Source organism: Arsenophonus endosymbiont of Apis mellifera, from assembly GCF_903968575.1.
Taxonomy (GTDB): Bacteria; Pseudomonadota; Gammaproteobacteria; order Enterobacterales; family Enterobacteriaceae; genus Arsenophonus; species Arsenophonus apicola.
In genome coordinates this window covers 1-57,671 of sequence record NZ_CAJCFU010000025.1, presented here as the reverse complement: position 1 = coordinate 57,671, position 57,671 = coordinate 1, and the positions used below count along the sequence as shown (strand labels likewise).

Sequence of the window (57,671 nt, the reverse complement as noted above, 5' to 3'; positions counted from 1 at the left end):
TTTCATCATATTGAGAATAATTTTTATTATTTTGTTTTTGTTAATATTTTTTGTCTATAACTTGGAGTAATTTATTTGTTTTTTTAACCTATCTGCTTATTTCAAATAATGGCCTGCACATTATATGCTTAGATAAATAGTGATTAAATTCTTATCATTAAATAAAAAAGTAAGTAAGATTAAATTAATGTGGATATATAATTATGAATGGACAATCTATGTGAGGGTGTTTTGTTGAATAGAAAAACAAGATTTAAAACATATCGCTTATGCGGAGTATTGTTTGCAGTAGGATTGCTAACGAGCTGTTCCAGTACACCTACTGATAATCAACAGCGCTCTGATCCGCTAGAGAGTTTTAATCGAACAATGTTTGATTTTAATTACCATGTGCTTGATCGTTATGTGGTGCGTCCAGTTGCGGTCGCCTGGCGTGATTATGTTCCTATGCCTGCTCGTAATGGTCTAGTCAATTTTTTGGCTAACCTGGAAGAGCCTGCAAGTATGGTGAATAATTTTCTACGTGGCGATATCTATCAAGGAATGAAACATTTCAATCGTTTTTTCCTAAATAGTGTTTTTGGTATGGCAGGTTTGATCGATATTGCTTCAATGGCTAATCCTAAACTTGCTAAACAAGAGTCTAATCGTTTTGGTAGTACCTTAGGTTATTATCAGGTTGGCTATGGTCCATATGTGGTATTGCCAGGTTATGGTAGTTTTACCTTACGAGAAGATGGGGGCGATTGGGCTGATAAGGCTTACCCGATGCTAAGTTACCTTACTTTTTGGATGTCAGCTGGAAAATGGGTATTAGAAGGAATCGAAAAGCGGGCACTTTTATTAGATTCTGATGGTATTTTGCAAAACTCTTCCGATCCTTATTTAATGATTAGGGAAGCTTATTTTCAAAATAAAGATTTTAAGGCGCAGGGAGGTGTGTTGAAACCGACGATTAATCCTAACGCCGCAGTGATTGAAGAAGATTTGGATTCTATCGATTAGTAAAAGGTGGGTATATTTAATTTAAATGTTCATTGGTAAAAAATAACGAGCAGATGATTTATTGATTTGTGTGGTCACGGTCACTTGATTCTCTATAAATTAAAAAGGCAATTAATAATATAATTTTTTACTAATCATCATCTTCGATGAATTATTTATTATTATTTAATTAGTGGATGCTGGTATTGCTACGGTATTAAGATTTAAGATTATTATCACTAAATATTTCCTACTAACCGATTTTAGGAAGGATAGCTGTGGCTATCCCTTTTATGTTTTCAGCAAAAATTAAAATTTGTAGTTAAAGTTAACGCCAGCTAACCAAGCGCTTCCACTAGATTTAAATTCATAGGCCGGCAGAGCTGGGCTAGCAGGTATTGCCGGCATTTCTTCTTTGATTTTTACGTTTTGACCATGCATGTAGGAAATTCCTACGTCAACTGAAGCATTTTCGTTAAAGGCATAAGTCGTACCGGCACTGATCCAAAAGCGATCTTGATCAGGAATTGAGATCGAGCGATTTTTAGCTGGCACCGGGCTATCATCAAAGGCTATACCAGTACGAAACGTCCAATGATCATCATGATAGTAGGTAGTGCCTAACGCAATTCGGAAAACATCTTTAAAGCCTTCATGTTTATTGAATAAAACTCGTCCGTCATCTTTTGCGGTGGCTTTCAGTTCTTTGAACTGACTCCAACTGGTATAGGCTAAACTATAATGAACAGCCCATTTAGGTGCGACTTTATTATAACCGGAGATTTCCCAAATTTCAGGTAGATTCAAATTGAGTTTACCTTTAATGCTGTTGCCGCCTAAACCACCAGGTATGAATGTGGGAAGCTCATTACTATAGTCGCCGTTAAACTTTATTTTAACTTCTGAACGATAGGTAAAGCTGTAACGATTATTCTCATCTAATTCATACAAAATACCAGCTTTCCAGCCATATCCCCAATCATCACCTTTAAGTTTGGCAATAGTGGTTGATTCAGGTAGCCCTTTTAGACGTCCAAGCTCCCCCATATGACGGGTAATTTCTGCATCGGCATAAACTGCATTTAAACCCAAACCTGCACTGAAATGCTCATTAAACCGATAAGCCCCACTTAAATTAAGGTTAAGTGTGGTCAGATCGGTTTTGCCGCCAATAGGCCCGGCATTATAGTTGTGATTGAATTCGGTGGCTAAGCCGTAATTAGTGGTAATTGAAGAACCAACCGCCCATTTTTCATTTACTGGAAAAATAAAATGGGCATTGGGTATCCAGGCATGAGGAGCGATGTTTCTTGAAGTGGTACTGTTACCAGTGACAGGTGATTTTCCTTTTATATCAACGTCAGGATTAATATAAATTGCACCAAAAGAGAGCACAGGGTTATTGAATAACATCATAGCAGCTGGATTGCGACTACCAACGCTAGCATTATCGCCAATCGCACCTTCGCCTGAAAAAGCACGCCCCAATGCAGAGGTGGAATATTCGTTTAGTTGAAAGCCAGCAGCGCTAGCATTTGTTGAAATAAAACTTACAGCCATTGCCAAAATTGTATGTTTGAACAGGTTTTTCTGGTTCATGACCAAAACCCCTTAAATTATATTTATGATAAGAGCGACATTGTTAGTCGCAATAGAAAGGCCAGCAATTGTATTGGCTCCATGCCAATATGGCAAATCAGACCAGTTGACAGAGTATAGAATTGAATACCGGTTTTATTACAAGCATGTTCACCGCGTATGTGTTATTTGTTTGTAAAAATGTGATTTATTTAACATAAATTGATGCATCATTTATGCGAAGTGGTTGAGACAGGGTAACAATAGGATATTAGATCAAATAACTATTTGATATTTTATAAATTATTAGATAGTGACTAGTATCTTTTTGTTAATTGGCGTTATGATTATATTTTGTTAATGTTTATTGTTGGAAATAATTATGTCGGATGCTAAAAATCGTTGTCATGCTGAAGAAACTGCTGCTTGCTGTTGTGTTGATGTGGGTACAGTGATAGATAATCAAAATTGTACTGCTTCTTTTGAAAAAATTTTTTAAATCAACATGAAGCTGAAACAATGTTAGCACAGTTGATGGAAAAAGCGCGCGCCGTTGAATCGGAGCCTTGTAAGATCGAACATCAGATTCAGCCTATTGCTGAGGGTGTCAAATTAATAGCGAATTTTACCTTTTGTTGTGAAGCTGAAACGCTAATTTTTCAATTAAATTTACGTTAATTGAGTTTAACCCTGCCTACAGATATTCTGTAGGCATTTGATCCTTGAGCTGTGCTCAATATTTTGACTTGTTTAACAAATAAATATTCATATCTTGTGTGCCGCCTCTCAGTTTTTAATTTTTATTATTTTTCTTTCACTACATTTGAATAACAATTGATTATCAGATCAGACCTCTGTGAAGTATTGGCAATGATTAACTATAGTTTCATTTTTCATTTTTTATAAAAAGGGAAGCGAGATCTGCTATGAACTACAACGTTAAGAATACTGATCGTATCGCAATTGTTACTGGGTTACGCCTTCCTTTTGCTAAACAGGCAACGGCTTATCATAATATACCTGCTGTCGATTTAGGCAAAATGGTAGTTCGTGAATTAGTTATTCGTAGTGGTATTGATTCTCAATTTATTGATCAAGTGGTTTTTGGCCAAGTCGTTCAGATGCCTGAAGCGCCGAATATTGCTAGAGAGATTGTTTTAGGGGCAGGGCTACCTGTTTCAGCAGATGCTTATAGTATTTCTAGAGCCTGTGCTACTAGTTTTCAGGCTATTACCAATATTGTTGAAAGTATGATGGCAGGCACCATCAAGGTAGGTATTGCTGGTGGTGCTGATTCATCATCAGTTTTACCTATTGGGGTAACTAAAAAAATGGCAAGTACTTTAGTTAACCTTAATAGAGCAAAATCAATAAGCCAACGTTTGCGACTCTTAAGCACATTAGGTTTTCGTGATTTTCTTCCAGTCTCACCCGCAGTAGCCGAATATTCTACAGGTTTAAGAATGGGAGATACTGCCGAACAGATGGCAAAAACCTATCATATCAGTCGTGAAGAACAAGACGCTTTTGCTCATCGTTCCCATATTCTAGCTGCCCAGGCTTGGGATAGTGGTGTATTACATAAAGAAGTTATGACAGCCCATATACCGCCTTTCCGAGAGTCATTATCGGAAGATAATAATGTTCGAAAAGACTCAACCCTTACTTCTTATGCAAAGTTAAAACCCGCTTTTGATCGTCAACATGGTACTGTTACCGCTGCGAACAGTACGCCAATGACTGATGGTGCTGCTGCCGTAATGTTGATGTTTGAATCCAATGCGAAAACATTAGGTATAACCCCATTAGGTTATATCCGTAGTTATGCTTTTTCGGCTATTGATGTATGGCAGGACATGCTGTTAGGCCCTTCTTATGCAACACCATTGGCTCTTAAGCGCGCTGGATTAAGTTTAAAAGATCTTACCCTAATTGATATGCATGAAGCTTTTTCTGCTCAAGTATTAGCCAATATAAAAATGTTTGCGAGCAAAAAATTTGCTCAAGAGAAATTAGGGCAATCTGAAGCAATTGGTGAAATTAATATGGAAAAATTTAACGTACTAGGCGGCTCTATTGCTTATGGCCATCCATTTGCTGCTACAGGCGCTCGTATGGTGATACAGACACTTAATGAGTTACATCGTCGTGGTGGTGGTTTGGCGTTAACAACCGCTTGTGCAGCAGGCGGTTTAGGTGCAGCAATGATTTTGGAGGCTGAGTAATGATAACCAATAAAAATGAAGAAAAGAACTTACCTGCAATTACTAGCTATCCGGTATTTCATTTGTCCGTCCAACAAAACAATATTGGTGTTATTTCTATTGATGTTCCTGGCGAAAAAGTTAATACATTAAAAGCTGAATTTGTTGATCAATTTTATATGATATTACAGCAGGCGCAAGCAATCGCGGGTTTGAAAGGTATCGTTATTATTTCAAATAAACCAGGGTGTTTCCTTGCGGGTGCTGATATTAGTATGATTTCCAATTGTAGAACAAAAGAAGAAGCTACACAGCTTGCTATGACAGGGCAAAAATTATTCACCCTGCTTGAAAATTATCCACTACCGGTGGTCGCAGCAATTGATGGTGTATGTTTAGGCGGCGGATTAGAATTAGCGCTTGCTTGTCATATAAGAATTTGTACTCTGTCAGAAAAAACGCGTCTTGGTTTACCTGAGGTGCAATTAGGCTTAATACCTGGCTCTGGAGGAACACAACGTTTACCTCGTTTAATTGGTTTAATTAATGGATTAGATTTGATTTTGACTGGTCGACAATTAAGACCAAAGCAATCATTAAAATTAGGTTTAGTTGATGATATTGTTCCGAGCGAAATTTTATTGGAAACGGCAATTAGCTGGATTGATAAAGGAAGAAAAGACAAAGCATGTTTGCCTCTTAGACGGCGTTTATCAGAATTACCCATTATCAGAAATATCTTATTCGCCATAATTAAAAATAAAACAAATTCAAAAAGTAAAGGTCATTACCCAGCGTTAGAAAAAGCGATTTCAGTAGTTACTATTGGCTATGAAAAGGGTATGCAAGCCGGGCTTGAAGCAGAAGCAAAAGCCTTTGGGGAGCTGGCAATGACACCAGAATCCGCTGCTTTACGCGGTCTTTTTTTTAGCTCGACATCGCTAAAAAGTGAAATGGGTAGTTTTGAAAAATCTGCTACAATTCATCAGGTGGGTGTGTTAGGCGGCGGTCTCATGGGAGGCGGTATTGCCTATGTGACAGCAACGCGTGGAAAATTACCTGTTCGAGTGAAGGACATTAACAATAGTGGGCTTAATCAGGCATTAAAATTTAGTTGGCATCGCTTAACGGAGCAAGTTAAACGTAAACGCATTTCTGTACGAGCACGTGATCAACAGATGATGTTAATTTCAGGCACATTAGATTATAAAGGCCTTGAAAAAGCACAAATTATTGTAGAAGCTGTTTTTGAAGATTTAGCATTAAAGCGTCAAATGGTACAAGAAGTGGAGGCCATGACATTAAATGAAGTTGTTTTTGCCTCTAATACATCTTCGTTACCTATTCATAAAATTGCAGAGTTTGCTAAACACCCAGAACGTATAATTGGACTTCATTACTTTAGTCCAGTCGATAAAATGCCATTGGTTGAAGTTATCCCTCATAGTAAGACGAGTAATAAGACGATTGCTACTGCTGTGGCATTGGCAAAAAAACAGGGTAAAACTGCAATTGTTGTTGCTGATGGTGCAGGTTTTTATGTTAATCGCATATTAGCACCTTATATTGCTGAAGCGACCCGTTGTCTGTTAGCTGGTGAATCAATTGAGCATATCGATAATGCTTTAGTTAAATTTGGTTTTCCCGTTGGCCCATTGACCTTGCTAGACGAAGTTGGAATTGATGTAGGCACTAAAATTATGCCGGTGCTTGTTGAACAATTTGGCGAACGATTTTCTGTTCCTTCAGAACTTAATATCATATTGGAAGATGATAGAAAGGGACGTAAAAATGGCCGTGGCTTTTATCTTTATAAGAAAAATAAGATTAGTTGGCCTTGGTGTAAAAAACAGCGTCAAGTCGACACAACCATTTATAAATTACTTAATATTCAACCGAAAACAATTTTATCTGATCAGGAAATTGTTCAGCGCTGTATTATGCTGATGCTGAATGAAGCTACTCGTTGTCTTGACGAAGGGGTTATTCGTCATGTAAATGATGGTGAGATTGGTGCAGTTTTTGGAATTGGTTTTCCTCCTTTTACTGGTGGACCATTTCGATATATGGATCAACAGGGTATAGCGAATATTGTTGACATAATGCATCAATTGGCACAGAAATATGGTAACAATTTTGTTCCTTGTGAAAGGTTAATTCAAATGGCTAAATCAAATAAAAAATTTCATCAGTAGTCGTTTATTGCTAGTACTTTTAAACCTTACTAATTTCATGGCCTTAAGCGTAATTTCTATTTAACTTAATATAAAATAAACTTTTTTTTCGATTTTTATGAAAATAAAGCGGTTCCTTTTTTTGTGATTTTAGTGCAGAATCTCGGGTTGCCTTGCCCTGCATATTTTCCGACAACAACATTAGCGAGTAATTAGAGGGCTCCTATGTAGGGGGTTAGGTGAAAATATTTTACTCAAATGGTGGATTATGCAAGTTTTTATTATGCGTCATGGTGACGCAACTCTAAATACAATTAATGATGCAGCAAGAGAACTCACTCTTAAAGGAATAGAAGAATCTAAATTAATGGCCAGTTGGCTAGCACAACAAAATCCAGTCTTCGACCGAGTGTTTACCAGCCCATATGTAAGAGCAGTACAAACTTATCAGGCAATGCAGCCATTATTGCCATATTCAGGTCAACAGGAAGTATTAGCGGAACTTATTCCTGATGGCGATCCGCAATCTATTGCTAATTATTTGCAATTACTTGCCGAGGGAGGTGTAAGCACAGCATTGATTATTTCACACTTGCCATTAGTCGGTTATTTGGTATCGGCTTTATGCCCACAAGAAATCCCACCTATGTTTGCAACCTCTGCAATTGCTTATGTAGAGATAAATACGGAAATGCGGCACGCGGAATATAGATGGCAACGGGCACCTTCTCAAATTTTGCAAAGTGTTAATAAACTAGCTGCACATTTCTAGTTGCTTTTAGCTGTTATCTGCGTTGAGTTTCATCGGTTTCGACCAGGATCAGCAACGAAGCGCTACCACCCCAAACTTTGGGGGCTTGATGAAAAGCAGTGATATTAGGATGTTGAGCAAGCCAAAGGGGAATTTGCTGTTTTAAAATGTGTTTTCCGTGACCATGCATAATACAGGCACAATGGATATTATCTCGGTAGCAAGCTGCGATTAGTGCTGCAATTTCTTGTTTAGCTTGTCGTTGAGATAAACCATGTAAATCGAGAAACAGTTCAGGCGTATAATCACCCCGACGTAGTTTTTTTAATTCATAAGGATTTATATCGGGTCGTAGATAACGAGTAGGCCCTTCTTCTGCCAAAAGGGGTTGATATTCATCGGAAAAGTAATAACTAACATCGAGTTGCTCTTGGAGCAAACGTTTTGCCGCAAATTGCGATTTTATTCGATGATGTCGTTGTGGTGAGTGACTAACGATATCATGTAGTAAAGGTTTAGTCCCTGCGACTGTTTCCTTGAATAGTTTTATTTCCTCAGCACTCAATTTGAACTTATTTTTCATTGTCATTCTGTTAATCAATTAGTCAATTATTCTGTTAATTTTATCTTAATTTTTCTGTTATTACCTTCCTTATAAGCTGTAAGCTTTATCAGATATGGCTAGTATTCGAATGTTAATTAATGTAGTTGCTATAAAATTCCTAAACAATAAGCTGATTTGTTGAGTTGTTCATGGCAGACTATCAGTATTAAATAGATCAACCTTTTATTGGTTAGGAGGAGTTTTGGACAAGATTTTTGTAGATGAGGCGGTTGCGGAACTACATACCATCCAAGATATGTTGCGTTGGGTAATTAGTCGGTTTAATGCAGCAAATATTTATTACGGTCATGGAACAGATAATTGTTGGGATGAAGCTTTGCAACTTGTTTTGCCATCACTTTTTTTGCCCTTGGATATTCCTCAACCATGGTGGGTTTCTCGTCTGACGCTAAGTGAACGTCATCGTATCGTGGATCGAGTATTACGTCGTATTAATGAGCATATCCCCGTTGCTTATTTAACCAATAAAGCCTGGTTTTGTGGACATGAATTTTATGTTGACGAGCGTGTATTGATCCCCCGTTCTCCGATAGGCGAACTAATTAATAAACATTTTGCCGGCATCATTAATTATGAGCCAGCAACTATTCTAGATATGTGCACTGGTAGTGGATGTATTGCTATTGCCTGCGCTTATGAATTTCCGCAAGCACAAATTGATGCGGTTGATATTTCGGCTGATGCATTGGCAGTCACTGAACAAAATATTATCGATCATGGCCTGGCCGATCGGATAGTACCTATTCGTTCAGACCTGTTTTTGAATATGCCACAAATTAAATATGATTTAATGGTTACTAACCCACCCTATGTGGATGCTGAAGATATGTCTGATTTACCAGCTGAATATCTGGTCGAGCCTAAATTAGCGCTTGCAGCAGGGTCTGATGGTTTAAAACTTGTCAGGCGAATTCTAGCCAATGCCTCACGTTTTCTAACAGAAAATGGAGTGCTAATTTGTGAAGTTGGCAATAGTATGTTACATCTTATTGAACAATATCCGGATATGCCGTTTACTTGGTTGCAGTTTGAACAGGGTGGCGATGGGGTGTTTATGCTAACGCAGAAACAACTCATTGAACATCAAGAGAAATTTAAATTATTTATTGATTAACGGGTAATTATCTTTTTTCATACAATAAAATAATTTATTCATTAATTATTATTATGATAAATGAGAAAAATAGGAAGCAGAGGGGATGGCGGGAAATTCGATTGGACAGCTTTTTCGTGTAACCACATTTGGTGAATCGCATGGTTTAGCACTAGGATGTATTGTGGATGGCGTTCCTCCTGGTATGGCGTTATCAGAAAAAGATCTGCAAACCGATTTAGATCGTCGTCGGCCTGGCAATTCTCGTTATACGACTCCACGCCGTGAACTTGATCAGGTTAAAATTTTGTCCGGTGTTTTTAATGGCATAACGACCGGAACGCCTATTGGTTTGTTGATTGAAAATCAGGATCAACGGTCGCAGGATTATAGTGAGATCAAGGATATTTTTCGCCCTGGGCATGCAGATTACACTTATCAACAAAAATATGGTTTACGTGACTACCGCGGTGGCGGGCGTTCTTCAGCACGTGAAACGGCCATGCGTGTTGCTGCGGGTGCGATCGCAAAAAAATATCTGCAACAAAAACTAGGTATAACTGTTCGGGCTTATTTAAGTCAAATGGGTGATATTTGTTGTGAACTAAAAGATTGGGATTTAGTTGAACAGAATCCTTTCTTTTGTCCTGATGCAACAAAATTGGATGCTTTGGATGCCTTATTACGTTCATTAAAAAAAGAGGGTAATTCAATTGGGGCTAAAGTAACTGTTGTTGCTGAGCATGTTCCAGCCGGATTAGGTGAACCTGTTTTTGATCGATTGGATGCGGATATTGCCCATGCAATGATGAGTATCAATGCCGTTAAAGGTGTTGAAATTGGGGCTGGTTTTAAGGTGGTCACATTAAAAGGCAATGAAAATCGGGATGAAATAACCCATGACGGATTTGCCAGTAATCATGCCGGTGGTATATTAGGTGGCATCAGTAGTAGTCAACCGATTATTGCCCATTTAGCTTTAAAGCCGACTTCGAGTATCACCATACCGGGTAAAACAATTAATCAGCAAGGTGATGAAGTTGAAGTGATCACCAAAGGACGTCATGATCCCTGTGTCGGTATCCGGGCTGTACCGATAGCCGAAGCGATGATGGCAATTGTACTTATCGACCATTTTTTACGCCATCGAGCACAATGTGGTGAGCCAGATTTTTAATGGTATGATGTAAATATCAATGAAAGAACATAATTATAATCATCTTATTAACATTTTTAGTATTTGTTTTGAGAAATAGTATTGCACACGTTTAATTAAAGGAGATGATGAACCTATCTATCTGCCTGCAGATAATGAAATACCCTATCATCGAATTATTTTTGCACGTGGTTTTTATGCGAGTGCTTTACATGAAATTTCCCACTGGTGCATTGCCGGCGAAATTCGGCGCCAACAAATAGATTTTGGTTATTGGTATTATCCAGATGGCCGGAATGAGCAAACACAAAACGCTTTTGAAAAAGTTGAAGTTAAACCGCAAGCACTTGAATGGATGTTTTGTGTGGCGGCAGCATTTCCCTTTAATGTTAGTTGCGATAATTTGGCCGCTAATTTTGAACCTGATCGGTTTGCTTTTCAGTGCAAAGTTTATCAGCAGGTGCTGGATTACCTAGCAAATGGTATCCCGGCCCGAGCGGAGAGATTTATTCAAAATCTACAATTGTTTTATAATACGCCTCCCTTAGTGAAGCAAAATTTCATTTACCCCAAAGAGCTATAAAAAATTTAGCTAGTATAAAGGAACAAAACCATGCTTGCGGAATTGGAAACGCGTATTTTAACGCAAATTGATAACAATGTTGATGATGCTAGTCAAGATGAGCTTTTTGCGGGTGGTTATTTACGTGGCCATTTAACATTAGCTATTGCTGAACTAGAAGCTGAAAATAAAAATAATATTGCAGCGCTTTCTGATCGTGTTGAAAAGAGTATTGATCAGGCAATTAAGGCTGGTGAATTAAGTCCCCCTGATCAGCGATTGATATTAAATACTTGGCGCAAGTTGTTAGAAAATGCGCTTCAATAAGCATAAAGTGAGTAACTTTAAATAGTGTATTGTCGCATTTTTAAATGGGGTAACGATGTTGGTAAGATTGGCACTACCCACTGAAGCAGAAAAATTAGTCAATATTGAACGGTCAGCGGCGACTTTATTTCGTCAAATTCCCGAGCTTGCTTGGCTTGCTGATGCACAAGGTAAATCCATTAACCAACATTTAGAGTTTATTGTTGATGGCGATTGTTGGGTAGCCGTTGTGGAACAACAGCTTGTTGGTTTTATTGAAGTTGAAGTGATGGATCAAGCTTTGCATATTTGGGAATTATCCGTTGCTAGCCGATGGAAGAGAAGAGGAATTGGTCAGATTTTATTGCAACAGGCCATTATTCAAGCAAAACAGCTAAGCTGTGATCATGTTACTTTAACAACTTTTCGTGATGTTGCCTGGAATGGCGCTTATTATCAAAAATTGGGTTTTACAATTATTCCGGCCGAAAAGCTTACTTTGCCACTACAAGCTATTTTAAAAAGAGAAGTGGCGTATGGATTTACTGCATCTTCGCGTTGTGCAATGCAATATACTCTTTAATAGAGATTAAATATTTTTTGTTAAAAAGTTATTTATCTAGTTTAATCGCTCGGCCTTGCAACAATTTTCTGATCCAAAATCGGTTAGGATGGAGATTAGCCAGTATATCGTCGGCAAAAGGTAATGGTTCAGCAAAAATTTGGCTGCAAAGTAATTCCGCGCAAATTGGCGCACTACACAATCCTCTTGCTCCCAATGCACCAATAACAAATAGATTGGCATGAACAGGCGCTTGCAAAATATGCTGCTGCTCATTGAGCTGTTTATCTAATTGTGTATATTGAAGAATAAGTTGATTAACATCGGGTACATTACCGACCATTGGTAAATGATCACGTGTAACACAGCGAATGCTTTGACGTGATGCATTTTGGCTGATATCAACTTCTTTTGTCCATCCAACATCAGGCAAACAAGTTAACAAGCGAGAATGGTTTTCTTGTTGCTCCAGTTTGGAATATTCTAGTGTCAGTTGATGACGTTTATAACTCGCGCCTAAGCAGTGATATTGATGATTAGCTGGCGTTAAATATCCGGCATAACAGAGTGTTGTTTGCAGTTGGTTGAGTGTCAAAGTGGTCGGAATATGACTAACTTGTCCTCGAACAGCACTAACTGGCAATTTTTCCGTTTGAGAAAATAGAGGTAATTGATGGCCATTAGCGATAATAACGGTTTTATGCGTTATTTGCCGTTGCGCTTGTCCTTGTTTCAATATCAATTTCCAGCCAGCGGGAGTATTTTCAAGTTGAATAAGACGATGATTAAAATAACTTTTTAAACCTTGTTGTTGCGCATATTGCCAGCTATTGAATGTCAACTCGGCTGGGCATAACCAGCCGGCAGTTGGATAGTAAATGCCATCATGGTTAACATCAACACCACAAATAGTTTGTAATGTTTGTCGAGTTTCATAGCGCGCAAAGTCAGAAGGCCAGTTTTTTGTCAATATTTGCTCGATTTTTTGTTGGCTTTTTACGCCATAACCTAATTGCACTAAGCCGCTCCAGTCATGTTCAAATGCAATGCCTAACTGTTCAAGTTGACTATAGTAACGTTTTGCATAAGAAAAAGCGGTAATAAAAAAGCGCTCTAAGCTATCGTGACGACCGGTTAATAATGGATAAAGTGCACCTTGACGATTGCCAGAAGCGTTTTGTGCCACGCAGGGATCTTGGCAATATAAAGTTATCCGACTACCTCTACGTAATAAAGCAAGCGCAATCATCATACTGGCAATACCGCCGCCGATAATGGCAATATCTTCAGTGGTGGATGCAGCTTGTCGAGCAAACCAGGGCTGTGGAGCAAGTTGCTGATTTGCAGGTAATTGACCGATTAGCATTTCACGTTTACGGCCAAAACCTTTGATTTTTTTTACTTTAAAACCGGCTTTTTCTAATCCACGACGAACAATACCGGCTGAAGTGAAAGTGGCAAAAGTGCAACCATTACGTCCCCAATTTGCCATTGTAGTGAACAGTTGTTCACTCCACATTTCGGGATTTTTAGCTGGAGCAAAACCATCTAAAAACCAACTGTCTATTTTATTGAAAAAATTAGCTTTTAATTGAGGTAATTGTATATTTATATCGCCAAACCAGAGATCGAGGATTATTGCCCCATTTTCTATAACTATTCTATGACAACCAGGTAACGATTGAGGCCATTGTTGACAAATTTGTTTAGAAAAAGTGGCGAGCTCAGGCCAAAATTGATGAACGCTTATTAAATCTGTAATAGACAAGGGATATTTTTCAAAACTGATATAGTGTAAAAGTTGTAATTGGTTTTTAGGTGCTTGTTGGCGAAACTGGATAAATAACTGACAGACTGCCATAAAGTTTAGTCCAGTGCCAAAACCCGTTTCTGCAATAACATACTGTTTAGCTGAGTGAGAGAAAAAGCGATTTGGCAACTGATTGCCGGCTAAGAAAACATAACGGGATTCTTCTAAACCATTTTGGTTACAAAAATAGACATCATCAAACTGTTCAGAGATGGGGATAGCTTGTTCATTCCAGCTTAATTTAGCTTGGCTGATCTCATTTGTATTCACAAAATTATCTACAATATTTTAAATAATTAGCCAATTGTAACGAATTTAATCTGAGTGTGCTAGCTAGCGCTAAAATATAAAAGTGACCAAAGATAATATTTTCTGCAAATTTTTACCTGATCGGACTTGTTCAGCTTACAAGTGTAAGCTAAAGTAACAGGCTAAACTCCCAGTAAATGAATTTCGACTATGAGGTAATACAATCAATGAAGCGTGCAGTCATCACTGGTCTGGGCATTGTCTCCAGCATAGGTAATAACCAGCAAGAGGTACTGGCTTCTCTGAAAACGGGTCGTTCTGGCATCAGGTTTTCAGAAGAATTTGAAAAAATGGGGTTACGCAGCCATGTCTGGGGTAATATTCAACTAACGGAAGAGTATATTAAACAAAAAATTGACCGTAAAATTCTTCGTTTTATGAGTGATTGTTCTATATATGCTTACTTGTCGATGGAAGAGGCTATTTCGGACGCTAAATTGACGCAGGCGCAGATCTCAAATATTCGTACCGGTTTAGTGGTTGGCTCTGGTGGTGGCTCACCGCGTAATCAATTGGCTGGCTCTGATGGTATGCGGGCAAAGGGATTACGCGGTGTTGGTCCCTATATGGTCACCAAAGCAATGGCTTCAGGTGTTTCAGCTTGTTTAGCCACGCCGTTTAAAATTAAGGGCGTTAATTATTCTATCAGCTCTGCCTGCTCAACTTCCGCCCATTGCATTGGCCATGCTGTTGAGTTGATCCAATTAGGTAAACAGGATGTTATTTTCGCTGGTGGTGGTGAAGAGTTAAGTTGGGAATTAACCTGTGAATTTGACGCAATGGGGGCATTATCGACTAAATATAATGCAACTCCAGAAAAAGCTTCACGCACCTATGACCAGGATCGGGATGGTTTTGTAATTGCTGGCGGTGGCGGTATTGTTGTGGTAGAAGAATTAGAGCATGCTTTGGCGCGTGGCGCACATATTTATGCTGAAATTGTCGGTTATGGTGCAACCTCAGACGGTTATGATATGGTTGCCCCTTCCGGTGAAGGAGCTGTGAGATGTATGAAAATGGCATTGGCAGATGTTAAACAGGTTGATTATATCAATACTCATGGCACTTCAACGCCAGTTGGCGATACCAAAGAATTAGAAGCAATTACTGAAGTGTTTGGTAGCAATACGCCAGCGATTTCAGCGACTAAAGCAATGACCGGCCATTCTCTGGGGGCAGCAGGGGTTCATGAAGCTATTTATAGTTTGTTAATGTTAGAGCATGGATTTATTGCCCCAAGCATTAATATTGATAATTTAGATGAAAAAGCGCAAGCAATGAATATTATTACGCAGGCCACTGAGCAGAAATTAAATACGGTAATGTCAAATAGTTTTGGGTTTGGTGGAACTAATGCCTCGTTGGTAATGAGTAAATATCATTCATAAGTATTTTACTATAAAAAACAATTACCTACTGATAATTTATCAGTAGGTTTTTTGTTATTTACAATATAATCAATTGATTAAATAAGTTATTATTCTTTTTTATTAGCGTTAGATTGGTGGTGATTAAAAAGTTGTGTTAATGGAGTGCTTAATTGCTGCGCTAAAATAACACCGAGTAACACACCCCCACCACCAATTAAATGGTAGCTGTGCATTTTTTCTTTTAAAAATAAAACAGCGATAATGGCCGTAAATACCGGTGCTAAATTCATAAATATTGAGGTTGTATTAGCGCCAAGTCGAAACACTCCTTGGATCCATAAATAGGGTGCAATCAGCGAAGCGGCAATTCCGGCAAATAAGATCAAATTAATATTTGCCGAGGTAATCTCTACTGATTTAGCCAGTAAAAAGTTAGGCAATAATAGTATCAAAGCAAAACTAATTTGGATGTAAAGTGATTGCCAATTGGGTAATGGGATCGCCCAATGCTTGGTTAATACCCCATAGAGTGAATAAGAAAGAGCAGCAATAAACATCAGTAATTGCCCTCGATTAATTCCCTGGCTAAAAAATATCATTGGTTCACCTTGACTAACAAGCCAGATAAGCCCCAGTAAGGATAAAAGGCTACCGATCACTATACCAATAGTAGGAATAGTACGTAGCACAAAAATGCTGAGTATCACCGTTAACAAAGGAATAACTGAATTTAATACTCCCATAAAGGTGGCACTAACCGTATGAGCAGCATAATAAGCCAAACTTTGGTAAAGAACCATGCCAAGGGCGCCTAATATAAACAGTTTGCCGCCATATTGTCTTATTATTGTGCGATTTTTAACTATCCCTTTAATCATAAAAGGGGTGAGTACTAAAAAGGCCAATAACCAGCGATAAAAGGAAATAGCGGCAGGATCAATAACATTTGCCGCGGCTTTACTTACCACCGCATTAATTGACCATAATAAAACCGCGAGCAGGGGAAAAAGAAAATTTTTCATTATTGAGTCATATTTACCTTCTGATAACTATTATGCTATTTTAACATTGTCTATTTTATTATATATATTTATAATCAGCCAATTGATCCACCCTTTCTGTCAACATTACTGTGATGAAAAAAATTAGACATAGACTTGAGCCTAATATTATTGAGCCAAAATTTATAGTTTTTCGGAATAATGAATGGTTAGGTGATACTGAGTGTCAATTACATCGCCATAGCTTTGGCCAATTAATTTATGTAGTGAAAGGTGTGATAGAGATGCAAGTGGCTACGCAGCATTATATTGCGCCCCCGGAATTTTGTATCTGGATCCCATGCGGTGTTGAACATGCCACTTACAACAAAAAAAGTGTTAAGTTTAATATATTAGATATTTGTCAAACAGTTAGTCATGTTTTATGTAAAAAACCCTGTATTATTCGTCAAACACCTATTTTTCATACCATATTATTAGATTTTTATGCGCGTAACATAACCCAACCAACAAGCGCAGAAGATATTCGCTTAGCTAATGTATTGATTGATCAATTAAAACGTTCACCTATTCAAAAGACCTATTTACCCGCCAGTAAAGATAAATTTTTAGCGCCTATTTTAGCGCAATTACAACAAAATCCAGCAGATAATACCGCTTTAGCGATATGGGCCAAGCGGGTTTATACCTCAGAACGTACCTTGTCACGTCGTTGTCAGCAGGAACTGGGGATGTCATTTAGTGAGTGGCGCCAGCGGTTACGTTTTTTACATGCCATAATGAAATTGGAGCAAGGACAGACTGTTCAACAAGTGGCTTTTGATGTCGGTTATAGTTCTGCATCAGCATTTATTACCATGTTTCAACAGATTTCAGGCACAACACCAGAACGCTTTCGCCAAAAAAGTGACGCTGAGCAAACCAGTTGTTAGGATTTATATCATTAACATGGCAAAATAGCATCTTGCTACCTAATCGAATAGTAAAAAGCGATGGGTTAATTTTAATAAAGATAATTGGGCATTAGATAAGTGAAAATATTGGTTGATGAAAATATGCCTTACGCAACTCAATTGTTTGCAACATTAGGTGAAGTTAAGGCAGTTTCTGGGCGATCAATCTCATCGTCACAGCTAGCAACAGCAGATGCTTTAATGGTGCGTTCTGTTACTCAAGTCAATGAAGTATTACTTAAAGAGAGTAAGGTAAAGTTTGTTGGTACTGCAACAGCCGGATTTGATCATGTTGATAGGCAATGGTTAGCGCAAGCGGGTATCGCTTTTTCTGCTGCACCGGGTTGTAATGCGATCGCGGTGGTAGAGTATGTTTTTTCCGCTTTGTTGTTACTGGCTGAACGTGATGGTTTTGATTTGCGAGAAAAAACAGTCGGTATTGTTGGAGTTGGCAATGTTGGCAGTCGTCTTAATGCACGTTTAAAGGCTTGGGGCGTGAATACATTACTTTGTGATCCGCCTCGGGCAGAGGCAGCTGTTAATAGCGAACAATTTTGGTCACTAGAAAAACTAGTTAGTCAGGCGGATATCTTAACTTTTCATACCCCTTTAAATAGATCTGGCCGCTATTCATCTTATCATTTATTAAATGAAGAGTTGCTAGCTGCCATGCCGGCGGGACGTATTTTGCTAAATACTAGCCGCGGGGCTGTTGTTGATAATCAAGCATTATTAAAAGCCTTAGAAAATGGTAAGAAAATCGACGTGATATTGGATGTTTGGGAACATGAGCCCTCTCTTTCCTTACCTTTGTTAGCTAAAACTCGCATTGGCACGCCACATATTGCCGGTTATTCTCTAGAAGGTAAAGCGCGTGGTACTACTCAGATTTTTGCCGCATTTAGCCAGTTTTTAGGCCAAGAGGCGCAAATTAAACTAGCTGATTTATTACCTATTGCAGAGTTTAATGAGATTACCTTTCGCGGTGAATTAACCCAGGCAAATTTAAAACGTTTAGTACATTTAGTTTATGATGTTCGTCGTGATGATGCGCCATTAAGAAAAGTTGCTCATCTTGTTTGCGAATTTGATCATTTACGCAAATATTATCCAGAACGCCGTGAATGGTCATCGCTAAAGGTCAGTTGTGATAATGTCGATGCCGCTAACATATTAAAAATGCTGGGTTTCAATAGTAAATTAATTTGAGCGAAATGCACAGAAGATTGGAGAAAACCAACATGACAGAAGGTTGGAGTATTGCACTATTAGGCGTTACCGGCGCGGTCGGTGAAGCCGTATTGAGTTTATTACAAGAGCGCCAGTTCCCTGTTGGTGAGTTATTTCTATTAGCTAGTGAAAATATTGTCGGAGAAAGTATCCGTTTTAATGGAAAACAACACTCTGTCATGGATGCACAGTTATTTGATTGGACACAGGCACAAATCGCTTTTTTTGTTGCCGGTACAGCAGCATCTGCGCGTTATGCAGAGCAGGCGGCACAAGAGGGTTGTATAGTCATTGATAGTAGTGGTTTATTTGCGCTAGAACCGGATATTCCATTAGTCGTACCTAATGTTAATCCTCATGTGCTGGCTGATTATCGTAACCGTAATATTGTTGCCATTGCTGATAGTTATGTCAGTCAATTGTTAGTCGCCATTAAACCGCTAATCAATGTTGCCGGTATTCAACGTTTAATCTTAACCAATTTATGTTCAGTTTCAGTGCATGGTAAAAGTGCAGTGGATGAATTGGCCGGTCAAAGTGCCCGATTATTAAACGGTTTACCCGTTAATAATGACCGTTTTGCTAAACAGTTAGCATTTAATCTATTACCCTTACTAAGTGATATTGAAGGTTCTGTCCCACAAGAGCGCTGTTTAGTTGATCAAGTGCGTAAAATTTTACAGAATGATGGATTATCGATAGTTGTCAGTTGCATACAAGCGCCGGTTTTTTATGGTAATGCACAAGTGGTTCATGTGGAAACATTACGTCCAATGACCGTGCAAGAAGCCTGGCAAGAAATTGCTCAATTTGATGATATTCAGTTAGTTGGCGAAGATAACTTTCCAACTCAGGTAACCGATGCTTCAGGTAGTGATCAATTAAGTATCGGTTGTATGCGTAATGATTATGGCGCACCTGAGATATTACAGTTTTGGTCGGTAGCCGATAATACCCGGTTTGGCGGTGCTCGAATGTTAATAGAAACTGCGGAGCAATTAGTGCAGGAGCAATATTATTAATGTTGGAAAAGCAACCTTCTTTGCCGATGACTAAAATTGCCTTAGGCATTGAGTATGATGGTAGCCATTATTATGGTTGGCAGCGACAACAACAGGTAAAAAGTATCCAAGCTTGTTTGGAGTTTGCGCTTACTAAGGTTGCGAATGAGTCCATCCAAGTCTGTTGCGCTGGACGCACTGATGCGGGGGTGCATGCAACAGGCCAAGTGATCCATTTTGAAACTTCTGTGATACGTAAAGACTCTGCCTGGACAATGGGTGTTAATAGCCATTTACCTGCTGACATTGCCGTACGTTGGAGCAAAGTTGTTGAACCGGATTTTCATGCTCGTTTTAGTGCCACCGCGCGTCGATATCGTTATATTATTTTTAATCACCGATACCGACCAGCGATATTAGCCGCAGGCGTCACTCACTATCATGCACCTCTAGATGCTGAAAGAATGCATATTGCTGCTCAGGCCTTGGTTGGTGAGCAGGATTTTACTTCATTTAGAGCTATTCAGTGTCAATCTAAATCGCCTTGGCGTAATATAAAGCATGTTCATGTCAACCGTTATGGTGACTATATTGTGGTTGATATCAAAGCCAATGCCTTTGTTCATCATATGGTACGCAATATTGTTGGTAGTTTGCTGGTGATAGGCTGCGGTGAGCAGGATATTAGCTGGATAGCCGAGCTTTTAGTATTGAAAGATAGAACTAAAGCGGCGGCAACTGCAAAAGCAGAAGGGCTTTATTTAGTTGCTGTCGATTATCCGTCAAAATATAAATTACCTAAAACGACCGTAGGACCACTTTTTTTACCAGAATAATGAATTTAATTTTGCGTTTAAATAGGCAGTGTTAAAGTTGCCAACTATTGGATTTTTTATGGAATTTATTACTTTTATTATTGATTTTATTATACACATCGATCTTCATTTAGCTGAATTAGTTGCTAAGTATGGCATTTGGCTATATGCCATTTTATTTTTGATAGTATTTTGTGAAACTGGACTCATTGTTACGCCTTTTTTACCGGGTGACTCACTATTATTTGTGGCTGGGGCATTAACGGCATTGGAGAGTAATGATCTAAACGTTCATTTAATGGTAGTATTAATAATTATTGCTGCGATTATTGGTGATGCGGTTAATTATACTATTGGTCGCTTATTCGGCGAGCGTCTATTTCGTAATCCCAATTCAAAAATTTTTCGCCGGGTCTATTTGGAAAAAACGCATCAATCTTATGAAAAACATGGCGGTAAAGCGATTATTTTAGCTAGATTTATACCTATTATTAGAACGTTTGCTCCATTTGTCGCAGGGATGGGAAAAATGTCGTATCGGCATTTTGCTTTTTATAATGTGGCCGGGGCTTTATTATGGGTTCTATTATTTACTTATGCGGGTTACTTTTTTGGCGATTTGCCAATTGTTCAGCAGAATTTAAAATTATTAATTGTGGCAATTATTTTAATTTCTATTCTGCCGGGTATTATTGAGATTTGGCGCTATCGTCGAGCATCAATTAAGGAAAAACAGGTTGTTAAACCAAAAGAATAGATAGTCATTAGCAGGTTTGATCAGTTTTTTATCCACTATGCTTTGGCATTGTGGTTTAATGATTAACATAATAATGAGACTGATAATGTAATTTCAGACAGAAAGGTCTATTAATGAGCTGGATTGAAAAGATTCTTAATAAAAGCAATATTACCCAGACCCGTAAAGCGAGTATCCCAGAAGGGGTCTGGACAAAATGTGATAGCTGCGGGCAAGTGCTCTATCGTGCTGAATTAGAAAGTAATTTAGCCGTATGTCCAAAATGTGATCATCATATGCGTATTTCGGCCCGTCAACGTCTGGCTTCTTTTCTTGATGAAGGAACCACGGCAGAATTAGGTAGTGAATTAGAACCGAAAGATATTTTGAAATTTCGGGATTCAAAGAAATACAAAGATCGCATATCAGCGGCACAAAAAGCGACACATGAAAAAGATGCTTTAATTGTGATGAAAGGCACGCTTAAAGGTATGCCGGTTATCGCGGCAGCTTTTGAATTTGCTTTTATGGGTGGCTCAATGGCGTCGGTTGTTGGTGCACGTTTTGTACGTGCGGTTGAGCAAGCACTGGAAGATAATTGTCCACTGGTTTGTTTTTCTGCCAGTGGTGGTGCTCGTATGCAAGAAGCATTAATGTCGTTGATGCAAATGGCAAAGACTAGTGCAGCACTGGCGAAGATGCAGGAGCGAGGGCTTCCCTATATTTCAGTACTTACCGATCCAACCATGGGTGGAGTATCAGCAAGTTTAGCCATGTTAGGGGATATTAATGTTGCCGAACCGAAAGCGCTAATTGGCTTTGCAGGGCCTCGAGTTATTGAGCAAACAGTACGTGAAAAATTGCCAGCTGGTTTTCAACGTAGTGAATTTCTGATTGAAAAAGGCGCGATTGATATGATTGTCAGACGGCCTGAAATGCGGGATAAATTAGCTGAATTACTGGCTATGTTAACTCATCAAACCGTTCAAGACGAAAGTCAAATCGATGTTATTACCTTAGTTGACGATGATCTGGAGCCACCCTATCGTGAGAAACCCGAAATTGATAACAAATCCGATCAAAAATGACAATATATCTGATCCCTTGATGATACCAGAGGCGTCTTCTTCTTTAGCCAGCTGGTTAACTTATTTAACCAATCAGCATAGTAAAATTATCGATATGGGGTTGGAGCGAGTTGGTATCGTTGCTCGGCAATTGGATCTTTTGCATCCTGCACCGAAAGTGGTTACGGTTGCTGGAACAAATGGTAAAGGAACCACTTGCCATACACTGGAATCTATTTTAATTGAAGCCGGATTAAAAGTCGGCGTTTATAGCTCTCCACACCTGTTAGATTATACAGAGCGTGTCAGGATCCAAGGTGAGACGTTGCCTGAAGAGGAGTTTTGCCGTGTTTTTGCTGATATTGAATCTAAACGCGGCACAACTACGCTGACCTATTTTGAATATGGCACCTTAGCTGCGTTGCAATTATTTAAACAAGCTAAACTTGATGTGGTTATTTTAGAAGTCGGATTGGGTGGCCGGTTAGATGCAACCAATATTGTGGATGCGAATATTGCTGCGATCACCAGTATTGCACTGGATCACATTGATTGGCTGGGTAGTGATCGTGAACAGATTGGCTATGAAAAAGCCGGAATTTTTCGTTCAGGGCGCTATGCGGTTGTGGGTGAGCCGGATATGCCAAAGTCGATTAATGAGGTAGCGCAAGCCGTTGGCGCAAAGTTATTTCGTTGTGGGGTAGATTGGCAATTTGCGCCACAAAATGATCATTGGGATTGGCAATCTCTTGAGCACAATTTTAAGCAGTTACCTTTGCCAAATGTCCCATTGGCCAATGCTGCCACAGCATTGGCAATTATTGATTGTTTAATCAAAGAGGGTGATGCCATTAGTCAGGCCATATCATTGCAGGCTATTCACCGGGGATTAATCAAGGCAAAATTACCAGGCCGTTTTCAAATTATTAGCCAGCAACCTTGTGTAATTTTAGATGTTGCCCATAATCCTCATGCGGCGGCTTATTTAGCTGATAGACTCTCTGGCTTGCCCAAACAGGAAAATACTAAAGTCCATGCTGTTGTTGCTATGTTAGCCGATAAAGATATAAAAAGTACTTTATCTTATCTGGCTCCTCAAGTTGATAAATGGTATCTCGCTTCATTAAGTGTCATACGCGGCGCTGGTGCTGAACAATTAGCACAATATGTTGATTCACCTTACCAATTTGATACGGTTAAAGATGCCTGGTTGCAGGCCATGGCGGCAGCTAACGAACAGGATATTGTAGTGGTTTGTGGCTCGTTTCATACTGTCGCTGAAGTTATGGAACTGCAAACAAAAGAGGAAAGCTTAAGTGGCCAGTAAGTTTCAAAACCGTTTGGTGGGAACGATTGTTATTGTTGCAGTTGGCGTTATTATATTACCGGTATTATTGGATGGTAATAAGAAATATAATGAGACTGAATTTGCAGCGATCCCTTTGGTGCCTAAAGCCAGCGATGAATATGAAATTGAACCTATTGCGCCAATTAATCCTAAACCACTAGTGACACCTTCAGAAAGCGCTGCACAAGCAATGATTTCTGCAGCCATTTCTGATTCAAAAGCCAAAATAGCAGATAGCCAGTCCACTCAACAACAAACAAAATCAAAAGCCGCAGCCAAAGTTGAAAAATCAGCGTTGGAGCCAGAACAAAATACTAAATCGAATGAGAAAACCCAAGCGCCACAGGGACGGGCTTATGTCATTCAATTGGGCGTATTGAAAAATGCAGCAAAAGTGGAAGAGATTATTGCCAGATTACGTTTATCTGGCTATCAGGTCTACACTGAACCCACAATACCGGTTAATGGTCAATTGACACGAATTTTTATTGGCCCGAATGCGTCGAGAGAAAAATTGCAGTCCAGTTTGCCGGAATTGAAAGATTTAACCGGCTTACAAGGTCAAATACGCAGTTATAAACCTTAAAGTGGGTATGTACTAATAGACAAAACATATTAATACTAATCGATTATATTAATTATTTACGCGGCGATGATGATTTATCTTTTCGCCGCAACTTTTTGCGGCTTTTCAGCAAAATATCTAACGCAAACGTTTTCGTTTTCTGCTAGAATGCGTTCGACCATGCTGAATGTTTAATTTTTGGATTAAAATTATGGTTTGGATTGATTACGCTATTATTGCCATTATTGGTTTTTCTGCTTTAGTTAGTTTAATTCGTGGTTTTGTACGAGAAGCTTTGTCTCTGATTACCTGGGGTTGTGCTTTTTTTGTTGCTAGCCAATTCTATTCTTATCTGGCGACTTATCTGACTCGTTTTGACGATCCGCTGATCAGAAATGGTATTGCCATTGCGATCTTATTTATCGCAACGTTAATTGTAGGTGCTGTAGTCAATTATGTGATTAGTTCGTTAGTTGAGAGAACTGGATTATCAGGTACAGATCGTGTGTTAGGCGTCTGTTTTGGCGTATTGCGCGGTATATTAATTGTGTCGGCAATTTTGTTTTTTCTAGATACTTTTACACCCCTGCCAAAAAGTGAAGATTGGCAACGTTCTGAATTGATACCCCAATTTAGTCATATTATTAGATGGTTTTTTGATTATTTAAAAAATGCATCAAGTTTTTTACCGGAAAGTATTACTCCGCTTGGCTGATGAGGAAAAAGTAGATGTGCGGTATTGTCGGTATTGCTGGTTTCACACCAGTTAACCAATCAATTTATGATGCGCTAACAGTGCTTCAGCATCGTGGGCAAGATGCTGCAGGTATTGCGACGATTGATGAAAATAAGCAATTTCGTCTACGTAAATCAAATGGCTTAGTAAAAGATGTGTTTGCTGCTCGCCATATGCTACGTTTGCGGGGCAAAATGGGGATTGGCCATGTGCGTTACCCAACCGCCGGTAGCTCCAGCGCTTCCGAAGCACAACCTTTTTATGTTAATTCACCTTTTGGCATTACATTAACCCATAATGGTAATTTGACTAATGCACATGAATTAAGAAAAACGCTATTTGAAACGGCCCGTCGTCATGTAAATACTTCTTCTGATTCAGAAATCCTACTCAATGTCCTGGCTCATGAACTGGATCAATTTGCTCATTTTCCCCTGACAGCAGAAAATATTTTTACTGCTATTGGTGCAATGCATAACAAAGTTCGCGGTGCTTATGCTTGTGTTGCGATGATTATTGGTCATGGTTTAGTGGCGTTTCGTGACCCGTTTGGTATTCGCCCTTTGGTGCTTGGTAAGCGCACATTGGAAGGCGGCCAAAATGAGTATATGGTTGCTTCGGAAAGTGTCGCTTTAGATACCCTTGGTTTTGAATTTTTGCGTGATGTAGCACCAGGGGAAGCAATTTATATTACTGAACAGGGGCAACTTTTTTCCCGTCAATGTGCAGAAAATCCACAGCTAACCCCTTGTCTATTTGAGTTTGTCTATTTAGCCAGACCCGATTCTTTTATTGATAAAATATCGGTTAATAAAGCTCGTTTGCGGATGGGGCAAAAATTGGGTGCCAAAATTGCTCGCCAATGGCAGGATTTGGATATTGATGTTGTGATCCCCATCCCTGAAACTTCTTGTGATAGCGCGCTAGAAATCGCCTATATTTTGGGTAAACCTTATCGCCAAGGATTTGTTAAAAATCGTTATGTGGGGCGCACTTTTATCATGCCGGGGCAGCAAGAGCGACGTAAGTCGGTACGTCGTAAGCTGAATGTTAATCGAGCCGAATTCCGCGATAAAAATGTTTTATTAGTGGATGATTCTATTGTGCGCGGAACCACTTCTGAACAGATTGTTGAGTTAGCGCGCGAAGCAGGAGCTAAAAAGGTCTATTTTGCTTCGGCATCACCAGAAGTTCGTTTCCCCAATGTGTATGGCATTGATATGCCGTCGGCTAATGAGTTGATTGCCCATGGGCGTGAAGTGGATGAAATTCGTCAACTTATTGGTGCCGATGATTTAATTTTCCAGGATCTTTCTGATTTAATTGCCGCTGTTAGAGAGGAAAATCCAGATATTTCCACTTTCGAAAGTTCGGTCTTTAATGGTATTTATGTCACGAAAGATATTGATCAAACTTATCTGGACTATCTGGAAAATCTCCGTAAGGATGATCAATTAAAAGAACATAATGAAATTGAAAATTTAGAAATTTACAATGAAGGCTAATTTGTTGTTATATTTTGAATTTAGACTTCATCGGATATCGTTAAGCCTACAGTAGTGAAGTCTATTTTATCGTTATTATTGAGCAAAAATGATGCAGAGAATAATTATCGGACTCACAGGCGCCAGTGGTGCGATTTATGGTATTCGATTACTTGAAGTTTTACGTTCTGTTGCTGACGTTGAAACCCATTTAATTGTTAGCGCAGCCGCCAAGCAGACGTTAGCATTGGAAACCACTTATAGTCTACGTGATGTTCAAGCAATGGCTGATGTTGTTTATGATAATAGGGATATTGCTGCGGCCATTTCTTCAGGTTCATTTATTACTTCCGGTATGATTATTATGCCGTGCTCAATAAAAACCTTATCTGGTATTGCTAATAGTTACAACGATACCTTAATTGCGCGCGCGGCTGATGTGATTTTGAAAGAGAAGCGTAAATTGATTTTGGGTGTCAGAGAAACACCTTTACATCTAGGCCATTTGAGATTAATGATGAATGTTATAGAGATTGGTGCGATAATTTTTCCACCGATGCCAGCTTTTTATCATCAGCCCCAAACAATACAGGATATTGTCGATCAAACTGTCAATCGTGTATTAGATCAGTATGGTATCACTTTACCCCAAACTTTGTTTACTCGCTGGCAGAATGTTAAGTAATTGTCTCTTCGGATGAAGTTAGTAGTAATGATTCTAGCGCTTCTTTTAGGTCAACATAGTGAAATTTAAATCCAGCTTCTTCAAGCCGCTTTGGAATAGCTTGCTGTCCACCTAACATTAATGCAGCGGATTCTCCCATAATCGATTTAATAACAAATTCTGGCGTTCTAATCAGTGCTGGGCGATTAAGAACTTCAGCCAGGATGGCACTGAACTGATCATTATGAACGGGATAAGGCGATGTAATATTAAACGCGCCAGATAATGTTGGCGTCTCAAGTAGGTAAAAGATAGCATTGATCACGTCATCAAAATGGATCCAGGGAATATATTGTTTGCCTTTGCCTATTGGCCCGCCTAACCCGGCTTTAAATATTGGTAACAACTTCTTCAGTACACCGCCCTCTTTTGCCAGTACGACTCCGGTTCGTAGCAAACAAACACGTGTTTTATCACTTTCGGCTTGTAATGCCAAGGATTCCCATTTTTGGCATAGCTGGTTAGTGAATTCGGCATGAGGTATATCAGATTCAGTAACAACGGTTTGTCCCTGATCACCATAAAAGCCAACCGCTGAGCCAGAAATAAATGTTTTTGCTGGTTTTTTGCTAGCCTTAATCAGTTGGCTTAAGCGTTCGGTCATTTTCCAGCGGCTTTCACACAGAATTATTTTTTGTTCTTTAGTCCAAGGTTTATTTGCAATTGGCTCACCGGCAAGATTAATAATGGCATCAAAGCCATCAAGGTTATCAATTTCATTTAAGTTTGTCAGGCAATCAACATGTCGACCAAATAGGGTGTATACTTTTTGACATGATCGGCTCAAGACGGTGATGGCATGTGAATGCATCACAAGTTTTTGTACCAAACGCGAGCCAATTAAACCTGTACTACCAGTAATAAAAATCCGCATTATCACTCCGTGGTTTTCATTTACGTTATAAGTAACTATAGCATTGATATTTAAAGAAACAGCAGATAATTAGACTGAGGTTATAATCAATAAACTGGCCAGAAAAATGATTGCCAATTTATTATTTTATAAAAACTTAGCCAAAATTGGTTAATTAATAATATTTGTGTGGCTAATATTAATTTTTAGTTAGTTTATTGGTTAATTAAAACTAATACAAATTAAATAGTAAGTTTTCTAATAATAGTTTATTCATATATCTTATGAAACTATTAAATCAATGTTTAAAATCATATTATACAAGTTTATTTATTTTAATTTTTCATGAAAAGAGATTTATATTCATGAATAAACTAATTGTAAAAACAACCTGTTATTTTACAAATTGTTAGTATATAAACAATGAAATTAAAGAGATAGTATCGATATATTCAAACAATATTTTATTAATTATTGTTGATATTGTTTATTATTTATAAAAATAACTCTGATTATAGATAAAAGTAATTAATATTGAAATAGATAATATATTTCAGTCATTTTTTGTCGTTTATTTAGCGGCTAAAAGGAGTCTATTTTTTTTTATATTTTACTAAATTAGCGCTTATTATCATTTTATTACGGTTATAAAATTTATAGATGTGATTTTATGCCTATTTGTTTATTTCATCTATCATCGACGGTAACGGTAAGGGCTTTTGTATCTGCTAATAACAGACTATGATTATTTAGGCTGTAGTTAAAAAATGTAGTGCGGAAAGTGCGCAGATGGCTATTTAAGTTTGAGACTTGGTTTGCATCAAAATGTTACTGAGTTTAGACTCAAGTAAATAGATTGATGACCGCTTAATAATGAGAAAGGTTTTAAGATGGGGCAAGTAATAAGCGAAGTAGTTGATGCAGAATGGATTGATATTGTTGACGATAAAAATAAAGTCATTGCCCAGGCAACACGCCAGCAGATGAGAGCGGAGAATTTACGTCATCGAGCGGCGTATATTATTGTACATGATGGTATGGGCAAAATTTTAGTTCAACGTCGTACTGAGATAAAAGATATTTACCCTGGTTTACTGGACGCCACCGCTGGTGGGGTGGTAAACCAAGGTGAAAGTATGTTGGCTGCTGCACGCCGAGAAGCAGAAGAAGAGTTGGGAATTGCCGACGTACCTTTCGCTGAGCATGGACTTTTTTATTATGAAACCCCTAAATGTCGGGTATGGGGCGGCTTATTTAGTTGTGTTAGTCATGGCCCTTTTGCTTTACAGGAAACGGAAGTGGAATCGGTTTTTTGGTTAACATCAGAAGAAATTCATGCCCGCAGTCATGAATTTACGCCCGACTCGCTAAAAGCCGTGTCACTTTGGTTAGCGCGCAATAACAATGAGTTGCAAAAGACTAAGTTATGCCAGAAGGTTGATTAGCGATTAGTTAGCAACTTTTACATCATGATATAGAACAATAAAAATAAGTTTTAATTAGCAGTAATCTATCAATTTTTATTGACAATATATTGTAATATTATTTGGCAAGAAATTTTTATGTTTTCTTTTCCATATGCTAGTAAATCATGACGCCATAGTCGCTAAAACAGACAAGACACTCAGACACCATATTCTGCTGCCAGGAGGCAAATTTTTTGCAATCGGTTTTTATTGATCATATTCGGATTATATTTTAGTCACGTCAAGGTTATTTTTTGTTCATATTGGTGATAGTATTGCCATACAGATACTATGGTAAACAACAAGGAAGTTGTCCTATGAAAAATAAAATGACTGCTGTAATGATGCTGGCTGCGACAGCAATTAGCAGTACTGTGCAAGCCAGTGATATAAATATGTGGCGTGAACCTGCACCGGTTGTCAAAGAAGGTAAATTTTTCTCCGTTATTCAGGACCGAGGAACTTTGCAAAAGGCGGTTAAAAGTAGCAATAACGAATTTCTTTTTTCAGAAAAAGGTGCTGGCGTTAAGCCGCTGGTACTCATCGGCTCAACTGTGGAGATTTTTGAATATCTGAAAAAAAATGAAACCTGTGGCATCGAAAACCATCTACAGGAAATCCCTGAAATATACATGGGTATCACAAGCTACATACCGCGCAAACGTTTTAGTGGACTTTTCCCGTTGCAGGATTTTTTAGTTCAAACCCTTGAGCAGGTGCTTAAATTTGTACCTGCCGGGACAGTTATTACCGATGCAGCGGGTATTCCTGCGGATCTAAAAGAACTTTACAGCATTACAAATTCGTTAAATAGTAAAGAAAAATCTGATGGTGATATACTCTACGTAAAATTTAGTTATCTTCCAGAAGATGGAATGCAAAAAATTGGTAGTCGTTCGGTTAGTTTTGGTCGTGTATTATATTTGATGCAGAATAAAAATTAACAGTCGGGTCTGTTAAAAGTAATAAAAATGGCGTTTAGGGTTAGGAAAATTAAAAATCTGTTTTATAACTATCCTGACCATGAATGTTATTGCCACGCTACCAATGATAGTAAACCGTCTGCTGGGGAATTCGCGCCCACTGGCGCCAAAGTGCTATCTTATCCATGAATATCGTATTACCAGGTAAGTGATAGCATATTATCTTTTTTATTTTAGATAATATGCTATTGGTTTGAAAAAATGACTAATTTGTTAAATCTGCTGCAGTATCATTTTCATCTTCACTGACAGTCAACCAGGGATAATATTGTTGGCGTCGCTCATAGCCTTTAGCGGTAACCGTTCGTATTTCCCGCCCTAACGGATCGTAATAGTGGGTATCAGCATAGTAGTCATCACGGCCGCTATCATCAATAATATAATGCCAGCTATTGCTAAAAAAAGGTTGATATTGGCGAACAACTAACCCCTTATTATCATATTCTACCCGACCAGTAACTGCCCATCGGGTGCTGGTAGGCGCTTGTTTTGCTGTACCACGTTTATTTTTGGCTAAATTGCCAGCTTTTGTGACGATGTAAGCATCACCCGCGGGAACCCTTAGTGCTGTTTGTAGCGAGCGGCCGGCGCCATCAATAAAGTTAATTTGTTGGCGTTGCTGCTGTTGAACATCAGGATAATAACGATCAGTGGTGACAGTTAAAATATAGGGAGGTTGCCTTTCAGTATCATTTGCAAACTGAGTGTTATCTACCGACGTTTTGTTATTACGTAACCAGCGTTGATAACCAATAACATTAATATTATCTTTTTCATCAATAACTTGCTTATAGTCATAGGAGGAGTTTGCCACTATTGAGACAATCTCTTTTGTTGCCGGTTTCATCCATGCTTCTGGTGCATAAAAGTAAAATTGGGCGACAGGTTGTGGTGATGGCATAGTCAATGCGGCATCAATCGAGTCAGGTGGAATAAAAGGAACAACATCAGGTAACGGAAATCCCGCCGGCTGTCCTTCTTCAGTGCCCCAAATTCGACTGGAAGAGACGCGTCCAAAGGCATCAAAATTGGCATAACTGATATTATCGTTAATATCTATAATCTGATAAGGTGTCAGAAAACGGTAATCATAATCCGCATATGTAAAGTAGCCGGCAGCATCAGTCGTACTTACTATCACACAGTAATAGGTATCCCATTGATAATCGGTTGCGCCGGTTAGTAATGAATGTCGCTGACGATAAGGGTAATAGAATCCCTTTGCGCTATAATATTCACTATAGTTAAGTCGGGTTACCCAAATACTTTTATTTTCTTCCCCCGGACGAGGGAACAAGTATTCAGTTTTGATATAACCGGCATTGGTTAAATATTCTTCAATTTGTGCCTCAGTGAGTACCGGTTCAAATGCCACCAAACTCAGTTGATCAAACTCGGCTTGTTCAGTAAAGGCGACCAAGGCTTGGAGAGTGGGAACCGATATTAGTTTATTTTCCCCGCCAGCAAGGTAGTATATTTTACTTTGTCCGGCATACTCTCGCGGTGTATTTTCACTCAATATACCATCGGGATTTAATAGTGATTCTAGCGAAAATCCTTCAGTTGGCACATCGCTGGCCGGCAAGGTAATCATATCTGTTCGTTGCGCATCAGCAATATTTAACCGCCACTGTTCTTGGGTTTTTAAATTGTGATAGCGGATTTGATTTTCGCTTATGCGTAATAGTTGTTGTTGCGGATCATAACTCTGCTCAAAGGCACCCTCTGGTAACCAGAGCGAAGGCGGTATTGTACTGTTTGGCCGACGAGGATAATTGATGGCAACATTATGAATTAAGGTGCCGTTGTCATCAAAAGCAAGATTAACGTTTTGGCCATAGAGGGGGTCTTCTGCAATACGTTCATAATTGTAATCCCATTGCTCCAAAGACATTGGTGCCATCGCTAGGCCAGTTTTGGCGGTTGTGACAGCCGGAATTAGCCTAACTTGATAACGGTAATAGCTAACGCTATAAGGATTTTCGGCGTCAACGGCATGATCTAAACCATAAAGTTCACTACGTAATAGACTGCCTTTTAATGATCGATAAGCCCAGAATTTTTGCTGTTCATCCGGCGAGATGATCGGAACATCCTGATCTTGCTGGTATTGGGTGAGGCGGGTTTTACCGGCAGGAAACGCCTGTTTATCCCCTTGCCAGTATTCGCTAGTAAAAGACACTTCGTCATTAATATTACCGGTATGAAACCATTGGCGTAAGAGTGACGGCATACTACGTTGGTCGGTGTTACCGGTTGCGTCTTCTGTTGAGTCGACAATATCGACGCGGCCAAATCCACGGAATTCGCGCTCTATACCATCATACATGCCATGAAAATAATTAACACTTTGGCTAAAACAACTCATGGTAATTTCATCAAGCTGATTAATTTTATTGAGTAGTTGGATGGGGAATGGCAGGTGGCTGGCATAGCTTTTATTTTGTTCGATTGCTTGTTGTTTTTCATCTAACCAGAATTGGACTGAACTGCGATAGTAAAAACTGCTATCGGTACCACAATTATTATTTTGCCGATTAAGCAAGTAAGGTTTTTGACTGGCTAAATCATAACGCCAGTGCTGTTGTTGCATATGCGGTTTACTCAAGATCAAACTGGCGACGCCTAAGCCCTGGATATCAGCAATCCACAACTGACAGGTATCATCATAAGCCACACCGTCAGGCAGTGGTATAGTTACCGGTGCGGCGAAGCTATTGCCGGACTGATTCAGGTAAATCAACAGGTGATCGGACATTAAATAGATAATATCGGTTGTGCCGGAGCCATCTAGATCGGCTAAATAGAGTTGTTTTGGATCAAAGCTATCTTGTGGTTGCTGAAAACCATTAAGCTGGATCGGGTCACCAAATAAACCCTGGCCAAGGTTAGGCCAGCAGGTCACTTCGTTATGGCGAATACTGACCAAATGTTGCTGGCCGGAACCTAATAGATCACTAAAGGCGACTAATTGGCGCTCATCTTTGCCCATAATCGGTAATTCGACAGATGGGGCTTGTGGGCAATTGATTGCCGCAGCAAAACTTTCCCGTTGATTAGCATAAAAACGCACGCTTTTCGGGCCAATTAGGCTAATGTCCGCTAAACCAGCGCCAGTAATATCGGCAAATTGGGCTTGGTTATTTTGTAATTCGTTAGGAATAGCTAGCAGTGGGATATAATCACTCCAACTTCTATCTGGATGTTGGGCATAATAACCAGCAATATTGATTTGGCTTACAAACCATTCCAGCCGTCCATCACCATTGATATCCATTAAAGTGCCACCGTGGAGTAGGGTGGGTATATTAGGTAACTGTTGTGGTGGTGAATAAGTGATCTCATCGGTTTGTAGTTGGCCACGTATCGGGTCACGATAGTACCAGGCATAATTATCTTCATACAAAATACCGGCAGTACCTTCACCATACAGATCAACCAGATAATACTGTTGTTGATCTTTCATGCTGTTAAATTCGATTAAGGGCTGCCAATCACTAGCGGGAGGTGGGCCAAATGGTTGATAATCAAATTCAATCGGTGGCAGCAGTAGCGGGTTATTTTCATCGTGGGCCAATTGTCGGCAACGGATTAACTGGCTAACAATGGCTTGTTGATCATAGTGTAACTGTAAACGACGAACCAGTGTTGGAGGTGTGTTTTCATGAGGTAAGCCTTGCAGTTGTCGCAGGTCATGAAACATGAGTATTTGTTGGCATAGACGGCGAGTGCGGATATCAAAACCATATTCATAACGAGAAAAGGGATCTTGCCGCATAGACCAGGCTTGTTGTGGCAGAAATTCAGGCGCTTTATCGGTTTGATTACTCCGCTCGCCATAATCCAATATTAGATAAAATAACCAATCGGTTGGTGGCGGTATTGTGTCGGTTAAGCTATAGAGTGGCGCATAGGGGCGTAGGTTACCGTAACTTACCGTCGTCAAATATCGCTGAGCAGTGGCTAATGGATGTTGTCGCCGTTCTTGCTCAGAAGTTGCTTGGTCATTTTCCGCTTGATATTGATAAAAAATGTGCTCTCCGCTAGGTGTAACTGATTCTTCCAGTAACCATACGGCAATGTGTTGCTCTTCTTTAGGGTCAAAAATTCTGGCATTAGCCGATTTGCCAAAACAGTGGATTTGCCCATCTGGTGAGAAGATCAACCAAAATGGCATTTGACTGGATTGCGCCGCTACTGGTTGCCAGTATTCGACACGTTCGGAGCCAGTGCCAATGCGTGATTGATATTGAGTAATTTGATAGCTTTCAGCTAGTTTTATATTTTGCCAGCTATCTTTTTGATAACGGATAGGTTGGCCGGCTTGATCAACGGCGACAACCAACACTTCATTATCTATGCCAATATAGGTATCGTCTAACTGATAAAGTGGCCGGCCGTGACTGGTTTGGCGACGTATGCTGGGTAAGTCAATATTCCAGCCGATAGCAAAGGCACTGTTACCAGAGCCACTGTTATAATTTAAGTTCAAAGAAGGTGCATAACCGCGACCGCTGGAAATAGGTAAAGGTAGTGTAATATGCACCATACCATCAGAGCCTGGTGTGCCAACGGTTTCGCCCATGCCTTGTAAGCTTCCGCCACCTTTCGGTAACGAAAGAGGCGCAATAGATAATTTATCTTGATTATTTGGATTATCTAACATTTTTAAACTCCCATAAGGCCCTAAGTAGGGCCTAACGAAATTAATTAAACGATAAAAAATAGTGATTAACCGTTATCACGAATGGTGTAGCGAATATGCAAGATGATATCGGTTAGACTATTTAATAAGGCTTTCTGTTTTTCGGTCGCATTCGGGAATTGTAAAATTAATCCTCCTTGATCTTCGATGGGGATCCCCTCAAAAGGCAGGTACTTACTGTCGTTAAAATCCAGTTGGAATTGGCCACTATCATTAGTACCGCGAGAAATAGCGATAGCTTTACAGCCATTACTGAGTTTTATAGCACCTGTGTATTCCAGCACGGCTTGTATATCTTGATAAGGGCCAATTAGCGCAGGTAACGACACACTAATTTGTTTGATACGTCGGACGTTACCCAGGTTAAGATCACTGGGGTAGTCATCCTGTATTTTTAAATCGGCAATTTTGATGGCGGCGGATAAGGTATTTTGATCCAGACTGACTTTATTATCCCCATTCCCGACCGGCCCGCTACTTTCGCCATTAATCAATTTACGAATGGTTTCTCGTAGATCAAATCCATCGGGCATATCCTGATAGAATTCAGCCAAAGAAACGGTACGGTCAACATCGAGTGCTCTGGCTTCCCATTTCAGATAAGCTTCTTCCATGGTAACTAAGTTGAGCATCAAGGCTTCACCACACAGTAAGCCGGCGTAAGTACTTTGCCAGGCGCCAGGTTTTATAAATTGGCTAGATTTTTGTGTTTCCCACTGGAATGAACTTTGGGCGCGTAAACAGCGAGCAATAACCAAATCATAGAATTGGAAATAGATGGCGGATAAGCGACCGCGCAGCCAGTTATACAAGGCTTCATTAGTGAACTTGTTTTTCAATAAATTAAATTGCTCTAAGGTATTGGTTTGCTGGGTTGCCAGGTAGTTATATTGTTGATTAGCTGCGGTAAGGCGTTGTTCTAGCGCCGCTAATTGAGCGGTCAATTGTTGCTCTTCATAGTCAGCAGTTTGATACATTTGTTGCCAATCTTGACGGCGACGACGGTATATCTCTGATTGGGTCGTTTTATCAGCGCTAGTCAAGATACCACTGGCTGCAGTTTCTATACCTAAGGCTATTGCAGTAGGAACAGCACCATATTGCATACCGCCATCGGCTAAACCAAAGATATTGGGTGCTAGATTAGCTAACGCGGCGGCCATATAGATTGGTTTGGTTGTCGTCATTAAAGTATCGGCGGCGATATGTAAATCGATAACTTTTTGTTCACCCGTATTCATATTTTGATCATACAGGGCTTTGTAGTGATCTTTACGCTCTTTGGCCGCGGTGATGGCAATTTGCAGCGCCTTTTTTTCCTCATTTAATTCGTCTTGGGCGGTTTTCTGCATTTCCAGGCTTTGCTTTGATAAGGCTAAACCTTGGGTTTGCAATAGCATTGCCATTTTTTCTGCATCTTGTCGTTCAATAATAGCAAGCAAGGTATTACCGTACTGGGTAAGTTGTGTCACTACCCCTTTGGCACTTTCAAGGGTTGGTGGAAAACGATACAAGCCCAAAGTAATATCGGTTGGTAGTGGAATACCTCCTTGCGCATTGGCAACCGCTGCACTTAATAGATCGGCTGGATTAGCTGGCGTGGCAAACAAGGGTAAGGAGAGTGGTTTACCATCGATAGTGAGATTATGACGTAAGTTGTACAGTTTTTGTATCAACGTGAAGCGTAGCTCTTGCCACTTGGTATTTTTTTCAGGTTTAAATATTGCGTGTTCTTCTAATTGGGCGGCATTTTTTAGCGTCGGATTTTGCCAACTAGTTGGTCTGGAAGGTTCATCTTCACCCATCAGTTCCAGCGCTTGCACATACCACATTTTGGCTTCCGCCAAGGTATCCCGCTCTAACTGACGATAATCTTGATCACCGCGGGCGATGAGTAGCTCTATCATATTCATCAAAGTGGATAACTTATAATGCATCGGATCGGCTTGCGCAATCGCATCGGGATCGGTGATATCCTCAGGCACTTCATTCCAGCTAGTATCTTCCAGCAATGGGCGCGTATTCCAGTACTGATTTTGCTGACCACGATCATAACCTGCCGAGCTAAAAATAAATTTTAACCAGCTGGCTGAATCGGCAAAATTTTGCTCTTGCATCAGGCGTTTCATTACTAGCATTGGTCCGTAATAGAATAGCTCCCAGAAATAGAGCGCATTAGCACCAGCAAAGTCCATTGGTTCAGTTGTATTGTCCATTTTAGCAAAGAAGCTTTCGACGTTATCAATACTTTCTAAGCCGGGAAAGGTACCACCATGATAATTTTTGTCTAATTGCCATTCTTTCTTACCATCTATCTTATGAAATAAAATATCCGGTTGTTTGCCACTTTGATATTCTGCTTCTAAATAGAGATTATCTTTATTACCATGGGCATCGTTATAACGATTTAAGAAACAGGTCACGGTAGTCGGTTGATCACTCAGTTCGCCGGTGTAAATTAGTAATGAATCACCACTTACCCAAATATCAGTCTCTCTAAGTTTAAAGATTTTGTTACTGCCATGAATAATTTCATTATAAGGTTTTAGCGTTAAGGTTACTTGCACACCGGTACGTGGCAGGTTAGGCTCAGGCATATATTGGGTATCAAGGCTTAATAAAGTATCTAGCCCACGATCAGCGCGAGAAGTCAGTTCTTTAGCAAATAGTGTATTTAAGCGGACTTGATAAATACCGCTATGCTTTTCCAGCTTGTTGGATTGATAAATATAACTTAACCCGCCTTCCATATATTGTGCTTTATTACTGGCCGTTTTAAGTAATAGCGGTTGAGTATCATCGGCAGTTTTTCTTTCTAATGGGATAACATGTGTTACTGAACCTAAGTTGCCATTATCTCGATCTCTGACCGTGATAGTTAATTCTATATTTGATGCTGAAGAAGTTATGTTTTCATTTATATCAAAGTTCCATGATTGATTTGCTAATATCATGTTCCAAGTACTATCACCATTAACGATTTCCTTCGGCTGAATCGGAACAACAAGTCCGTTTACAATAGCTCTAGGCGCTAAAATGTATTTATACGGTCGTTGAATAAGCATGGATGGTTCAGCATTACCATCTACAGTAAATACCTGGCCATTGGCTTGAGTATAGATTTCGGCAAGAGTAGAATTATCTGGCGCATCAATAACATCGGTTTGCCAGTTATCAAAGTTCTGTTGTTTATTTGGCAAAACTATACCATTAAAGGTACGCATAATAGAGCTAGCGAAAAAGGAGGTGTTATTCGTATAGGTGACTACGGTGTATTTATTGGCTGCCAATTTTAATATTGCGGTTAGAAAAACGAATTTAGTTGGAAAATTAGGCACATTATAATAATTGACTAAAACCTGACCGTAAGGGGTTGTTTGATATATTTGCTGTAAATGATCCATGAAGAGATCTAAATCATTATCACCAGTATTTAAGTAATGGTTGTCCTGGCCCTTGGCTTCTATACGGATAATTGTTCCAGTTAAACTATATTGATTATTGATTATTTCTTTTGCTAGCAATAATTGGCTTAAGCCCTGTGATAACGGCGCAAGACCATTGGGTATAGCAGGGGCAATAGAATAAAAAGTTGTAATAATATTAGTAGGAACTTGAACTTTATTGTGTTCGATAAATGGTGCGGGCACACCGAGATACCTGGTGGTGTCTAATTCACGTTTAATAACTTGTAGACTGAGGAAATAATTTGTTTGCTCATTGTTGTCATGGATAAGGGAAAAATCTTGGGTAATTTCCCAAGCTTGTCCCTCAGGAATAAATGCTTGGTCATATTTTTCGTGCTTTTGGTACAATATGACTAAAATATCTTTTTTAGTCAGGTCGCTACTAACAAATAAACCCACTTGTTCATGGATGTCAGGGTTGTCTTTATCTAAAAGAAGAAGCAGTCCATCACGGATGTTGAGTGTGGTGTAAGTATATGGCGTGCTCCAATTACCATCGTACAATAGATGTGAATGTTTTAAATCGTAAGTGTATTCGGGAATAGACGGTTCTTTGGCTTTTTTAGCGTTATCCTTTTTCTCAACATTAATTTGCCGCTGTTCTAACCAAAACAGATATAAGCGTGATTTATAGATCATCGGCCGAATAAGATTTCGATACGGTTTGGCTGAGGCGGTAATGGCTTGCCATTCACTCCAGGCATCAGCAGGAAATCCTTGGTTGATAAACATATTATGATTAAGGCTACGCCAAGAATAAGTAGGAGAAGCCTCTTGGCTGGCACCAAGAAGATAGGTAAAACCTGTTTCAACATTCAATTCATCATGATAGCCACTGATTATGGTTAAGTTAGCAACCAATTCAAAATCCGTCAGGTAGTTATGATAAGCTTGTTCAACGATATCGCTGGTTAATTGACTTTGATTAATTGCTTGTAGCAGCTTATTCATCATCTGGGTTTGGCCGATCCGTTGGGTTGGATCAATATAGTTTTCCGGATAGTAATCTAGTTCTCTGATACCAGCCCAGCTACTGTAGCGGCGATTATATTGCTCCCAGTTTTGGAAAAATGGCCGTTGTAGCGCGGAATAATTTACCCCAACTTCATGCTCTGGCTGCTGGATACAGCGGTTAATATAGAGTTGCACACTAGCATTGGCTGCGGCTATCTGGCTGGTGGTGACTTGATAACTGTCTTGGTTATCAATTAGCAAGTAACTATACAATTGATCTCGATTGGTAAGGGCAAGACTGTTATCGGCAACATGCTCCAGATAATAATAAGATTGAGCGCTACTCAGGTTTTCAGCCAGAAGGCCGTCTACGGTTTTGCGTTGTGTCTTGTTAAGAGCATTTAACAAGCTGGTGGCTAAGGAGAATAAAAAGGGATCCAGATCCGGCTGAGTGGGAATAGCAATCTTTAATTCTGTCGCCAGTTGGTCGATAAAACTTTGTGTTGGATAATCTTGCCGTTGGAAATTAACTGGGCTGATGGTGGTAATCGGATCACCGTGATCACATAATACCAACGTAAGCATATCCGTATCTTCAATCTCATGCCAATCAATGTAAGTGGTCAATTCATAATGTGAGCCCGGCTCGTTTTCAACGTCTTTGACATTGCCTAAGTATTGAAACCCTTTTGGTGATAACCAGCCCCAACCCAATTTTCTACTATCAGGATGCTCGGTTTGATAGATAATTTTAAATTGATTGTTACCGAACGGGTAAACTTCTACGTAAAGATAATAAGCATCTATCTTTTGCCGCACTAAATCCCATAGCTCAATATCACCATCATTATCAATAACAGCGGCTTGATAGAAATTACCCTTATGATACTCTTTGGTTATGTTGGCAATACCTACTTTTAATTGATTGAAGGGAAGTTGGGTTTGTAGCTGTAGTGATGAAAGCGATAATGGATAATTATTACTAGGATCATATAAACTGCCAACTACCGTTGCATCAACTGCTAAGATTTCTCCCGCCTGATACCACTGCTGAATAAATAAACAGTGTTGCACATCAGTAATAATGGTGTCGCTGGTGGCAAGAGGATCCACTTGTTGTGCCGCAGCAGTGAATTCATCAAGTGGTGCATTAATGGCTTTGGCCAGCATGCTAACCGTCAGTTGATCTTTAGATAGGGTGGTAATAACGACTGGCGCTTGAGTCATTAATTGCATTGTCCAGTTGTGGAATTGTGTAATAAACTGCAAATTTTCCACCGTTGGATAAACTTTAGTTAAGTTTTTTTTCAAATGGTCAGGTTGATTAACAATCAGTGTCACTTCAGCTAAGGATAGTTTAAAGATATTGGTGATAAGCGCTAATTGCGCAATGCGGTGACAATAACGGATGGCTTCTTGACTAAGGGTAAAAGGCTTATCAATATCGATTTTAGACACTTGCTGCCAAAATTGATTAGTGTCCAGATCTTCCGGATGGATTTTTATATTATCTAGCCAAACCAATAATTGATAAGCGATGTCTGGCGAAGAGAGGGCCAATTGAGAGGCAAAATAGGGAGCCAAAGCCTTTTTGAGCGGGTTATCTAATAAAGTCGTGTCGTGTAAATTACTGTTTAAAGTAATAATTAGATTTTCGATTTCAGGTGATTGATTAGTATCAAAATTGTTAGTTGTTAGGGCAACTAAGCTTGCGACATTAAGATTTTGGTTATTGAGCCATTCAACGGTGGTATGGAGTTTGTTAATAAATGTTTCAATGGGAATCTGATGATGATCTAGTAGGTCATATAAAATTGTTAATTCTGCAATAGTCAGTTGATTAGCAGTAGCGAGCAAATAAAATTCATAAAAAGCCGTGGTGTAAGTTATATTATTTTTACAAAGGCTACTATTATCATTATCGTTAAATATCAGGAACATTTGATATAGTTCTTGATCATTCACTGCAAATGCTTGCTTTAAGTTTGATTTAAAGACGTTTTGCGCGTTAGGGGCTACATCATACTCTTTATCGTCTGGGGCGAATTTTTGGCCATATAAAGGCGGGTTATTAAATAGTTGATCGTATTGACTAAGCTGGCCATTAACCGCAGTTTGACTGATTTTTATACCGACCCAAATGCGCGCTTGCTGCTCTTGCAAGCGGTAGAATTGCTCATACTGTTTGATATGCAAAATATCAACGAGAGTGTTATCAGTAATATTATCGCTATATTCGGTCATTAATTCCGACAGGGTTAATGGGGTCAGTTGTGTGGTTTTATGTAATAAAACGATTTTATGCACTTTTAATAGATGCTGTTTTAATTGTGCTTCCGTATCATCTTTATTGGGTAGTAATAGTTCAAAGAATTCAGGTGGTAAATAGTAATGTTCTGCCAGCGCAATCGCTGTCATCAGGGTTTGTGGCGCAATGGCGCCAAACACTTTTTGATACTCAGCGTTAAGATTATCGGGTGTAATTGCCGTCGTTAGCAATGTGTAAATGGGTGGCGATATTTTCAAATCCGTACATATGATAAATGTTTGATTGGTATTTGCGGGACGATTTTCCGGCTGAATTAATTGGGCGAGTGTGACATTATGGTTTTGCAATACTTGTTGGATGGCGTCGGTGTAATAATAATAGGGGCCATCGGGGTTTAATGTATCTTGAGCTAAGGCATCGAGAATTTTTTGCTTATCGTCATCACCGATTTTTTTACCAATTTGCGCTGCTAGTATTTGATTGGAAAGTGACAAGGTGGATAGTGGTGTATCCATGTTTTCCTGACTTAAAATCAGATCGGCCAAATCAGGGCGACGATTATCGATATTATAGGGTGAATTTGCAGGTTGCAGTGTTTGCGCTTCGCGATAAAGTCTTACCAGATAAGCGGCAGGTGAAAACATCGACGCAATATTACCCTGATTAACAAAATCGGTATCACGATTGGGGATAAAGTTGTTACTAAAAGCCATTGTTTCGTCATACTGGAGTTGTTGCGCTTTAGCGTTGCTAAAATTTGTCTCTAGTTGCGTCGCGACGAGGTGTGTTGATTGTTTAGGAATGGCTTGACGAGTAATTTGTTGCCGGTATTGAGTACTATTTTTGGCCTGGATTTTTTTAGCCTGAGCTAAAAGTAGGTCACAATCATGTAAGCTTAATTGATCATCAGCAACTTGATAAAGTTCTTCTTTAGCGTAATCAGCCAGTTCACTTAATGATTTAGCGTTAATTAACTAATAATATTCTGAATTGCATTTTCATTAATTTGGTGTGACATAAAACCCTCACTTATATTAGATGGCTTTATCGGTGTTTTAAAGAAAAGGAATATGAATTAATAGAATATAAAATCTTTGATGATGATTTATATTCATATTTTTTAATTTATTATTTATTAATAAGAAATGAATAGAAAAAAATCATAACATATTTTTTTTTAAAAGCTAGCGGTTTTTTTATTTGAATTTTTAATAAAATTTTTAATAAAAACATGAAATAATTGAGTTAAGTTTAGTTGAGTAATTAAATTTATTTTTACTATTAGGTGATTTCACATTTTAATTTACCAATAGTTTTTGATAATAAATTAACTGTAATTTCGTTTTTGTTAATTATTTCCAACTGTAATTAAAAAATTAATAGAGGATGTTTTTTCATTAGCTGAAACGATTAATCTAACAACTTTTTTTGCATAATTATTTGGTTTTTTATGAATATTTAATTGAATAATTATTGATAGTTATTGTTGTTGATTTTGAAAATATTATTTTTATCAAAATTAAATATAGCTATTTATATCGTTATAAAATAAAAGTTTATTTTGCGGAAATTTTTTTGTGCGGTTTTTGTGTCTTATTTATTTTTATTTTCTATATATTTATGTACAGTAACTATTCCTTTGCTGAAACCTTGTATATTATAAAGTTTAATCGTATTAATTTTCTTTATTAGAACCTTTTGAATATTTTTCTATTTGCTTTTGTTTTTATATTTATAAATTAAATCGTTAATTTAAGTTAATATAAATGTTAAATGCTAATCATGAAATTTTATTATGAAATTTTTTAATAATTTTTTTATATGTAGTTGTAATTGTTTTGATTAGAAATTAATTTATTTATTAATATTAAATATAACAATACAAAGGAATAGTAATGAAAAACTCAACTCAATATCAGCAGGCAAGCTATCGTGGGCGTTATCCATCCGATGAGAATGGCACAGTAATAATAATGAACCCGGAACGGGGTTTTAGATATGAAAATATGATTTTATTAAACGAAGATTTAATAAATCCTTTTTCTAGAGAAAAACAAAATGGCAATATTTTACTCGAATTATATAAAAAAGAGATTGTCGGTGAACGTTATCAAATTGTTCAGCAATATATTTATCTGACAGAATATATAAATAGCGATCTTGATGACAAGGCTATCGAGCTAATTAATTATATTTTTAGCCAGGCTAAATTAGCCGGTGTTAAGCTTTTGGTTAGATTTGTTTATAAATATGCTAACCATATCCCAGAGCCTGAGGTAGAAAGAGTAAAACAACATATGCGACAATTAAAGCCAATATTGGCCAATAGCATAATATATGCCTTTCAGTACGGTTGGATTGGTACCTGGGGCGAGCAACACGGTAGTTGTTACAAAGATGAGCAAAAGCGGCAAATCTACCATACATTTTATATCGACTTTATGCCAGCTAATAGAAAAATAACCATGCGCTATAAGGCTAATCGAGATATGTTGATTAACTCACTTAGCCCATTACAGTTTAATGATCATTTGCGTATCGGTTTTAATAATGATTACTATACTTAGATGCGCATAAATATGCTGCTGGCAATGACTTTACCTGGCGAAGTGAAGTGTATCAAGATCTAAAAAAAATTGGCGTAAATTCTATTTATGACGTTGAAATGCCTTACAACGATGATGGGCGTGATCCCTGGTGCCTTAATACAATTCCTGCTGATTTTGGCTGGGGTACGATTTGGCGCTTTACTGAATTAGGCGCTGCAACATTTAGTATTATACATAATTTAAATTTATGTATAGCGGCTCTACGTAAAGCGGTTATTGATTTAAAAAGGTTTGAAAATGCTGGGTTTGTCTGTGATCGCGACTATTTTTGGGATCACACAAAGACAAATTATACCACCAGGAGTGCCTTTGAATATATTAGAGATCATCTTGGCTATAGGCTGATACTTGAAGAAGCGACTTACCCATTATATGTTAAAAATGGTGATTATTTTGATTTAAAGTTTAGCCTAAAAAATTATGGTTTTGCCCGACCAGTAAATAACAGACCGATTGTTATTGTATTCCTCGATGAGCAAGATGAGATCAAATGGCAACTCTTTATGCCAGAAGGAGCTGAGTTGTGCGCAGCGGGTAGGGGTTATACATTTAGTATTTCCAGTCAGCTTGATAATATAAAAAGCGGAAAATATCAGTTAGCATTATGGTTACCCGATGAAAGCCCCTTGCTAAGAGATAGTCCCCTATATGATATACAATTGGCCAATGGTGGAAGTAATTTCCGTTTAATTGAAACGGAAAGACATCGCTTTAATGTTTTCGCCGAGGTACAAGTTATTGAATAAAATCCAGCTAGTTAAGAACGCTAGCCGGTTTTTAGCCATTAATTGCCGTTTTTCCATTTAGTTAGCGATGAATAAAACTTAATTTTATCGATTAAAGTGAGTTATAAATTAAGTGGTTAGTGAGTAAAAAAAGCTGAAATACTCTGTATTTCAGCTTTTTTTGTCAGCCAGAAAAAATCAGTTATTTTGCGTTGCCTGAATCGCGGTAAGGGCAATGGTATAAACAATATCATCAACCAATGCGCCACGGGACAAATCATTAACCGGTTTACGCATCCCCTGTAGCATTGGGCCGATAGAAACCAGATTAGCTGAGCGTTGCACCGCTTTATAGGTAGTATTGCCAGTATTAAGATCTGGAAAAATAAACACCGTTGCTTGACCGGCTACCGGTGAATTCAGTGCTTTAGATTTAGCCACATCGGCCATAATGGCTGCATCATATTGTAATGGACCGTCAATCACTAAATCGAGTCGTTTGTTTGTGCCAGATAGATAGGATATTTTATGCAAAAAAATCACTTATTTCATGAGTAATAAGTGATTTTAAGGCTTTTTATTTTTTATAGATTTTTATAATCGAGTGGAAACATTTGCACTAGCTTGCGGTTTTTTAATTTGATAACGAGTAAATTCACTGAGTTTTTGCCTATATATTTCACGTTTTTGACTAGGGGTAACATTTTCTGCAATTAGTGTGTCTCTGGCAATGTTGGTTTCAGTTGCCTTAAGGCCTTTTAAATACATACTCTCTGCACGATATATAGTCTTTTCATATAAATAGCCTGGCCCATCAACATCTATTACTTTAGCTTGGGATAAATCAGCATTATTTTCTTTAAGATAGTCAATTGACGCTAATTTTTGCTTTATTGTTGGTTTATAATGACCACTTTTGGTGGTTAATGAAAGAATTTGTCCATTGAGTACACTTATCATTCCGGCGTCCAATACATTTGCTCCAGCCATAAATGAAGAGTGATGGAAAGATTGTGGTACGTGCTTATTAAGATAAAGTTTTTTATCTAAACTGATAACGTAAGCATAAACAGTTGCATTCCATACACTATGATCACCTGATTCTCCGTACTCATTAGTTTGATTAAAAAGGCTTTGACTTATTTTATTACGTAATAGTCCTTCATTATCAACTTCTACTTCATAATACATTCTTTCCTGTTCACTTAAATATTTTATGTTTGTTTGTCTATCAATTTGTTGGTACATACTGTCCATAACAATTTGGGGTAAGTATTCTTTTTGTTCAGGTCGTTGGATGGCTAATGGCGCTGTAGCTGCTGCGATACTTTTTGTCGGTTTGTTATTTTTGCCAAAAAGTTTTTTAAGTGGCGAGTTCCCATTGGGATCATATAAGTTAACGGGATTATTCCTTACCATTCGATAGAGATTTAATCCGTCAATAGTACCGGCTGGATCAGGATTTAGCCATCGTCCAATCCAGGGCTGATAATAGCGAGAACCATAGTAATATAGCCCGCTAGCAACCCGTTCTTTGCCTGAATAACGATAGGTTTTATAATAAGCTTCAAGCTGATTTTGCGCTGCCCACCAGGCAGTACCACCATAAGGGAAAAATTCTTTTTCACTACTTAATTGGCCTGCTTCATTTAATTCTAAAATGCAACTGTCAATTTGATTATTTATACTATAACGCAACGCATTATTGCCGATTTCAGGCGGGGCATCTTGAGCATTCGCCCAATGCAATACTCGTACGTTTTCTAGCATGATGACAGTCCGTAAGGATTGTCGTTGTGGGGGTTGCCCTTCTGCTGTTTGTAGATCATGAGTGATTATTTCAATTCCCGGTAAATAACAACTGGTTTTAATATGGGTTACATTGCCAGCTAGATACTGTTCTTGTTTGACTAAACGCACTCCCTGGCTATCATAACAGTAGATTTCACTATCATTTTCCGCTGTTTCCCGTGTAATTGGCGTAACTGAAGCTAATTGATTTTGACCATTCCAAGTTAAATTTTGACCGATTTGCAATTGGAGTTGATTGCCAGCAGCATCAAAGTAATCTTCAATAGGCAAGTCTGATGTTGAGGGGAAAAAAGAGTCAGATAAAGCATGGTTACTGGTAGCAGAAACATAAATACGTTTTGTCCATTGACTAGCGCCCAGATGTTTTATCATCGTTAAATTACCTGAAGCATCATATTGATATTGGCGGGTATATGGAGTGCTTTGATAGGCAGCATCAGCAGGGGAGGAAAGAAAACGTTGAGTAAAAGGATGGCGATTTGTTAGTGATTCTCGTCCAGTCGCTTCAATGAGCTGATAGAAGGTATCATAGCGGTAGTGATTTTCAGGAATGGATTTTTGATTATGATAAAAGCGTGATGCATGGGCATCATTCTGAATAAGAATAATATTACCGACAGGATCATAGGTGTAGCGTAAATCTTGGAAAGTTAAATAACCTAAGGGATGATGCACTGGACGGTAAGTTTTTGCCATTAATAGATAACCTGTTTCAGCTTCATAGCTATAATCAGTAATTACGCCATTGCCAAGTATCTCCTGTCTGATTTGTCCATTAGCTACATAATCAGCGGCTCGTAAGACAATTTGTTGAGGTTGATCTTTAACTTGTAATGAGCGAGAAATTAACTGTCCCGCACAGTTATAACGCTGTTGTTGAATGTTGCCATCAGCATCGATTTGCTGTAGTAGGGCACCGCCGATATCATAGTCCTGGCGGGTAATAAAGGTATCTGTAGAGAGTTTTTGTTGCCACTCTTGTTCTGTACCCTGCCAATCGCTTGGATAAGAAAAATCAGCCAGCAGTTGGCGTTGTTGAATTTGAAGATAGCCGTTGAGAGCAACACTTTATATTTGTTGACAGCCAGCGGTATCATAGTGACGAATGACTTGGCCACATAAATTATATGCTTGGTTTTGTCGTGTTACTGGCGCATAGATTAAGCGTTCAAGAATTCGTGATGCTTGATTAGCTACTTGCTCATCGATAGCAAGTAACCTTCCCATAAAAGGCCTTTCTGTAGATTCATATAACCAGTTACGCTGAGTATGTCTGGCATCTTGTTGGTAAAAAGGTCGTCCTTCAATATCATTTAACGTTAATAAGTTACCACTGTCCTGGCTTTCAGTATGGATGATATTACCGGTTAATGATGTTTGATAAGAGAAATTGGGGATAGGAAGTCGAGGATCTTGTTGCGAGAGGAGGTGACCTGTAGCGGTAAATTTTTGCTGGGTCAGCCGTAACTCTGGTGGATCTTCGCTGGTTGTCCGATAAAATTGTAATGTTCGAATTGCTAGACCCCGGTTATCTTGAACTTTGATAGTGGGTGTCCCTTGATGGATTGTAGCAAAAGAAATAGACATAAAACCTCCGATGTTAAATTTAAGGGTTATGAATATTACCCTCACCACTACTTACTTATAGGTATTTTAGCGGTGAGTTTGGTTAGTATAACGAAAAACTTAGCGTTAAATAAATCTATTATTAATTCGCCTTTTATCTAAAGATAATATTTTGTATTAAATTAAATCAGAATATAAATATTGTGTATTTAGATTAACGCTTTTTATTATTAATTATTGTTATTAGTTAGTGGGAAAATTTTATTCTTTGAGGTATGTTAACTTTGTAATAAATTGATTTTTAACGCTTTTTATAATGTATAACACAATTGCTTTCAATTTATTAGTGGATATTGCCTGTATTTTATGTAAAAAAAAGCTGAAATACAGAGTATTTCAGCTTTTTTGATAGCCAGAAGAAATTAGTTATTTTGCGTAGCCTGAATCGCGGTAAGGGCAATGGTATAAACAATATCATCAACCAATGCGCCACGGGACAAATCATTAACCGGTTTACGCATCCCCTGTAGCATTGGGCCGATAGAAACCAGATTAGCTGAGCGTTGCACCGCTTTATAGGTAGTATTGCCAGTATTAAGATCTGGAAAAATAAACACCGTTGCTTGACCGGCTACCGGTGAATTCGGTGCTTTAGATTTAGCCACATCGGCCATAATGGCTGCATCATATTGTAATGGACCGTCAATCACTAAATCGGGTCGTTTTGCTTGTGCTAAACGGGTTGCTTCTCGCACTTTGTCCACGTCACTGCCGGCACCGGAGTTACCGGTAGAATAAGAGATCATTGCCACTCGCGGCTCAATACCAAATGCTTTGGCCGAATCTGCCGACTGGATGGCGATTTCTGATAATTGTTCCGCCGTTGGATCTGGATTTATTGCGCAGTCACCATAAACTAACACCTGCTCAGGTAATAGCATAAAGAATATCGAAGAGACGATTGAGCTGCCAGGGGCAGTTTTGATCAGTTGTAACGGTGGGCGAATAGTATTCGCCGTGGTATGAACAGCGCCGGAAACTAAACCATCAACCTCATTTTTTTCCAGCATCATGGTGCCTAACACCACATTATCTTCTAACTGTTCACGCGCTACAATTTCAGTCATGCCTTTATTTTTGCGCAGCTCAACTAAGCGCTCAACATAGTTTTTTCGTACTGATTTAGGTGCCACAATTTCGATTCCGGCACCTAATTCAACCCCTTGCGCGGCGGCAACCCGTTTTATTTCATCGGGATCACCTAGCAGGATACAGGTGGCAATCCCCCTTTCAGCACAAATAGCTGCCGCTTTTACCGTACGAGGTTCATTACCCTCCGGTAGTATGATACGTTTGTTAGCTTTACGCGCTAATTCAGTTAATTGATAGCGGAAAGCGGGAGGTGATAGCCGTTTAGGGCGTTCTGAGTCAGCAGTGAGTGAATCAATCCATTGCTGATTGATATGCAAGGCAACATAGTTTTGAATTTTTTCAATCCGTTCATGATCATCCGCATGCACTTCTAAACTGAAACTTTGCAGACTTAACGAAGTTTGCCAGGTATTGGTATCTACCATCAATACCGGTAAACCGGTTTCGAAAGCGCGGTGACAGAGGGAGTGTATTGGCTTGGCAATAGGGTAACCACCCGTTAATAGTAATGCTCCAATTTCGACACCATTCATGGCGGCTAAACAGGCAGATACAATAACATCAGGGCGATCAGAAGAGGTTACTAGCAATGAACCGGGACGAAATAGCTCTACCATATTGGGCACACTGCGGGCGCAGAAAATAACCGATTTTATACGCCGGGTTTGTAGTGCGCCTTCATTGATAATGCTGGCATTTAGATGATTAGCAATATCAATACCACGGGTGGCGATTAGATCAAAATTCCATGGAATACAACCCAATATTGGCAGTGGACTATTGTTAGCTAACGTTTTGCTATCAATTTTTGTGATTGTAGCTTTAGTCGACTCATCAAATATCTCCGATAAATCAGGGCGGGTACGGCCATGCTCATCAACTGGTGCATTGAGTTTATTAATAATTACCCCGGTGATATTTTTATTTTGTAAACCACCAAATTCTGCGCGGGCTAATTCAATGCGCTCTTTTAACTGTTCCGGGGTGTTGTTACCTAATGCGGTAACAAAAATAACGTCAGCGCCTAACGTCTTGGCGATATCATAATTTAACGATTGGGCAAAAGGGTGCTTACGGGTAGGCATTAAACCTTCGATTAGAATAACTTCAGCCTGTTGCGTATTGTCATGATAACGAGCAACAATCTCTTCCATTAAAATATCTTTTTGATCATTAGCCAGCAGAGATTCAACATAACTCATTTTTAGTGGTTCAGCGACCTGAACACTAGAATGGGAGCGTAATACTTCGGTTGTCTGATCTTTATCACCAAAACGGGGTTGAGCAATGGGCTTAAAAACCGTTAGACTAACCCCTTTTTGTTCCATTGAACGGACGACCCCTAAACTGACGCTGGTTAAACCAACACTAATGTCAGTCGGAATTAACATTATTGTACGGGACACAAATACCTCTTTAACAGTTGCAAGATGTTTAACCTCTTACTGCCAATTGGTAAACTGGCAGCTTCTAATCTATTTATGCCGTTAGGCGGCTAGCGTCCTGAGCAATAACTAACTCTTCATTCGTTGGAATAACCAGAGCAGGAATGCTATCGTCAGTCGTGATCTTGCCCGATTTGCCAAATCGTGCAGCTAAGTTGCGCTCGTGATCATACTTAATACCAATTAAAGATAATTTTTTAAGTGTTAATTCACGTACTAGAGCTGAGTTTTCTCCAATACCACCGGTGAAAATAATAGCATCTAATCGCCCTTCCATTAATGCGCAGTAAGCGGCGATATATTTGGCTAAACGATGACAATAGACATCCATTGCCCGTTTTGCATCTGGTTTAGTGTCATAATTGTCTTCGACATAACGACAATCGTTGGTGACTTCAGTTAATCCAAGTATGCCAGACTCTTTAGTTAATAATGAATTGATTTTATCAACACTCATACCCAAAGCGTCATGAAGGTGGAACACAATAGCCGGATCGATATCACCACTACGCGTTCCCATCACTAGGCCTTCTAGCGGTGTGAGACCCATCGAGGTATCAACAGATTGTCCATTGACTATTGCAGTAACCGATCCACCATTGCCCAAATGGCAGGTGATAACATTCAGATCATTGATCGGTTTATTCAGTTCTTTGGCTGCTTGCCGGGAGACATAATAGTGGCTAGTACCGTGCGCGCCATAACGACGGATACCATGTTCTTTGTAAAGATTATAAGGTAGAGCATATAAATAAGCTTCAACCGGCATCGTCTGATGGAAGGCGGTATCAAATACAGCAACATGTTTGTCATTTAAATGTGGAAATGCTTTTTTCGCTTCTTCAAGTCCAATAATGCCAGCAGGATTATGTAATGGCGCAAATGGAATAGATGCTTTAATGCCTGCAACGACTTCATCATTGATAATAACCGATTGGGTAAATTTTTCACCGCCATGCACAATACGATGACCAATAGCAGAAATGGCTTGGGCTAATTCTGGTTTTTGGGTAAGAATTTGATTGACAATGAAAGTCATTGCTTCACTGTGTGCAGCGCCTGCGCCTAAAGCAGCTTCGTTTTTCGTGCCATCTATTTTCCATTTAATGCGGGCTTCTGGTAGATGAAAACATTCTGCTAAACCAGATAGTTGTTCTTCGCCGTTAACAGGATCAATGATAGCAAATTTAAGGGAAGAGCTACCGCAGTTGAGGACAAGTACCAGCTTACTTGACATGGAATTACCTACTATATCGTTATCATGGAGTCTTCTTTGTCGGGTTAACCAGGAAGACTAGGGTTAAAAAACATCAATCCAATAGAATGCTAGTAGCCTAGCTTATCCCTGGGATTATATTGAATGATTAATATCATATTTACGCAATATTATGATATTTTAATCGTATTTATCGACTAAATAACTATGTTTGCCATGTTGATATTAAAGATGCAATATAATATTAACATTATGGATTGAAAACATAGTAATAGACCAAATATAAACTTTATATGATATAAGTTTTTCTACAGATTATAGAAATCGTGGCCTCCGGCAACCGATGTTGCCCTATAAATTCTACTAAAAAGATTTTATGCTTTATATATATTTTTTAAATTTTGCATGAAAAATTGATTGAAGTCATGTGAGGTATTGATGAATACGACACCAGAAACGACCCCGGGTTTCATACAAAAGTTGAAACTAGGGAGGCAGTATGCCAAGACATTTCCGTTAGAGAAATGTTTGATACCTATTTTTCCCGAGCATCGCGTAATCACCGCTAGCCGATTTGCGATTCGTTACATGCCTGCGGTTGCTATTTTTACCCTTAGCTGGCAGATTGCATGGGGTGGTCTGCTGGGACCGGCTGTGGGGACAGCTCTTTTTGCTTGTAGCTTACCATTGCAGGGATTATGGTGGTTAGGTAAGCGTTCAGTTACGCCGCTACCTTCTGCATTACTTAGTTGGTTTTATGAAATTCGTGAAAAATTTAAACAAGCTGGAATTACCATCACGCCAGTTAAAGGTACCCCGACTTATCAAACACTAGCAGAATTGTTAAAACGCGCTTTCAAACAATTAGATCGCTCTTTTGTTGATGGTATTTAACTTAATTTGAAATGATAGTGGAGTAGCTGGTCAGCGAGAGAGATAATTGGCATTAGAAAATAGTTTTTTAATAGTTAAAAATTGAAAAGCCTTTTTAGATCAATAAAAGGTGTGTTATCACTATAAAAGGCAGGGCGGTAATGCGATGATTTAGCAAATTTCCTAGTATAGGAGAGCCATAATGGAAATGACCAATGCACAACGCTTAATTCTGTCTAACCAATATAAAATGCTGATCATGCTTGATCCGGATAATGCTAAACACTATCGACGCTGTCAAACCATCATTGAAGGTGGTTTTGGCTTGCAAATGAAAGAGTTAGCACAAGATTTTGCTGAGTTGTCAGAAGAAAATTGCCAGACTATCATTGATATTATGGAAATTTATCATGCCTTACAAGTTTCCTGGGAAAATTTGCCGTCTAAAGCCGATATTACGGACAGGAGAGTTATCTTTTTAGGCTTTGATGCTGTTACGGAAGCACGTTATCTTAATTATGTTCGATTTTTGGTGAGTAGTGAAGGTCGCTATCGTCATTTTGTTAATGGTAGCGATAATTTTAATGCTCAGACACCCATGTGGGATAAGTATCTGAGAATGTTAAGTGTTTGGACATTTTGTCCGCGTCAGTATCATCTTTGTGCAGTAGAAATTAATCAAATCATTAATGCATGATTTATCTAAGGAGCATCAATGGTATTAAAATGTAAGGGATTTCTATTTGATTTGGATGGCACGCTGGTTGATTCTTTACCAAATGTTGAACATTGTTGGCGAGAATTTAGCCATCGGATCGGTGTTTCAGAAACAGATGTTTTACACTATATTCATGGCAAACCGGCAATTAATTCTATTCGTCATTTTATGCCAAATGCTACTGAAACTGAAATTGATGAAGTTTTCTATTGGCTAGAAAATTTGGAAGCAGCCAATACGTCAGGTATTGTGGCACTACCCGGTGCGATTGCTCTACTTGAACAACTAAATGCATTTGCTATTCCATGGGCAATAGTCACTTCTGGCACCATTCCGATTGCTTTTAATCGTAGTAAAGCCGCAGGCTTGCCGGAACCCAAACACTGGGTCACGATTGAACGGGTGGAACAAGGTAAACCGCAGCCAGATCCATTTTTGCTTGGTGCACAACTACTAAATTTACCGCCAGAAGCCTGTATCGCGGTTGAAGATGCGCAGGCCGGCATCTATTCGGCCTTAGATGCGGGGTGTCAGGTTATCGCTGTACATGCGCCGGTAGGTATGCCACGGCGAGAAGAAATTTCGCTAATTATCAAATCATTTACTGAATTAAATATTTCAAAACCAGATAACCAAGGTATTGTTACGGTGACTCAGCGATAAACGTATGTTAATTTCATAAAGTAGGCCGGCAAATTTGTACTATTTATGACAAATTTGCCCTATGAATAGACTTAATTTGAGGTCATTTTGAATAGCCAACTGGTATGGGTATTAATTTTACTGCTAATCGTGGTCACTCTTTTTATGACTAATAAGATCCGTATGGATGTGGTTGCATTATTAGTCATTGTGGCTTTAGTATTAAGTGGAACTCTAACGCTTAAACAAGCAACAATCGGCTTTAGTGATCCCAATGTGCTGCTAATTGCTGCACTTTTTGTTTTTAGCGAGGGATTAGTGCGCACAGGTATTGCTTACCAAGTTGGTGATTGGTTAGTCGGTGTAGCCGGTAATAATGAAAATAAGATGCTGATTTTTTTTAATGATAACAGTTGCAGGTTTAGGCGCATTTATGAGTTCCACCGGCATTGTTGCCATTTTTATTCCAGTTGTTCTTAATGTTGCTAAACAAATGAAAATTCCACCAGGACGCTTGATGATGCCATTAGGCTTTGCTGGACTTATCAGTGGGATGATGACGTTAGTAGCGACACCGCCAAATATGATAGTTAATAGTGAACTAGTCAGAGAAGGTTATACGGGATTCAAATTCTTTGCTATTACACCCATTGGGATTGCGGTACTGTTGCTGGCAATTATTTATATGTGGATGGTTCGTCATTGGTTAGGTAACCGTGAAATTACAGTGGGTAAGGATCCTCAGCGGCGAACATTTCACGACTTTATTCGTGATTATAAGCTAACCGGTCGTGCTCGTTGTTTGGCCATTTGCCCGGGTTCCCCCTTAATAGGTTACTCTCTTGATGAATTACATTTGCGTTCACGTTATGGTGCCAATGTTATTGGTATTGAACGTTGGCATCGTTTTCGTCGACTTATGCTAAGTGTAACGGCCACAACGGAGTTACATGAACGTGATGTGTTATTAGTCGATATGGCTGATAGTGAAGTTGATCTCAATGAATTTTGTCATCAACAAAAATTGACACCAATGATTTTGCGCGGTGAATATTTTTCTGCTCGCTCGCGTGAAGTTGGAATGGCGGAGTTTTCCTTAGCGCCGCAATCTGAGTTATTAGGCAGTACATTGCGAGAAATTAAATTTCGCACGCGTTATGGTCTTAATGTTGTTGGCATATATCGGGAAGGAAAAACTATCGATGATAAATTAATTGATCAGCCAATGCGTTTAGGTGATATTTTACTGATCGTGGGTGACTGGAAATTAATTCGCTTATTGTCAACTGATAGACATAATTTTATTGTATTAAATTTGGCCGCTGAGGTAGAGGCGGTGGCGCCTGCTGCATCGCAAGCGCCACATGCGATCTTTTGTTTAGCATTAATGGTTACTATGATGGCAATAGATGAGATCCCTAATTTTATTGCTGTACTTATCGCCTGTCTTTTGATGGGAAAATTTCGCTGTATTGATATGGAAAGTGCTTATCGAGCCATACATTGGCCGAGTATTATGTTGATTGTTGGATTAAATAAAAGTAATTATATTTCAGAGTGTTATAAGTGAAGTATCACTATAATTCACTATTTATTCACTATAAATTTTTAAATTTCAATCCAATTATTCTGCCTATCATCCTGATATTTAGCTGTCATTTCTGCTGATTTATGGCCTAACAATTTACGAGCAAATTCACTTCCATTTTTTTCTGTATACAATCTGGCAGACAAACTTCGGATTTCATGAAATGATGGAGGTGTACCTTCCCATGTTAGATTTGTTTTATCCCTAAGTTTTGCAAATCCTTTTGATATTTTTTCTATTGAAACTTTTTTGCCCGTATCATTAATAATATATTCTGAATCGTGTTCGTTAATTTTTATTATATCTGATAACCTGATATTTATTATTTCAATATTTAAAGGAATTGTTATTTTAGTCTCGGTTTTTTGTTGAATGACCCATAACTTGTTATCATGAATATCTTCATACCTCATTTTTGAAATATCAGATATCCTCTGACCAGTAACTAAAGCCAGTTTCATTGCATGAGTTAACCAATGATTACCATCGTTATTCAAGTTCAAAATAGTTTTAAAATCATTGAGAGATAATCTTACTCTTTGAATTTTAGCTTTTGGGGTTTTTGTTAGCTCAGCAGGGTTCAATTGTACTAAACCACTAGCTAATGCTTCTTTAAAGCAATCAATTATTGATCCTCTCAATAATTTTGCAGTTGTAGTTTTTCCTTCATTAATAAAAGGATGGAGAAAATCTGCAATATTTTTTGTAGTTATGTTTTGTACCGGTGTATCTAGAAATCCTTTTCTGATTATTCTTATTCTTTGCCTATATTCTTTTAATGTTGTTTCCCTCAATCCTCTTGTTTTCAATATTTCTTCATATCTATCTAAAAACTCATGAAAATAGACAGTTCCCTGCCCGTCGATCCTTTCTGTTAGTGGCTTTACTTTCTCTGCTTTCATCAATAACTGATTTGCACTAATAGCCTCGTTAATTGCATAGGCTTTGTTTCTACCCAAACCGTATTCCTTACGTGTACGTGGGTCCCTATAGGAATAATACCCGTTTCTTTTGTATAGGTTAGGGGGCAAATCCCGATTTTTTGTTTTTCTGATTCTGGTCATGGCCTATCCTTTGCAGCAACATACTTTTTTGACTAACTTCGTTAATGCTGTTAACTTTGATTGCACTCTCTTCAACTAAATATTCTCTTCCATCCTTGATGGGGGGAGGTTGAATTAGCCCATTTCTAACCCAACCCCTGACTGTGTCCATTCTTCTTGGTCTATCCCTCCTTGCATTCCATTCCGCTAAAGTAATCATGTTTATTTATCCTCATTCAAAAACAGATAGCCTAAGCACACATTGTTATGTGTTGAAATATGATCAGTTATGAATTATCTGTGGTAAGATTATTGCTGTTGTGTTCGTAACCACATCATTTCCCTAATATTGCCAGCCTTGCGTTGGTCTTTTTTTGAGTGATTCAGAAATACCAAATAGTGGTCAATCTCTAGTGAGTACGTTGGCTATTAGCAAATAAC

At 38.7% G+C, this 57,671-nt stretch carries 40 protein-coding genes and 4 pseudogenes; 30 read left to right on the top strand and 14 right to left on the bottom strand.

Annotated features, from left to right (window positions below; genetic code table 11):
* Positions 1–234 precede the first annotated feature (234 nt).
* Complete coding sequence (gene mlaA / locus H1X92_RS01995; RefSeq protein ID WP_225507165.1) at positions 235–1,005, top strand: phospholipid-binding lipoprotein MlaA; 771 nt, start codon at positions 235–237, stop codon at positions 1,003–1,005.
* A 288-nt stretch (positions 1,006–1,293) separates the two neighbouring features.
* Here the strand turns inward: mlaA and fadL are convergent, their stop codons facing one another.
* The gene (fadL, locus tag H1X92_RS01990) at positions 1,294–2,583 is read right to left on the bottom strand and encodes a long-chain fatty acid transporter FadL (RefSeq protein WP_180558633.1); all 1,290 of its coding nucleotides are present in this window, start codon (positions 2,581–2,583) and stop codon (positions 1,294–1,296) included.
* A 361-nt stretch (positions 2,584–2,944) separates the two neighbouring features.
* Between fadL and H1X92_RS01985 the strand changes: the two are divergent.
* From H1X92_RS01985 to sixA, 4 genes and pseudogenes are all read left to right on the top strand, one after another.
* Positions 2,945–3,240: pseudogene (locus H1X92_RS01985) on the top strand (YfcZ/YiiS family protein).
* 248 nt (positions 3,241–3,488) lie between these two features.
* Positions 3,489–4,787: an acetyl-CoA C-acyltransferase FadI gene (gene fadI, locus H1X92_RS01980; RefSeq protein WP_180558632.1), complete on the top strand. Its 1,299-nt coding sequence runs from the start codon at positions 3,489–3,491 to the stop codon at positions 4,785–4,787.
* Positions 4,787–6,961: a fatty acid oxidation complex subunit alpha FadJ gene (gene fadJ, locus H1X92_RS01975; protein WP_180558631.1), complete on the top strand. Its 2,175-nt coding sequence runs from the start codon at positions 4,787–4,789 to the stop codon at positions 6,959–6,961. Before fadI ends, fadJ begins: the two co-directional genes overlap by 1 nt.
* 247 nt (positions 6,962–7,208) lie before the next feature.
* Complete coding sequence (sixA, locus tag H1X92_RS01970; protein WP_180558630.1) at positions 7,209–7,712, top strand: phosphohistidine phosphatase SixA; 504 nt, start codon at positions 7,209–7,211, stop codon at positions 7,710–7,712.
* A gap of 13 nt (positions 7,713–7,725) precedes the next feature.
* On the opposite strand, the gene smrB is transcribed toward sixA, so the two are convergent.
* A complete protein-coding gene (gene smrB, locus H1X92_RS01965) occupies positions 7,726–8,274 on the bottom strand; it encodes an endonuclease SmrB (protein ID WP_180558629.1) in 549 nt (182 codons plus the stop codon).
* Between the two features lie 223 nt (positions 8,275–8,497).
* On the opposite strand from smrB, the gene prmB reads away from it, so the two are divergent.
* From prmB to H1X92_RS01940, 5 genes and pseudogenes are all read left to right on the top strand, one after another.
* Positions 8,498–9,430 (top strand): 50S ribosomal protein L3 N(5)-glutamine methyltransferase, encoded by a 933-nt coding sequence (gene prmB, locus H1X92_RS01960; RefSeq protein ID WP_180558628.1) that lies wholly within the window; start codon positions 8,498–8,500, stop codon positions 9,428–9,430.
* 85 nt (positions 9,431–9,515) lie between these two features.
* Positions 9,516–10,586 carry a chorismate synthase gene (gene aroC / locus H1X92_RS01955; protein WP_180558627.1) on the top strand — a complete coding sequence of 357 codons (1,071 nt, stop codon included), beginning with the start codon at positions 9,516–9,518 and terminating at the stop codon, positions 10,584–10,586.
* Positions 10,587–10,605: 19 nt separating this feature from the next.
* A pseudogene (locus tag H1X92_RS01950) lies at positions 10,606–11,148 on the top strand (elongation factor P hydroxylase).
* A 30-nt stretch (positions 11,149–11,178) separates the two neighbouring features.
* The gene (locus tag H1X92_RS01945; RefSeq protein WP_180558626.1) at positions 11,179–11,454 is read left to right on the top strand and encodes a YfcL family protein; all 276 of its coding nucleotides are present in this window, start codon (positions 11,179–11,181) and stop codon (positions 11,452–11,454) included.
* A 55-nt stretch (positions 11,455–11,509) separates the two neighbouring features.
* On the top strand, positions 11,510–12,016 hold the full coding sequence (locus H1X92_RS01940; RefSeq protein WP_180558625.1) for a GNAT family N-acetyltransferase: 507 nt from the start codon (positions 11,510–11,512) through the stop codon (positions 12,014–12,016).
* 28 nt (positions 12,017–12,044) lie between these two features.
* Here the strand turns inward: H1X92_RS01940 and mnmC are convergent, their stop codons facing one another.
* Complete coding sequence (gene mnmC, locus H1X92_RS01935) at positions 12,045–14,075, bottom strand: bifunctional tRNA (5-methylaminomethyl-2-thiouridine)(34)-methyltransferase MnmD/FAD-dependent 5-carboxymethylaminomethyl-2-thiouridine(34) oxidoreductase MnmC (RefSeq protein ID WP_180558624.1); 2,031 nt, start codon at positions 14,073–14,075, stop codon at positions 12,045–12,047.
* Positions 14,076–14,281: 206 nt separating this feature from the next.
* Between mnmC and fabB the strand changes: the two genes are divergently transcribed.
* Positions 14,282–15,502 (top strand): beta-ketoacyl-ACP synthase I, encoded by a 1,221-nt coding sequence (gene fabB, locus H1X92_RS01930; protein WP_180558623.1) that lies wholly within the window; start codon positions 14,282–14,284, stop codon positions 15,500–15,502.
* An 89-nt stretch (positions 15,503–15,591) separates the two neighbouring features.
* On the opposite strand, the gene H1X92_RS01925 is transcribed toward fabB, so the two are convergent.
* A complete protein-coding gene (locus tag H1X92_RS01925) occupies positions 15,592–16,506 on the bottom strand; it encodes a DMT family transporter (protein WP_180558622.1) in 915 nt (304 codons plus the stop codon).
* A gap of 113 nt (positions 16,507–16,619) precedes the next feature.
* Between H1X92_RS01925 and H1X92_RS01920 the strand changes: the two genes are divergently transcribed.
* From H1X92_RS01920 to H1X92_RS01870, 11 genes are all read left to right on the top strand, one after another.
* Positions 16,620–17,417, top strand: coding sequence for an AraC family transcriptional regulator (locus tag H1X92_RS01920; RefSeq protein ID WP_180558621.1), 798 nt, complete (start codon positions 16,620–16,622; stop codon positions 17,415–17,417).
* A gap of 99 nt (positions 17,418–17,516) precedes the next feature.
* The gene (gene pdxB / locus H1X92_RS01915) at positions 17,517–18,647 is read left to right on the top strand and encodes a 4-phosphoerythronate dehydrogenase PdxB (RefSeq protein ID WP_180558620.1); all 1,131 of its coding nucleotides are present in this window, start codon (positions 17,517–17,519) and stop codon (positions 18,645–18,647) included.
* A 32-nt stretch (positions 18,648–18,679) separates the two neighbouring features.
* Complete coding sequence (locus tag H1X92_RS01910; protein ID WP_180558619.1) at positions 18,680–19,690, top strand: aspartate-semialdehyde dehydrogenase; 1,011 nt, start codon at positions 18,680–18,682, stop codon at positions 19,688–19,690.
* On the top strand, positions 19,690–20,505 hold the full coding sequence (truA, locus tag H1X92_RS01905) for a tRNA pseudouridine(38-40) synthase TruA (protein ID WP_180558618.1): 816 nt from the start codon (positions 19,690–19,692) through the stop codon (positions 20,503–20,505). The genes H1X92_RS01910 and truA overlap by 1 nt, the downstream gene beginning before the upstream one ends.
* 58 nt (positions 20,506–20,563) lie before the next feature.
* Positions 20,564–21,241: a DedA family protein gene (locus H1X92_RS01900; RefSeq protein ID WP_180558617.1), complete on the top strand. Its 678-nt coding sequence runs from the start codon at positions 20,564–20,566 to the stop codon at positions 21,239–21,241.
* A 113-nt stretch (positions 21,242–21,354) separates the two neighbouring features.
* Entirely contained in the window at positions 21,355–22,308 is a 954-nt protein-coding gene (gene accD / locus H1X92_RS01895; protein WP_180558616.1) for an acetyl-CoA carboxylase, carboxyltransferase subunit beta, read from the top strand.
* Between the two features lie 4 nt (positions 22,309–22,312).
* Complete coding sequence (gene folC / locus H1X92_RS01890; protein ID WP_180558645.1) at positions 22,313–23,614, top strand: bifunctional tetrahydrofolate synthase/dihydrofolate synthase; 1,302 nt, start codon at positions 22,313–22,315, stop codon at positions 23,612–23,614.
* Positions 23,604–24,221: a cell division protein DedD gene (gene dedD, locus H1X92_RS01885; RefSeq protein ID WP_180558615.1), complete on the top strand. Its 618-nt coding sequence runs from the start codon at positions 23,604–23,606 to the stop codon at positions 24,219–24,221. The genes folC and dedD overlap by 11 nt, the downstream gene beginning before the upstream one ends.
* A 190-nt stretch (positions 24,222–24,411) precedes the next feature.
* Positions 24,412–24,915, top strand: coding sequence for a colicin V production protein (gene cvpA, locus H1X92_RS01880; protein WP_180558614.1), 504 nt, complete (start codon positions 24,412–24,414; stop codon positions 24,913–24,915).
* 14 nt (positions 24,916–24,929) lie between these two features.
* Positions 24,930–26,441 (top strand): amidophosphoribosyltransferase, encoded by a 1,512-nt coding sequence (purF, locus tag H1X92_RS01875; protein WP_180558613.1) that lies wholly within the window; start codon positions 24,930–24,932, stop codon positions 26,439–26,441.
* 91 nt (positions 26,442–26,532) lie between these two features.
* Entirely contained in the window at positions 26,533–27,105 is a 573-nt protein-coding gene (locus H1X92_RS01870; RefSeq protein WP_180558644.1) for a UbiX family flavin prenyltransferase, read from the top strand.
* Here the strand turns inward: H1X92_RS01870 and H1X92_RS01865 are convergent.
* On the bottom strand, positions 27,098–28,018 hold the full coding sequence (locus H1X92_RS01865) for a TIGR01777 family oxidoreductase (RefSeq protein ID WP_180558612.1): 921 nt from the start codon (positions 28,016–28,018) through the stop codon (positions 27,098–27,100). The genes H1X92_RS01870 and H1X92_RS01865 overlap by 8 nt on opposite strands.
* An 869-nt stretch (positions 28,019–28,887) precedes the next feature.
* On the opposite strand from H1X92_RS01865, the gene yfcD reads away from it, so the two are divergent.
* Together yfcD and H1X92_RS01855 are read left to right on the top strand one after the other, a co-directional pair.
* Entirely contained in the window at positions 28,888–29,442 is a 555-nt protein-coding gene (gene yfcD, locus H1X92_RS01860) for an NUDIX hydrolase YfcD (protein ID WP_180558611.1), read from the top strand.
* A gap of 350 nt (positions 29,443–29,792) precedes the next feature.
* Positions 29,793–30,407 (top strand): hypothetical protein, encoded by a 615-nt coding sequence (locus H1X92_RS01855; protein WP_370520613.1) that lies wholly within the window; start codon positions 29,793–29,795, stop codon positions 30,405–30,407.
* 244 nt (positions 30,408–30,651) lie between these two features.
* Here the strand turns inward: H1X92_RS01855 and H1X92_RS01850 are convergent, their stop codons facing one another.
* Together H1X92_RS01850 and H1X92_RS01845 are read right to left on the bottom strand one after the other, a co-directional pair.
* Positions 30,652–35,112, bottom strand: coding sequence for a SpvB/TcaC N-terminal domain-containing protein (locus tag H1X92_RS01850; RefSeq protein WP_180558610.1), 4,461 nt, complete (start codon positions 35,110–35,112; stop codon positions 30,652–30,654).
* Positions 35,113–35,177: 65 nt separating this feature from the next.
* On the bottom strand, positions 35,178–42,695 hold the full coding sequence (locus H1X92_RS01845) for a neuraminidase-like domain-containing protein (protein WP_255498972.1): 7,518 nt from the start codon (positions 42,693–42,695) through the stop codon (positions 35,178–35,180).
* Between the two features lie 1,041 nt (positions 42,696–43,736).
* Here H1X92_RS01845 and H1X92_RS01840 point away from each other — a divergent pair.
* The gene (locus tag H1X92_RS01840) at positions 43,737–44,408 is read left to right on the top strand and encodes a DUF4874 domain-containing protein (RefSeq protein WP_180558608.1); all 672 of its coding nucleotides are present in this window, start codon (positions 43,737–43,739) and stop codon (positions 44,406–44,408) included.
* Between the two features lie 47 nt (positions 44,409–44,455).
* Positions 44,456–45,196 (top strand): DUF4832 domain-containing protein, encoded by a 741-nt coding sequence (locus tag H1X92_RS01835; RefSeq protein WP_180558607.1) that lies wholly within the window; start codon positions 44,456–44,458, stop codon positions 45,194–45,196.
* Positions 45,197–45,373: 177 nt separating this feature from the next.
* On the opposite strand, the pseudogene H1X92_RS01830 reads toward H1X92_RS01835, so the two are convergent.
* The 5 genes and pseudogenes from H1X92_RS01830 to H1X92_RS01810 all read right to left on the bottom strand — a co-directional run.
* Positions 45,374–45,676 (bottom strand): annotated as a pseudogene (locus H1X92_RS01830) (phosphate acyltransferase); the annotation flags it as partial.
* A gap of 93 nt (positions 45,677–45,769) precedes the next feature.
* On the bottom strand, positions 45,770–47,683 hold the full coding sequence (locus H1X92_RS01825; protein WP_180558606.1) for an RHS repeat-associated core domain-containing protein: 1,914 nt from the start codon (positions 47,681–47,683) through the stop codon (positions 45,770–45,772).
* A gap of 372 nt (positions 47,684–48,055) precedes the next feature.
* Positions 48,056–48,574 carry a hypothetical protein gene (locus tag H1X92_RS01820; RefSeq protein ID WP_180558605.1) on the bottom strand — a complete coding sequence of 173 codons (519 nt, stop codon included), beginning with the start codon at positions 48,572–48,574 and terminating at the stop codon, positions 48,056–48,058.
* Positions 48,575–48,975: 401 nt separating this feature from the next.
* Positions 48,976–51,111 (bottom strand): phosphate acetyltransferase, encoded by a 2,136-nt coding sequence (pta, locus tag H1X92_RS01815; RefSeq protein WP_180558604.1) that lies wholly within the window; start codon positions 51,109–51,111, stop codon positions 48,976–48,978.
* Positions 51,112–51,184: 73 nt separating this feature from the next.
* Positions 51,185–52,387, bottom strand: coding sequence for an acetate kinase (locus H1X92_RS01810; RefSeq protein ID WP_180558603.1), 1,203 nt, complete (start codon positions 52,385–52,387; stop codon positions 51,185–51,187).
* A 417-nt stretch (positions 52,388–52,804) separates the two neighbouring features.
* Between H1X92_RS01810 and yfbV the strand changes: the two genes are divergently transcribed.
* The 4 genes and pseudogenes from yfbV to H1X92_RS01790 all read left to right on the top strand — a co-directional run.
* Positions 52,805–53,260, top strand: a complete 456-nt coding sequence (gene yfbV / locus H1X92_RS01805) for a terminus macrodomain insulation protein YfbV (protein ID WP_180558602.1) — start codon at positions 52,805–52,807, stop codon at positions 53,258–53,260.
* A gap of 181 nt (positions 53,261–53,441) precedes the next feature.
* Positions 53,442–53,936, top strand: a complete 495-nt coding sequence (locus tag H1X92_RS01800; RefSeq protein ID WP_180558601.1) for a YfbU family protein — start codon at positions 53,442–53,444, stop codon at positions 53,934–53,936.
* An 18-nt stretch (positions 53,937–53,954) separates the two neighbouring features.
* Positions 53,955–54,620: a sugar phosphatase gene (locus tag H1X92_RS01795; protein WP_180558600.1), complete on the top strand. Its 666-nt coding sequence runs from the start codon at positions 53,955–53,957 to the stop codon at positions 54,618–54,620.
* Positions 54,621–54,707: 87 nt separating this feature from the next.
* A pseudogene (locus H1X92_RS01790) lies at positions 54,708–56,133 on the top strand (SLC13 family permease); the annotation flags it as partial.
* Between the two features lie 74 nt (positions 56,134–56,207).
* On the opposite strand, the gene H1X92_RS01785 reads toward H1X92_RS01790, so the two are convergent.
* On the bottom strand, positions 56,208–57,251 hold the full coding sequence (locus H1X92_RS01785) for a site-specific integrase (RefSeq protein ID WP_180558599.1): 1,044 nt from the start codon (positions 57,249–57,251) through the stop codon (positions 56,208–56,210).
* Positions 57,208–57,402: an excisionase gene (locus tag H1X92_RS01780; protein WP_233458106.1), complete on the bottom strand. Its 195-nt coding sequence runs from the start codon at positions 57,400–57,402 to the stop codon at positions 57,208–57,210. Before H1X92_RS01780 ends, H1X92_RS01785 begins: the two co-directional genes overlap by 44 nt.
* Between the last annotated feature and the right edge of the window lie 269 nt (positions 57,403–57,671).

Coding starts and splice junctions, on each gene's coding strand:
- fadL (WP_180558633.1), bottom strand. CDS start 2,583: ATGAACCAGAAAAACCTGTTCAAACATACAATTTTGGCAATGGCTGTA.
- fadI (WP_180558632.1), top strand. CDS start 3,489: ATGAACTACAACGTTAAGAATACTGATCGTATCGCAATTGTTACTGGG.
- fadJ (WP_180558631.1), top strand. CDS start 4,787: ATGATAACCAATAAAAATGAAGAAAAGAACTTACCTGCAATTACTAGC.
- sixA (WP_180558630.1), top strand. CDS start 7,209: ATGCAAGTTTTTATTATGCGTCATGGTGACGCAACTCTAAATACAATT.
- smrB (WP_180558629.1), bottom strand. CDS start 8,274: ATGAAAAATAAGTTCAAATTGAGTGCTGAGGAAATAAAACTATTCAAG.
- aroC (WP_180558627.1), top strand. CDS start 9,516: ATGGCGGGAAATTCGATTGGACAGCTTTTTCGTGTAACCACATTTGGT.
- H1X92_RS01945 (WP_180558626.1), top strand. CDS start 11,179: ATGCTTGCGGAATTGGAAACGCGTATTTTAACGCAAATTGATAACAAT.
- H1X92_RS01940 (WP_180558625.1), top strand. CDS start 11,510: ATGTTGGTAAGATTGGCACTACCCACTGAAGCAGAAAAATTAGTCAAT.
- fabB (WP_180558623.1), top strand. CDS start 14,282: ATGAAGCGTGCAGTCATCACTGGTCTGGGCATTGTCTCCAGCATAGGT.
- H1X92_RS01925 (WP_180558622.1), bottom strand. CDS start 16,506: ATGAAAAATTTTCTTTTTCCCCTGCTCGCGGTTTTATTATGGTCAATT.
- H1X92_RS01920 (WP_180558621.1), top strand. CDS start 16,620: ATGAAAAAAATTAGACATAGACTTGAGCCTAATATTATTGAGCCAAAA.
- H1X92_RS01910 (WP_180558619.1), top strand. CDS start 18,680: ATGACAGAAGGTTGGAGTATTGCACTATTAGGCGTTACCGGCGCGGTC.
- truA (WP_180558618.1), top strand. CDS start 19,690: ATGTTGGAAAAGCAACCTTCTTTGCCGATGACTAAAATTGCCTTAGGC.
- H1X92_RS01900 (WP_180558617.1), top strand. CDS start 20,564: ATGGAATTTATTACTTTTATTATTGATTTTATTATACACATCGATCTT.
- accD (WP_180558616.1), top strand. CDS start 21,355: ATGAGCTGGATTGAAAAGATTCTTAATAAAAGCAATATTACCCAGACC.
- cvpA (WP_180558614.1), top strand. CDS start 24,412: ATGGTTTGGATTGATTACGCTATTATTGCCATTATTGGTTTTTCTGCT.
- purF (WP_180558613.1), top strand. CDS start 24,930: ATGTGCGGTATTGTCGGTATTGCTGGTTTCACACCAGTTAACCAATCA.
- H1X92_RS01870 (WP_180558644.1), top strand. CDS start 26,533: ATGCAGAGAATAATTATCGGACTCACAGGCGCCAGTGGTGCGATTTAT.
- H1X92_RS01865 (WP_180558612.1), bottom strand. CDS start 28,018: ATGCGGATTTTTATTACTGGTAGTACAGGTTTAATTGGCTCGCGTTTG.
- yfcD (WP_180558611.1), top strand. CDS start 28,888: ATGGGGCAAGTAATAAGCGAAGTAGTTGATGCAGAATGGATTGATATT.
- H1X92_RS01855 (WP_370520613.1), top strand. CDS start 29,793: ATGACTGCTGTAATGATGCTGGCTGCGACAGCAATTAGCAGTACTGTG.
- H1X92_RS01850 (WP_180558610.1), bottom strand. CDS start 35,112: ATGTTAGATAATCCAAATAATCAAGATAAATTATCTATTGCGCCTCTT.
- H1X92_RS01840 (WP_180558608.1), top strand. CDS start 43,737: ATGAAAAACTCAACTCAATATCAGCAGGCAAGCTATCGTGGGCGTTAT.
- H1X92_RS01825 (WP_180558606.1), bottom strand. CDS start 47,683: ATGGCAAAAACTTACCGTCCAGTGCATCATCCCTTAGGTTATTTAACT.
- H1X92_RS01820 (WP_180558605.1), bottom strand. CDS start 48,574: ATGTCTATTTCTTTTGCTACAATCCATCAAGGGACACCCACTATCAAA.
- H1X92_RS01810 (WP_180558603.1), bottom strand. CDS start 52,387: ATGTCAAGTAAGCTGGTACTTGTCCTCAACTGCGGTAGCTCTTCCCTT.
- yfbV (WP_180558602.1), top strand. CDS start 52,805: ATGAATACGACACCAGAAACGACCCCGGGTTTCATACAAAAGTTGAAA.
- H1X92_RS01800 (WP_180558601.1), top strand. CDS start 53,442: ATGGAAATGACCAATGCACAACGCTTAATTCTGTCTAACCAATATAAA.
- H1X92_RS01795 (WP_180558600.1), top strand. CDS start 53,955: ATGGTATTAAAATGTAAGGGATTTCTATTTGATTTGGATGGCACGCTG.
- H1X92_RS01785 (WP_180558599.1), bottom strand. CDS start 57,251: ATGACCAGAATCAGAAAAACAAAAAATCGGGATTTGCCCCCTAACCTA.
- H1X92_RS01780 (WP_233458106.1), bottom strand. CDS start 57,402: ATGGACACAGTCAGGGGTTGGGTTAGAAATGGGCTAATTCAACCTCCC.